Source organism: Dactylosporangium sucinum (assembly GCF_014647515.1).
GTDB lineage: Bacteria > Actinomycetota > Actinomycetes > Mycobacteriales > Micromonosporaceae > Dactylosporangium > Dactylosporangium sucinum.
The window spans coordinates 1-44,667 of record NZ_BMPI01000035.1 but is presented as its reverse complement, the minus strand read 5'-3'; the positions used below and the strand labels follow the sequence as shown (position 1 = coordinate 44,667).

Below are 44,667 nucleotides of genomic sequence, written 5' to 3'. Positions count from 1 at the left end.
AGCACCGCCACCTGCTCGACGAGCAGGTCCAGTTGCGCCGGGTCCGACGTGGCACCCGAAACCCGGACTGCCTTCGCCAGCCGCTGCTCGCGCCGCAGTACCCATCCGGTGTCGGTGGCGAGCCGGGCCGCCCGGTTTCGGGCGCGGTCGCGGGTTCGCTCGGCGGCCTTCCGCTCGTCGTCACCGAGGCCGAGCCGCGACAGGAACCGCTCCTTGAACTCGGACATGATCCGCGCCCATGTGCCGGTCTTGGCGCCGCTGTGAACCTTGACCTCGATGCCGAGGGCCAGGTGCAGGGTGATCAGGGCCAGGATCGGACCGAAGAACGCCCGGAGCGCACCGGCGACCAGGCCGTCCAGGGCGATCGCCATAAACGTCGCCGCCGAGCACATCGCCAGGGCGACGAGTTGGGCCGCGCCCGGCTTGCCGTCGCGGCGGACGTTGTGCCGCATGGCGTAGCCGCAGGCGACCAGGGTCAGCTCGCCGACGCCGCAGATGGCGACCAGCTCGGCGGAGATGCCGTAGATGGGCAGGCCGTTGATGCCCATTTCCCCGTGGAAGTAGCGGGCCGCGGTGTCCAGGGACAGACCCGAGCACATGAGAGCAACGAAGTAGAACGGACCGGTGCCGCGGGTCCGCTCGGTGGGCGTGGTCATGCGGTGCCTCCCAGCGGGGCGCCGTGGTTCTTCATCCACGGCACCGGGTTGATGGCGCCCTTGCTTGAGCGGTCGCCGTGCAAATGGACCTCGAAGTGCAGGTGCGGGCCGGAGCTGTGGCCGGACGAGCCGACCAGGCCGAGCTGCTGCCCAGCCGCGACGTGGTCCCCGGCGGACACCAGCGGGCGTTGGATCATGTGGCAGTAGCGGGTGATAACCCCGTCCGCGTGCTGCAGGTCGACGAACCAGCCGCAGCCCGGCGTCGACGGCGACCCGTCCACGTCGCAGCCGCGGGCCCGGGCGGTCGCCCCGTCACACACGGCCTTGATCACCGTGCCTGCCGATGCGGCCCGGATGACGGTCCGCCGGGCCGTGATCAGGTCGACGCCGGCGTGGAGCCGGCCACCGCGCGGCCCGAACGACGACCCGACCGACGCCTTGACTGGGTTGACCCAGCCGCCGGCAGTCACCTCGGCCGGCGCCGCGCATTGGCCGGGCTGCTGCCCGGCGAGGTCGGCACCGCCCGACACGGCCCCGACCAGGGCGGCCGCTTTCGGCTCGTGCTTCGCGTACGCGTTCGGGAACGCCGACCGCTGCACCCGCTGGGCGGCCACGGTCAGCGGCATCTGCTGCCAGCCGGACACCTTCAGGAGCCGCTCGTAGAACTTCCGCGACGCGTACACCGGGTCCATGACCTGCTGCGGTGTGCCCCAGCCCTGCGACGGGCGCTGCTGGAACAGGCCGAGCGAGTCGTGGTCGTTGCGGGCGCCGAGATCACCGAGGTTGTGGAGGTTCGACTCCTGCATGGCGGTCGCGACCGCGATCACCCAGCCGCGCGGCGGCACGGCCATCTGCTGGCCGACCTGGACGATCGTGCGGCCGTTGGCGGCCTGCTCGGCGGTGAAACCGGGCACCTTGACGGTGCCGGCAACGCGGACCTGGGCGGTGCCGGCAGCGCCGCACCCGGGAGCCCCGGCCGCTGGCTGCTGCCCGGCGGCGAGATAGGCCCGGACCTGGCCGTAGCCGATCCCGCCGAGGCACAGCACCCCGGCCGCGGCCAGCGCGACGACCACCCCGATGGCGGCGCGGCTGTTCACGACCGCTCCACGTCGAGCTCGGTCGCCAGCCAACGGTGCGACGCCCCGGACAGGGTGACGCGGATCGTGGCGACGGTCCGGGTCGGGCTGGCCGGGTCGACGACGGGGACGGCCGCGACGACGAGCTGGTCGCCGGCGGTCGCGACGGCGACCCGGCTGCTGTCGGCCCGGCCGACGGGCACCGTCTCCGGGTCGGCATCGGCAAGCTGGGCGAACAGGCCGTCGGAGACGTAGGGGCGCAGCCCGGCCCGCCACTGGTCGGCGGTGCGGCCCGTCGTGTTGAGGAGCTTCACGACGACCTGGATCGAGGCCTCGCGCGGGTCGACTGGGCCGGTGGTGATGACGGCGGGGGCGTCGGAGGTGTCGACGGCACCGTCGTCCTCGTGCCCGTCCACCTCGTCGGCGGTGTCGAGCGACGGGCCGGCCGTGGATGCGGTGGACGGCGACGGCTGCGTGCTGTCGTCTCCGCTCGAGCAGCGGGAGGCGAGAACCAGCGCGGCGGCCGCGGCCACGACGAGCGCGGTGACGAGCAGGCGGCGGTTCACCGGCGACCTCCCGGCAGGGCGCGGGTCTCGGGCCGGGCCGGACGGCGCGGTTCACCGACGGTCGCCTCGGCGCGGACGGGGCCGCGGGCGGCGCCGGCTTGGACAACGGTGCGGGCGGCGAACGCGAACAGGTCCCGCAGCCGCCCGTTCTGCCGGCCGTCGTCGCTGCCTCCGTCGACGGGCGGCACGGTTCGGGCCTTTGCGAGCGCCCGGGCGGGCCGCAGGACCAGCCAGCACGCCACCCCGGCGAGGAGCACGACGATGATCTGCGCCGCGCCGGGCATCGACGAGTCGAACACGAGCCCGACCGCGGTCAGGTACAGGCCGGCGGCGGCACCGAACAACACGATGTTGATCAGGGCGGTGATCGTCGAGTTCGCCAGGCGGCGGATACCGGACGACGCCGGCTGCAGAATCCCCCACGTCGCGAGGATCGGGAACACGACCACGACCACGCGGGCGATCAAAAACCCGAGCAAGATCATGAAGCTGGCGGCCGTGTCGAACCCGGCGAACACGAGCGCCGACAGCAGCGCCACCAGCCCGGCCCCGACACGGTCAGTGCCGCGCAGGCCCTGCAGGTTCTCGTACGCCTCCGGGTCCTCGGTCTTGATCTGCTCGGCGACGGCCAGCCACTGCTGCGCTTTGCGGTCCACGTACTGCTGCCGCAGCTCAGGGTGGGCCTTCATGTCGGCGGCTTCGGACCACGTGAACGTCGTCGCGTCGTACAGCGCCGGGCCGTACTTCGTTGCGACCTCGGAGTCGGCGGAGCCGAGCATCGCCCGCAGCCACGACTTGTACAGGATCGCCTCCGTCGCCTCGTCAGATGCGCGAACCGCGACCGTGCGGTGGTCCTTGCAGGCCTCGGGGTCCATGTCGACGAACGGGCACTGGTCGGCGGGCACGTCGTCGGGCCCGGGGCCGAGCACGGAGTGCATCGCGCCGAGCCCGGTGGTGGCGGCCCGGTCGAAGCCGTGCGCGACGGACAGCGGCCACTTCGCGACCGCGGTGGCCAGAACCATGACGAGCAGCGCCCACCCCGCGATCCGAAGCGCCTCGGACAGGCGCCCGGCCCGGGCCCGCCAGATCAGCCACACCCCGGCCCCGGCGAGCGTCAACGCGCCGAAGATCGAGAACACGTAGTCGTAGGCCTTCTGCGTCGCCGACCGGACCATGTCGTCGGACCAGGCCCACATCGACCCGGGCTCGTAGGCGTGCTCGCGGAGGGTGTTGGCGCCGCCGATGACGGCGGCCGCGACCGCGAACTCGATCGACGCGATCGAGTTCTCGAAGTTCGCCTCGGGGTGGGCGATGCCGCCGGCGCAGGACACGTCGTACAGGTCGAGCTGGTAGCCGCCGACCCCGTACCGGGTGTACCGGCCGACGACGCCGGAGCGCAGGTCGGCGTCGGGCCGCGACGTGAGCCAGCCAGCGATACCGGCGTCGGGCGACACGGGCGTGGGCGCTTTGATGCACTGGGCGCGCTGGGCGCCGGCGGCGGCGAGCCGCTTCGCGCAGTCGGCGAAGTTGCGGGGGTTCTGCCATTCCTGGACGGTGCACAGCGTCGACTGCGGCTGGGGTTCGGCGGCGGCGGGTACTCCGGGGCCGACGATCAGCAGCAGCGCGGCGGCGAGCGCAGCGCAGGCGTGGGCCAGGCGAGTCATGGGACGGGTCATCGGTGGGCTCCCGGGGTGGTGTCGAGGTGGTCGAGGAGCCCGGCGGCCCAGGACACGTCAACGCGGATCTTCTGGATGCGGCCGTCGACGTCGCGCATCGCGAACTCGCGGAACCCGAGCCGCTCCTCGGTGTCCTCGGCGGTCTGGGACAGGGCGGCGAGGGTGTCCTCGTAGCCGGCGCCGGCCGGGATCCGCAGCAGCCGCAGGGCCTCGGAGGCGACGTCGGTGTCGGCGGCGATCCGGCCCACGAACACGGTGGAGACCAGGTTCTGCACGTCGAGGTCGAGGATGTCCTTCGGGTTCTGCGACGCGACGAGCGCGGCGAGGTTCCACTTGCGGGAGTCGCGGGCCAGTCGGACGAGGAAGGAGCGGCCGGACCGCCAGCCCTCCATGACGTGGCCCTCGTCGAGGCCGACGAGCTTGCGGGTGTTGGGGTCGCCGCCGTAGCAGCGGCGCACGGCGAGGCGGTGCGCAAGGTGCAGCATCGGCAACGCCAGCTGCTCCTCGGCGGACCAGTAGTCACGTTCGATCGACATGTCGGGCAGCCGCAGCCCACCCATCGTGATGATCGTCAACGGGGCGTCGGTGCCGAACGCACCCGGCTGGGGCCGGCCGAACAGCAGCCGCGCGAGTGGAAGCTCCTCCGCGTCCAACAGGAGCCGGCCGATCTCCTTCGCGTCGACGTCGCTGTCGTCGGCGAGGACGCGAGCGAAGTCGTCGAGGGCCGACGTCTCCTCCGCCGGCACCTGCCGGGCGGCGTGCCGCAGCGCGGTCGCCGCCTCCTTGCCGCGGGCCACCTGCGGCGGCAGCAGCATCGCGGCGATGTCCTGGACCAGCATGCGACGCTCGGCGCGGGCGTTCGTGACGTCGACCTCGTACAGGTGGTCGCCGTCTGGCCCTGCCAGGTAGTCGCCGCGCTGCGGGGTGGGGATGAGCGCGTACGGGGCGAGGGTGCCCCGCTGGGAGCCGACGAGGTTGAGAACCCGGGCACGGCCAGCCAACGCGGGCATGTCGGCGAGCCGGGAGAGCGGCCCAGACGGGTCAAGGAGCGTGACCTGGACGCCGCGGAGCGCCGCCAGGTACCCGACCGCACCCATCAAGGTCGACTTGCCACCGCCGGGCTCGGAGACGAGCACGGAGAGGCCGGACCGTTCCCGGACCTCCATCGGGAAGTGGGGGTCGAACATGACCGGGCGGCGGCCGGTGCCGGCGGTGTGACCGATCAGGTCACCGCGCCCGTCACCGACCGCGGCCGTGGCCTGCGGGACGGCGGCGGCGAACAGCCGCACCGACATGCGCCGCAGGTAGCCGGTGTTCGCGACCGGCTCGCCGGGGATGAACTCGCGGGCGAGCGCCTCCTGGTCCTTGGGGTGCTGCAGAGCGATCCGGGCCTGCTGGTCGTAGATGCGGGCCAGCTCGGCGGCGCGGTCGAGGGCCTGCCGTTCGGTGGCGCCGGCGACGGCGAGGCGGTGCCAGCCGTGGACACGGGACGCGTCGACCGGCCGGCCGGTGGCGATCTCATCGCCAACGGTCAGGGCCCGTTCGGCGAGTCGCGCAAGCTCCGGCGGGGCGTCGAGGTCGTGGTCGCGGTAGTCCCGCTCCTGCGACCGGATCATCAACAGCCGCTTGTTCAGGTTCCCGGTCGTCGCCGCGGGGCCGAGCACGTCGACCCGCGAGGACAGCTCGACCGGGTAGCCGGCCTGGTCGGCGATGTGGAGCCACGGCTCGTGCTGTTGCGGGATCTCAAGTGGTTCCATCCTGCCGACGGTGAGGACAGCGACGTGCGCTTCCTCGCCGGTGAGCCGGTTGACGAACCGCACGGTGGACCCGTAGCGGCTGCGGTACCGGTCGACGTGCTCGGTCAACGCGAGCACGTCGGACGGGCCGACCGAGGTGGCGCGCCGGTCGGGTGGGGTGAGGCCGAGCCCGACGGACCGGTAGACCAGCCATGCGAGCTCGGTCGGGGTGGCCGGGCGGGCGCCGAGCCCGAACGGGGCCAGGAGTTCGGTGAGTTTGTCGAGCCGCTCCTGGAGCCGGTCCCGCTCCCCCGCGTTGGTGCGGCCAATCCGGGCCTGGATGAGGCCGGTGACGAGGTCGCCGACGGCGCGACGGGCGAACGTGACTCCGACCATGGTCAGCCCCTCGGTGGGGCTGGCCGCGTCGAGGTGGTCGGCGGCGGCGCGCAGGTGGTCGGCGAACCCCCGCGGATCGCCGACAGGCTGCGATGCCCGGAACAGGCCTGCGGCCCACTGCCCGGTCGGGTAGGGGGTGGTAGTGCGGCGCAGGTGGAGCCGGAACCCGGCGAGGCCGGCGTACTGGCCGGCGACGGCGGTCATGAACTGCTCGCGGTCGGCGTCCGGGCGGAACGCCCACACCCGCTCGGGCAGCGTGTACCAGGCGGTGACGGTGGCCGCGGTGAAGGTCAGGTTGGCGTGGATGTGGGTGAGCTGCAGGTCGACGGCCGGGGCCGGGTCGGGTCGCAGCGGCACCTTCGGGAGCCAGTTCATCGGGTGACCTGCACCTTCCGTGCCGTGTACCGGGCCGTAGGCCCGGTTTGGGTGGGCTGGGTGCGCCGCCAGTCGCGGACGGCGGTGGCGATCACCTTCCGGGCGGGCCGGTCGGGGTCGACGTGCCGCCAGATGAGGGCGGTGGCGGGGAGGGTGGCGCCGAGCGCGATGCCGGTGCCGGACCAGCTGCCGCCGGTGAGGAGCCAGGTGGTGGTTTCGAGGGCGACGAATACGAGCGCGCCGAGCCCGTACTGGGCGTACGGCAACTGGATGGGGAACGTGTAGCCGGGCGGGCCGAGGTAGACGAGCCGGGCCCGGTAGATGTCGTCGTCGGTCGACAGGTGCATGGCGGCCTACTTGAAGAGGACGCCGACGATCGAATCGCCGAAGAAGAAGAGGGTGGTGGCGCCGGCGAGCATCGCCATGCCGATGATCGCGATCATCGAGGTGGTCATCGTCTGGGAGACGTTGCCCTTCGCGGCGCGGGCCATGGTGACGACGGCGAGGCCGCCGAGAATGATCGGCACGATGTAGGTGGCGATCCAGCCGACGATGCCGGAGGTGTTGACCTCGCCGGTGGGCTGCGGGGTCGTGGTGGGGTCGGGGGCGGCCAGGATCTGCACGTCAGTGAGCGCCTGGGCCGCGGCGAGCAGGCTGCTCATGCGCGGGCTCCGTTCTGAGAGAGGGGGGCCCGGGCGGAGCAGCTACGGGGGGAGGCGCCCCGCCCGGACATTTCGGCCCGGCCGCCGCCCACGGGGGCAGACGACGACCGGGGGCTGGTGGGGAGCGGCTGCCGGGCGACGGCGGCCGCGGCCCGGAGCGCGTCGCCGAGCTTCTCGGCGGCGTCCGGGTCGGTGGTGAACGCCGACACGGTGATGTCGACGACCGGCGGGTCGAGGTACCCGTGGTCGGGGTCTTCGATGGCGGCGACTTCGACGCGCACGTCGATGGGGCTGCCGTCGATGTCGCAGACAACGTCGGACCAGATGACGCCGCCGTGGTGGCGGGACGTGACGATCTCGCCGCCGTTGGCGAAGCGGAGCGTGTCGCCGCCGTAGCAGTCGTCGCCGCTGTTGCACCAGGTCGGGCACGTCCACCAGGCGGGTGCCGGCACTGTGATCGGCTCGACGATGGCCGGCCGGACCGTGACGGACCGCCGGGTGGCGAAGTCGATGACGGCGGCGGTCACGCTGCGACCCCGTCGGTAGCGCCGGACATTCCGGCGGTCTTGGACTTGGTTCGAAGCAAACGGTCGATGGCGCCGGGGGTCACGCCGAGCCGGGCGGCGATCCAGCCGCGGCGGCGCTCCTTGTTCCCGCGCAACTCGGCGACCGCAGCCCGGTAAAGGGCGGACTCGGCGGCACTGAGGGTGCCGCGGTCCTTAGCCAGTGCACGGAGCCGAACGGCTCGCTCAAGAGGGCTGGCGATTGAAGCCAGCACCTTGATGTCGTTCTCGCCCGTCTCGTGCACATCGCCTCCCTGGCGTCTGGGGTTGTCGAAACGATCACCCCTGTTGCATGAGACCAGTCTTGCGTATTTGTTCAGAACAATCAAGCTGTTCAGAACAAACGGATGGCCCGCGAACACTTCCCGAGCCGGATGTACGCTGCTGTCCGAGACGGTTCCCGCAGTTCAGAACATTGAGAGGTGTCTGTGACACCAGGACGGAGCGCGTCGTACCGGCGCATCGTCGACGACCTCCGCCGGATAATCGAGTCCGGCGAGCTCGGCGAGGGCAGCAAGCTGCCCGGCGTCCGCGAGATCGCTACCCGGTACGGCGTCCCAACAGGCACTGTCTCCCGAGCCATCGCCGAACTCGCGGCCGCTGGACTCGTCCAAGCCAAGCGCCGCGGCGGAACCTACGTTCGCCGCTTCGCCGCCATCCCCCGCAGCTCACCAGGACGTCTCGCCAAGGAACGCTGGCTCGGCGGCGAGACCATTCAGGACGCTGACACCAAGGACCGCAGACGCGAGCTCAACACCAGTACCGGCGAGACACCCGCCCCCGACTGGGTCGCAGCAGCCTTAGGCGTCGCGGCCGGCGAGCCCGTCGCCTTCCGCGACCGCCGGTATGCCGTTGACGAGCGGTTCGTGCAGCTGGCCACCAGCTACCTGCCGGTCGACATCGCGCGCGGCACGCAGATCATGCATACGGATACAGGGCCTGGCGGAACCTATGCCAGGCTCGCCGAAATCGGTCACCGACCGGTCCGGTTCACCGAGTATCTGCGGGCACGGATGCCGTCGCCGGAAGAGACGGATCGACTCGAGCTGCCGGTCGGCACGCCGGTTTTCGAGATCACCCGACACGCCTTCAACGAGGAGGGACGCTGCGTCGAGATCAACCGGATGATCCTCGATGGCATGGCGTACCTGCTGGACTACTCATTCCCGGCCTGAACGTTCCGCAGCTTGGTGTGGATGTAGGCGGCGGTCTCGGCGTCGTAGGTTTCGGAGACAACATGCTTCACCGCCATGACGGATTCGCGCGGCATTTCGCTGGCTTCGACGGCGCGAACGAATCGGACGACAGCGTCGGCGGCCTGGAGTTGCTGGACGCGTGGGCGGCTTCGTTGGCCGAGGTTGTATCCGGCCGCAGCCCCGATGGCGACTCCGAGGAGTACCAGCATGAGCTCCATGGTCACCTTCCGGGGTCGAGGGGTCTCGTGCGGCGATCGTAGCTGGGTTGCCGCCTGGCGTGTCGCCACCAGCCTGGTGCAGGATCCCGGGATGGCCGACCATCCCGCTGTCACCGCCGCCCGGACCGCCCACACTCGCGGCGACGTCGTCTTCCAGCACGTCCTGACGCTCAGCCCGCACGTGGGTGTCCAGCCGGCGGGGCGGTCGCTGCCGAACGCCGCCGACGACGTGAACCCGGTCCTGAATGCTGTTGCGGCGGCCGGCTGGGATCTGGTTACGGCGTCGGTGTTCAACCACGCTGGCAGCACGGCGATCGGTATGGCCTATGTGTGGCGTCGCCGCTGACCGAACCACACCGCTGTAGTTCGCGCGAAGCCCTTGACCTGCGCAAACTCCGAGCGATCATGGCTTGGTGGTGACCGTGCTGCACGCCGGCGGGTGGCGGGTCGAGTCGTGCTGGCTCGACCTTGATGGCTGCGGTGAGCGCGCCTGGAACCGGGCCACGGACCGCCATGGCGTGGTCCGCTGGCTGACGACCGCCCAGTTACAGGAGGCGCTGCACCGCGACGGGCTCGACGTCGGCGACCTAGTCCTCGAACATCCAGCCCGGCCGGTCGGTGGCCGCGGCGACGAGTGCGAATAGAACCCGCTCGCCGCTCGGCGACCGCCCGCATTCACCGTCAATCGGGCAGCGAATCGAACGCATCGACGTGGAGCTGCAACAGCTCGATACGACGTTGAAGATCCGACCGAGTCCTCGGATCAGTGGACTCGGCGAACTCCGACCTTGCACGGTCGAGCGCCAGTCGCATGTCGTGCTCCCAGATGATGGTCTTGCCAGGAAATAGATCCGAGACGCGGATCGATACCACTACTTCCCGCTTCCGGCCCGCTTCATAGTCGCCAGCAATGGACCGTGCTGCGAAGAACAGGCTGATCGCGAAGTCCACGCCCCGGTAGAAGCGAGTGATCGGGAGCCCCTCGGTGCGGTGGATGATCGCCCATAGCTCGGGCATCCACTCCTCGTCGTAGGCAACCTGACGCAGGTCCTCGGGAAGCCTCCTGCGCGCGGCGCGGAGGATCGCGAAGGGAAGGTGTCCGAGTCGGGTGGAGATCTCCTGCGCGATCACCACCTTCAACGTCTCGTAGACCACGAACGTCGCCACGAGGGCGACAAAACCGACCACTAGCTCAGTGATCACGCCATACCGCCTGCGGGCCTCAGCGTTCCGGGCAGCTCGCCAACGCCGAGGGCCGCATGCAACTCGGCAAGCGCCTGGCGAGCCTGAACGGCTCCGTCATTGGTGAGGGTGTAGTAGCGGCGGGCGGGCCGGCCCGCCTCGGACTCGTCAACTGTTTCACGATGGCCGTCGATCCATCCTGCGGCGTCGAGCCGGGCGATGATGGGATACAGCGCACCGGACTTGAGGCCGGTGGCGCGCATGAGTGCGTAGCCGTAGTGCTCGCCGGTGGGGTCGTTGACCAGCGCCCGGAGGACGCGGGCAACGTTGGTCGTGATCAGAAACGGTGGAGACATGTAAACATCTTACATAGGGTCGGCCACAGGGCAGGCCGCTACCCGTCGACACTCCACCTGAGCCACCCAAACATCGGTGACCGTGATCCTCGGAACAGCCCGCGCGCCACGCCGCGTCCGCGGCGACGATCGCGAACGACGCTACCGTTCGTGCCCGTGGAAAAGTCCCTCGCGACGATTTGATGCTCCCTTGTAGGGTCCGTCGCTGCAGCAACAAAGCGGCCCTCGGGGGTGGCCTCCCCCGAACCCGGGCCGCTTCGCGCTGCGCGCTTATCCGGTCCCACGAAGGAAGGGAAGTGACACGCGAGTGACGACGGTACCGTCGAGGGAGTCACGGCGCAGCCGAAATAGGGGTCGCGGTCTGGAGCCGCTACCACTGGGGTGGCTGGTGATCGGCGGGTTCTCCGCGCTCATCGGCTGGCTCACATACCTGGAGACTCACTCCGCGAGCGCAGCGCTCGCTGCTGGCCTAGCGGCCGCAGGTGTGCTGTACACGCTGCTGCGCCGACGCCGGTAGCAGCTGCACAGACGAGGGCCGTCGGGGTCAGAACCCGGCGGCCCTGGTCACGTCGTACGGCGACAGGTCGGCGCGCACCCTGACGAACGTGGGTCGATGCCGCCACCTGCCGGCCTCTTCGTCGAAGGCAGCATCGACGAGCACCTCAACGACCACCGTCGGCTGGACGGGCACGTAGTTGAGGGGCCGCCGCTCCCCCAGCTGCCCGGACCAGGCGGCGGGGAGCGGGATCGGCCACGGGTGTGGGATGGCGGCGCCGCGGCGTTGGGCGACGTACCGGACGAGGGCCTGGCCGAGCTCGGCGCGGTGGGCGGCGGGGATGGGGTTGGTGATGCCGACGTAGCGGAGCCGGCCGCCGGCGTCGTACCGGCCGAGGAGCAGCGAGCCGGGTGCGGATGGGGTGCCGGTGACGCCGCCGACGATCGCCTCTGTGGTGTTCCGGGTTTTGACCTTGACCCAGGCGCGGCCGCCGGGCACGTATCGTCCGGCTGGGTCCTTGCAGACGACGCCTTCGACGCCGGTGTGCTGCCAGTCCCGCATCCAGGTGCGGGCCTCGGCCGGGTCGAGGGTTTGCGGGCACAGCTGCAGGTTGGGTGGCGCCCCGGTCAGGAGGAACTCGAGCCGGGCGCGGCGCTCGACGAGCGGCAGCCCGGTCAGGTCGGCGACGGCGTCGTGGAGTGCGTCGAAGACGACGTAGTGCGCGGGCTTGGCTGTTGTCTCGGCGAGGAGCCAGCGGCCGGCGACGATCCGTTTCTGCAGGGCGACGAAGTTGGTCCGCTCCCTGACCGGGTCCCAGACGATGAGCTCGCCGTCGAGGACGACGCCGGGTGCCAGGGTGCGAAGTAGGCGTGTGATGTCGGGGAAGTACGGCGTCAGGATCTTGAGGTGCCGCGACTGGAGCACAACCCGGCCGGGCTGGATGAAGGCGAGGCAGCGCCAGCCGTCCCACTTCGGCTCGTAGACCATCCCGGCGGGCAGGTCTCCGGCTGGGATGGCGTGCATCGGCTCGACAGGTGGCCGCATCGTGCACCCCCGTGAGCAGCGGTAACAGTGATCACGCTACTCGTGTGCTCGGTGTCGCGGCCGCAAGTCGATGTCGGCAAGGCTGTCACCTGCGGGTATACGAAGGTATACTTGCCGCGTGGGATACGAGTGGATGCCCGGCCTCATGGCGATCCTCCGCGACGTCGAACCACACGAGATCCAGCAGGCACTCGCCAACCCACACCGCTGGCCACGGCACGCAACCGGCCCGCACGGCATCCCGTACCTCGCCGTCTGGGCCCGCACCAACAACGGCCGGCCGGTCATCGTCGTCGTCCGCCACCTCGGCGGACACGACGCGATGATCGTCGCCGCCCGCGGCATGACCCCCGCCGATATCGCCCTATTCGAGCAGTGGGAGCAAGACCATGAGTGACGACGACCGCAACATCGACTACGACCAGATCGCGAAAGATCAGGAGTTCGCCCGTGCCTTCGCCGCCGGCGAGACTCAGCTGACCTACGACGACACCGCGCCCATCCCGGAACTGCCGCCGGCCGGCGCCCCGGTCATGGTCGTCCGCCCGATCCGGCTGCCGTTCGACGCCGACCAGGCCATCCAGGACATCGCCGCGCGGCGCGGCATGAGCGTATCGGCGCTGCTGCGCGACTGGATACTCGCCGACCTTGAGGCGGACCAGGTGATATCGCAGGAAGATCCGGCAGTGGTCCTCCGTGGTCTACAGGCAGGCCTGGGGCGCGTCATCGACAATCTCACCGCACAGCAGCGGCAGCACCGCAACGCCGCCTGACGTGACGCATGACGTGGCCGACCCATACGAGCTCGCCCGCCGGATCAAGGACACCGCCGACGAACTGGCCCAGGTGCTCGCTACCGACGTCCGGATCGACCCGGCGCGGGTGATCGTGCCGTTGATGGTGGCGCTGGCGTTTCTGCGCGCGGGCACCGACGAACTCGCGCTGGCCTCGATGAGCGTCGACGAGGAGGCTGCGGCCGCCGCCCGGCGTGCTGGCCAGGCTCTACAGGAGGCTCAGGAAGAATTGGGGATCGTGTTGACGCGGCTGCCACAGGACGAGGCTGGCGGCGTCTAGCGTCCGTCGAGGAGTTTGGCGACCCGCATCGCGGCGTGCGCTTCCGGGCCGCCGCCCTGCTCTTCGGCGTGGTCTTCCATCTCGGCCTGCTGTTCGGCGTCGCCACCCGACGGAGGATGCGAAGCCGACGGGATCGGCCAGTTCGTCGGTCGCCCACCCGAGCACGGCACGCCGCTACGACGTCGCCCAGTCCACCACGGTCCCGTCGGTCCACTGGAACTCGACCATCGTCGCCCGCTTCCCGGCTGGCGCAACGAACGTGATCCAGCCCCGCACACACCGGCCGGACGGAACAGCCCGATCAGCCATCGGAAAGCCCGGCTCGTCGAACTGGCCATATCCGGTATTCGACGGCTCTGCCATCGTGCCATCCGCGTAGACGAGCAGCCATGGCGTGTCATTCACGATCGGCGTTTCACCCGTCGCCGCTGTCGGGCACACCTGCGCATCGATCGATGCCCACTCGGTGCCAGGCGAAGGTGGTTTCGGCGCCGACTTCGCGGTCGGCTGACGGTAGGCGAACACGGTGACCTTCACTTGATCGCTGCCGGCAACGACCGTCTTCGAGGTGCCGAACTTCAGCGGGACAGCCGAAACCGTCGCGGCGGCACCGGCGGGCGGATTGGCAACCGCACCCTCGGCGCAGTTGCCATTGGGAAGCCGCCCGTTTGGGCAGAACGTCGGTGTCGGCATTGCTGATGGTGCCGAATTGGTCGGCGCCATGCCAGTTCCCGGCGCTGCAGTGTTGGCTGCCCCACCGTCGCCGCAGCCGGCGAGGGCGAGGATGGTGGCGACGACCACGAGTCGGGGGCTGGTCATCCACGGGATGATGCTCGTCTTGATCCCGGAACGGATCGGGTTGCCGGGTCGGGTGAACGCACGACCGGCCCGCACGTGGCGGGCCGGAAGGCGGGTGGGCTACCGCTCGTCGAGGATCTTGCGTATCTCGAACGGTGGCTCCGGCCACGGCTGGCCGTTCGATTCCCACCGAACACCGTTGTCGCCCGGGTAAGGCTCACGGTGGTCATGGCCATGGAAGAAGATGGTGCGCGGGATGCCCTCAGGGAAGGCCGCGCACGTCGAGGTGCGAACGTGGCATGGCGACTCGATCCACGACCGGTAGTGGCGGCAGGCCCAGCACTGCGAATCGCCGACCAAAGAGCTCATGTGCGCTCCAACGCCGTTATCCGGTGAGTCGCGATCAACAGGCCGGAGGCAAGGCTACGCCGCCCGCCAGCGTGCCCGGTCCTCGCCCGGCTTCCGCGTGCACCGCATCTTCGTGCCCTTGCTCGTGTACCCGATCGCACCCTCCGGCGAGCAGAACGCCCCCGGCGTCACGATCGGCCCACCGCCACCGCCCGGCGCGGTTGTCTTCGGGGCCGGCGGCTTCGGCGCGGTCGTGGTCTTCTTCGGCACGGCGGTCGTCGTCTTCGCCCCGCCGGGGGCGGTGACGCCGGGTGCGCCGCCGGCGCCGGCATCGACCGAGGCGGCCGCGGCAACCGACGACGATGGAGACGGCGACGGGCTCGGCGATGCTGACGGCGACGCTTGGGCCGCCTGCACACCGCTGTTCGCCGGGGTATCCGCCGGGCCGCACCCGGCCAGGGCGAGCAGCGTAGCGGCGGCGATGGTGAGCAGGCGTGTCCGGGTCATCGTGGCATGGTCCACCCGCCGGGTGCCGGAACGGATCGGCTGAGCGGGCCGGGGTGCACGTCGATCGCAGACAACGCGCTGCCCGCCGGGTTCATGTGCCCGAAACGGGGTCGTCCGTTCGGTCACACTCGACGACGCCAGGGTTTGTACATGCACATGCGGGTAGCCAAATCCGGCCGGGCCGGGCTGCACCGCCCGCCCCGGTGCCCGTGGTGGCCCAACGAGGTGCCGCCACAGCCGGCGGCAGAGTGTTCGGGCCGTTCAGACCCGCCCGCCGGCGCCCAACCCGGAACGGGCGGGTCTGAACGGCCCGGATCCGCGCTCGGGTCGGCGTGGCACAGGTGACTCCCGCCGGGACCACCGCCTCCCGCAGCACGGCCGTGGCCACGCCGACCCGTCGGCCACTTCCTTTCGGGCCGCCTCGACTGACGGCAACACCTCACCGGTCGGCGCCCCGACGGCTCGACCCCCACCTCGGCCGGCGAGGCGTACCGCGCCGCCGGCTGAGTGCGCCCCGCCGGGCGTTCCGCGTCGACGAGGCGCACTCGGGTGACTACATGCTCTGGCGGAACGCGTGCATCGAGCGGTAGTGGTACCCCAGCCAGGGCGTGGCCGCGTCGATGCGGGGTCGGCGCTCGTCGTGTTCGACGGTCGCCACCGCGTAGCCGGCCCAGGCGTTGCCGAGCGCGGCGAGCTCGTCGAGGCCGGGCAGGTCACGGTGGCCGAATCGGCCGCCGAAGTCCTCGACCATCACCTTGTGGAACGCCTCGGCGCCGAGCCCGTCGAGACCCCACACGGCCAGCAGCCGCAGCACGTCGCCCCAGCTCGCCAGGTATGCGTCGTCCGGTGCGGCGAAGCACCCCGGCGCCGCGCGCAGCGCCGCCCGCAGCGGCTCGGTCACCGCCTCCTCCGGCACCGCGTAGAGGGTGCTGGCGAACTGGTAGTCGTGGGTGTGCACGACCAGGACGTGCGGGCGGTCGTCCGGCGCGGCCCGGTCCTTGCCGGTCACCTTCACGCCGATCGCGTCGAGGACATCGCGGAGGTACCGCCGGGACTTTGCGCCGTCGGTGAACTCGGCCGGCAGCAAGAGGGAAACGGCTTCGTGCCGTTCGAACATGTCGGTCATCCGCGGCATAGTAGGACGCGTCCGCCACGCGGAGCGGGCCTGACCGTTAGCCACAGCGTCCGCCGGGCCCCGATTCAGAGAAAGTCGCCCGGCCAGTAAAACGCCCCGGGTGCGGCCGGGTCGCAGGCGAAGGTAACCGGGCGATCTTCGAGCTGGAAGGTCGGGCGGCTGGTGGCGGTTACCGCCTCGCCGTCTCGTCGCGCCGCTCCCCCGTACCCAGTTCTTCCCGTTGCCGCCGGTTGTGCTCGGCGACCGTCGCCTGGAACATCTCGAACGTCTCGTCGCCCCGCAACTCCTCCGCAGCCGGCGGCGGCTTCTCGACCAGGTCGAGGATGTTCGAGATCGCCGCGGACACGGTCGCCCGGGTCTGCGGGTCCAGCGGACCATCCGGGTCGAGCAGACGCTGGACGCGCTCACGGGTGCGGGACAGCAGGAACGAGCTCGGGTCCAGCTCCGTTGACGGCTGTGCCACGGCCTGCTCGTCGAGGATGGCCCGGGCGGTGCCGGGTTCCCACTGCAGGGCCCGTTCGAGGCGGCCGAGTGTGGAGTCGTCGAAGTTCTCCCGGCGGTGTTTCTCCAGGTCGCTGAGTGTTTTTGCCGGGAAGCCGGTGTCGTCCTGGAACTGCTGCCGGCTGGTGTAGCCGAGGTGGGACCGCCGGCTGATGACGGCCTGGCCGAGGCGTGCCCAGTTGTTCATTCGGTCATCCTCCACGTTCGTGGCCGGATTTGGCCACTGCGGCTTGCCTGTAGCTAAATTCGGCGTAGAATGGCGTACATGGCCACGAGACCACGATCGCTCCTCGTCATCGACGGAGCCAGGGTTCGCGAAATGCGCGACCGCGCCGGGCTCTCACTGACGGCGTTCGCCCGCGACCTCGAGACCGACGTATCGCACCTGAGCCGCATCGAACGCGGCACCGGCCAGCCCGGCGTGGCACTGCGGAACCGCATCGCAGCCCGGCTCGGCGTCTCCCTCGACGAGATCACCCAGCCCCGCCAGACCGTCGCCTGACCCCACACACGACAAAGGCCCAGCGGCGTCGGAAGCGCCTGATGCTGGGCCGTTAGCCGGGAGAGGACCCCGACCATGTCGCACGCACAGCCTAGCAAGATCGGCGCCACGCGCACCATCACCACCGACGCCCGCGCCCGCCGCGAGGACCGCCGCCGGCGCCTCATCCGCCGCGACGCCGCCTACGCCAACCACCTCCGCGACGCCCTCGCCGAGGCCAAGAGCCTGCGGCACTTCCGGCGCATCCTGGCCGGTGCCTGATGCACGGCAACCTCGACATGGCCCAGGTCATGTTCGGTGAGAACGCCCGCCACGTCCCAGCCTGGCTCTACGTCCAGCACCAGGGCGACGACATGGTGAGCTTCGTCGGTGCGAGCCGCGTCGCAGGCCACCACCCGCTGCGGTACGGCAGCGACCGCACGCACCAGTTCATCCTCGGCGAGATCATCGTCCGTCCGCACCTGATCGTCTCGACCGACGCCCTGCGCGGGTACGGCCTGAGCGGGCTGGCCACCAGCGATCACAACCCCAGCGAGATGTTGGCCGCTGGCGAGATCCTGCTCGGCCGCTGGCCATCGGGCGGTGCCTGGTGAGCGCCGCCGACATCGTCACCGCGGCCTCGCAGATCGTCGACCCGCGCGCCGGGATGAAGCCGTTCCCCGGCACGTTCGACGAGGCCATCGACGCGATGGTCGCCTACGCCGGACTCCGCTGGGACCAGGCGCGGCTGACCGAGGCGCTGCGGAACTCCGACCCGGACCGGGTCGCCGAGGTGTGCGCCGGGGCGCTGCTCCGGCTGGCGGGTGCGGTCCGATGAGCGCCCAGGCCACCCTGTGCCGCTCCCGTAGCCAATTCGGCGCCTGCGGTCTCGACGCGGACCACGACGGGGACATGCACGCCGTCCCGATCGGGGACGATGTCTGGTTCGGCTACCGCAGCAGCCGTGGTCGCGAGGCGACCCGCGTCGGCTACGGCAGGTTCGCCGAGGACGGCTTCCGCCTGCTCCTCACCGAGCAGGTCGACTCCCCCACCACCTGACGGACCCCTCATCCGCCGACCCGGAAGGGGTCCAAGCAGTGCACACCACAATGCCGGCCGCCCGTAGCGGCACGTCCCTGCGGGCGGCCGGCCGACGGGGGACGGCGCCGTGACGACCGTGGAAGAGCCACCTGTCGAGTCCAACAAGGCTCGCGAGGCCCGCGAACGCCACGAACGGTTCCTCGCCAAACAGGCCGACAAGGAGCGCGCCGCCCAGCGGCGGGCCGAACAGCTCGCACTGCTCGCCCGCGCCGACGAGCAGAACCCCCGGCGGAACCGGCCCCACATCCTGCTCCGCACCAACCCAGAACAGATCGAGGCGGTGACCGACGCAATGAACCTTGGCATCCTGCCCGACATCTACGTCGCCGCCGGCCAGCCTGTCGTCGTCGAGGCGCCCTCGGGAACCGTCGTGGATGACGATGCGCCGAGCAGGGTCTTCACCATCATCAGCCCGAACCGGCTTCGGCGGCTTCTCGCAACCCACACGTTCACGTACCAGCGGGTGGCCAGAAACGTGGAGGGTGAACGGGTCATCGTCGATGAGGAGACGTCCCCGGCACTGGAGATCTGCAAGGACGTCCTCGCGACGCAGGAGTGGCCGAAGCTCCCACCGCTGTACGGCATCGTCACGGCGCCGTTCTTCCGCCCCGACGGTGTGCTGGTCCAGACACCTGGCTACGACGAGGTGGCCGGCCTCATCTACGAGCCGCTGCTGCAACTTCCGCCGATCCCGGACCGGCCGAATGAGAACCAGATCAAGATCGCGAAGGAGTTCATTCTCGGCGATCTCCTCGGTGACTTCCCGTGGGTCGACCGGGCCAGCAAAAGCAACTACGTTGCGATGCTGTTCGCCCCGTTGGTGCGCACCTACCTCGGTGGCGCCCTGGTGCCGATGGGCGCGATCGACGCGAAGTCGCAGGCCACCGGCAAGACCCTGCTCTGCATGATCGTCACGAAGATCTACAGCGGGTTCACGAGGGCGTGGATTGACGACGAGCCCGAGCTGCGCAAGGCGATCACGTCGATCCTGCTCGACAAGGGCGGTGCCGCCGTCGTGCTCGACAACGTCCCGAAGGGAACACCGGTCGACTCGGCGACGCTCGCCGCGATGCTGACCATGAGGACCTGGTCCGACCGGGAGTTGGGCAGCAACAGCGCCGGCTCCGCCGTCCGCGCGCCGAACGACCGCACCTGGTTCGTGACGGGCAACAACCTGTCCATCGTCGGGGACAACAAGTCCCGATCGCTGCTGTCGCAGCTCGACGCGAAGATGCCCGAGCCGGAGCTCCGCCCGACGTCGCAGTTCAAGCTCGGCGACCTGGAGGAATGGCTCCAGAAGGCAGACAACCGCGCTCGGGTGCTCTACCACCTGCTCGTGCTGATGCGGGCCTGGATCGTCGCTGGGGCGAACCGGATCGAGACGCCGATGCGGACGTTCACGCCCTGGGCGTCGGCGACCGCCGGCCTGCTCGACTTCATCGGCCTGCGGGACTTTGCGAAGAACGCGAAGCACATGGCGGCGAACGACCCCGAGGAGAACATGTGGGCTGCGTTCTACGCCTCGTGGTGGCGTCTGTTCGGTGGCGAACGGGTGTCGGCTTCCAAGTTGGTCGACTCGGCGACGCCTGACGACTACACGCACGCGACGACCCACGACTGGGGCGAGACGTTCCTGCGTACGAAGACGGGCCGTATGCCGGTCGCGTCCGGGTTGGGCCGGATGCTGCCGCCGGAGGTCGGGTCGTGGCATGGCGAGTTTCAGCTGCAGGGCGAGCAGGACAGCCACTCGAAGGTCTGGTCGTTCTGGCTGGTGCAGCGAGCCGAGGAGAGTGCCGAGGAGCCCGCTGCGGGGGCTGCGGGGGATAGCGGTGGCTGAGTTGGTGCTATCCCCCGCAGGTTCGCGCTATCCACCGCAACCTTGGATCTCCGTGCGGTGGCTGGAAATCCCGGATCGTGAGACCCACCGCAAGGACCGCGCCGGAACATCCCAGGTCAACCCAGGTGAACAATCGACGTTCGACGTTCTTGCGGTGGATAGAAAGATCTTGAGGCCTTCGCGGGTACGCGCTGCAAGTTTTACCCCCTCCCACAAAGCGCCACATTGCCATACCAAACCGGACGTATGGGGGGTGGGAAAAAACTCGGATCCCCATCAAGGCCGGGAAAAGTGCCACCGCACCCACCGCAGCCACCGCAAGAGCGACGGCCGTCGATTCCTCGCCGCCGTTCTGACCCCAACCCACGACCACCGCAAGGAGCCCGCCATGCCCAGACCGAAGCCCATCCCCGCCAACGTCGTCGACGCGTGGAGCGTCCTGCCCGACCGGCGCTGCCCCTGCCAGGCGAACTGCGGCCGCAACGTCAAGGTCGTCTGCGAGGACGGCTGGAACGACATCGGCGACTGGCTGCCGCCGCACGTCGCCGAAGCGCCGCTCGACCCCGACCTGCTGGTGCAGGTGCTCATCTACTGGGTGCTGCCCGACGGCGCGTCGCAGGCCGAGTTCAACCGCGAGTACGACCGGCTGGAGGCCGAGGTCGACGCGATCTTCCGCGAGTGGGTGGCAGCGTGACCGCGCGGAAGCCGGGCCTGTCCCGCCGCCAGCATGTCGAGCTAGGCGAGAAGCTGCAGGCCACCCGTGACGAGGTGCTGCGCGCGGTGACGCTGCTGTCGAACGTGTACCCGGTGGCGTCGAGGCAGGTGCGCGCCGCCGAGACGACGCTGCGGAAGTTCGACGAGCTGCGGTCGGCGCTCGATGACGTGTCGGCGCGGGAGCTGCCGGGCGACTTGTGGTCGCCGACGATCTACTACGGCGCGAACCGTGAGCAGCGGGCGGCGTGGCTGGCCGCGAACCCGCTCGACGACGAGCCGGGCGGTGCCTGATGGCCGAGGTCAAGACGGGCTTCGGCCGGCGCAACACGAACTGCTCAACCTGTGGTGATGAGCGCGGCGGCCCGTTCGGCCACGAGACGTCCGAGTGCCAGTGGTTCCCCGGCATGTCGGTGTTTCTGCTGACGCGGATGCCGCACATGGCCGGACGCGAGGCCGAGATCTGGGAGACCTACGTCGACCGTTACCTGGACTCGCAGTTCGAGCAGGGCGGCGCCTGATGGCCAACGTCGACGACATGTGGGAGGCGGCCCGTCAGCTCGGCGAGGCCATCGCCCAGCAGCGCGCGGCTGAGCGGCAGGCGAAGAAGGACGCCCGGAACGCCCGCCGCCGCGCCGCGTACGCCCGCCGGCCGAAGGTGGTCGAGCCGGTGTCGACGGCGGAGGAGGACTGGGAGCCGTTCTGCCGCTGCCACGTCGTGGCGCCGTGCAGCTTCTGCGAGTCCGGGGGTGGCGTCGATGACGACTGACCTCGGGGCCGCCGACCCGAACGACACCTACTGCGTCTGCCCGGACTGCCTGCGCTGCGGCTGCGGCGTCTGGGAACGCCACCACACCAACCTGGGCGACATCACGCCCGTGACGAACCCGAAGGAGACCCGATGACCACGATCACCGATGCCGCGACCTGCGGCGACACCATGACGTCCGCGATCGGCGTGCACGTCTGCACCAGACCGCAGCACGCCGACGACCGTCACGGCGACGGCGACGGCACGTTCTGGCGGGAGCGTCCTGCCGCCGGCCCGCTGGACGGGATGCCGTTCCTGCTGTGGTCGAACCGCTGGAACGCCTGGTGGGGGCCGAACGCCGCAGGCTACACCGGCGACGTATGGCAGGCGGGCCGCTACGACCGGGCCCGCGCGATCGCGGAGGCCCGGTGCGACGACTTCGAAACCCCGCCGCCGATCGTGGCGGTGTTGGCCCCGGAGGCGGGTGTCGACTCGTTCACGCCGGCCGAGCTGGCCGGGGTGGGTGAGCCGATGCGGCGCCGGGTCGCGGAGGCGACGGCCGCGGTGGTGGCGGCGCGGGCCGGTGCCCGATGACCACGACCACGTGCGCCCGCTGCACCAAGCCGTCCGCCGGCGTCTGCTGCTCGTCGCACGGCAAGCAGCTGTGCCATCTCGACTACCGCCGCACCCACTTCGTGGAGGTGTGCGTGGCCGGCTGCCGCGACTGCGTGGCGGAGGGCCTGCCCCTGCGGCTGAGCGAGTACCAGGCGGTGGCGCGGTGAGCGACCTGGCGGACCTGCACGCGGCGCTCGACTCGGCCGGGTCGACGATGGCGCTCAGCTCGCAGGACTGGGGTGCTACACCCGACTTCGCGTGGCTGTACGGCATCCTCGTCGGCTGGGATGGCGACCCGTCGGGTGGTGACGTCGATCAGGGCGGCGGCGCGATGCGGGAGCTGGCGGCCCGGCACGACTGGACGGACGCGGATGTGGAGCGGCTGCGCCGGTTGCACGCGGCGGTGGCCGGGTTCGACATCAACCGTGTCGCCGACCTGGAGGCCGGTCGGTGAGCGCCGCGATCTTCGCGCGGCAGGTGCTGGACGCCATCGCCGACCCGTGGGGTCTCCGCCGCGCCGAGACGGAGCAGATCCGCGCCGCCGAGCGGGAGCGGATCGCCGCCTACCTCGACCGGGCCGCCGCCAGCCAGCGCAAGACCGGCCTGCTCGGCGACGAGGTGTCCGCGAACGCGCTGGCCGAGGCCGCCGAGTGGTGCCGGGAGCCGAGCATCTGGACGGAGACGGACCGGTGAGGCCGCTGCGCTGCGGTACGGGTGTGCCGCTCGACCAACTGCCCGAGGGTGACCGGCGGGCGGTTGAGGACTTCGCCCGGTTCCTCTCCGGTGAGCTCGCCCTGGCCGCCGACGGGCAGACGTACGTCGACGCGGGCGACCCGCGGGCTGTGCACGTCGCGCCGCGGCCCGGGCCTGCACCTGAGGAGGGTGAGCGATGAGCGACGTCGAGTTCCCGGCTGAGGTGCAGGCGGCGGCGGTTGAGGCTGCTGTACAGGCGTTGGCCCCGTACGCGACGGACCCGCACGGCGACGTCCTGCTGAACGCCGACCGGGCCGCGGCGAAGGCTGTGATGGCGGCGCTGCCGGTCCTGGCGGCCGAGCTGCGGTTCGCCCGCCAGCTGTCCGCGGAGGTCGACGCCGACGCCCACCGGCACCGCGCCATCCTCCGCCGGCTGATGGCGGCCCACGGCCTGGAGGACCCGACGTGGGCGGGCCTGTCCGAGCGGGAGAAGGCGGTGCTGCGGGCCGCCGACGAGCAGATGCTGGCCGGGTCGCCGCGGCGGCTGCCGACCGGGATGGACACCGCATGACCACCGCCGACCTCGCCGGCTACGGCTACGCGATCCTCGACAACCTCGGCGAGCCCGGCTGGGACCTGCGGATCCGCACCGGCCAGACCGTCCACCACGTCCAGTTCGGCCTCCGGGACCTTGCCGACGACGAGTCGCCGCGGGACCGCGCCGCCCGCGAGATCGGCGCCCTCGGCTGGAAAGTGGCCGGCGACGGTTCCTGGTGGGTGAGCGCCTGGGACGGGCCCGGAGCCTCCACAACCACGGCGGGCATCGTCCCGGCCGACACCAACCCCAACCCCGAGAACAGGAGCTGACCATGACCGAGCCGACCCGACCCACCGACGACGAACTCGACGCGCTCGTCCGTGCCCACCTGGCGTTGCACCCTCTCGTCGATGCATACGACGTGCTCGACGCGATCCGCGCCGGCGGCTGGCAGGTGCAGCCGTTCCAGGCTGCCGCCGCCTGCGAGAAGGTCCGGCCGATCCCGACGCTGGCCACCGTCACCGACGCGGTCGAGTTCATGACCGTCCTGCGGGAGCGGTACGACGGCGTGGCCGTGTTCTGGGACCGCGGCTGGGGTGACAACGGCGAACGCGCCGACATCACGGTGATCGTCGAGATCGGCGGGTCGAGTGACGGGAACGTGCCGTTCGCTCGGCTGACGGACGGCGTGTACCGGGACCTGGTCGCCGACGGGCTGGTCGCCGGGGATAGCTACGGCGGGTACAAGGCGCGCCGCTACCACGAATTCCTGCCGACGGTGATCGTGTGAGCGACCGTCTCCCGGCTGTGGTGCCTGCGGCCCGTGTGCAGCTTCCCGTGCCCGCGCATGCCCTGCCCGCTCGGTCGCCGCGTGAGCTTCTCGCCCTGGCCCGGCACGGGCTGGAGGAGGCGGCAGCGATCGAGAGCCCGGGCATGCGGTACGCGACCGCGCACCTGGCGGCGCTGCGGGCGGCGGCCGCGGTCCTGTCGGCCCGAGCAATCCCGACGGGCGCCCGCCGGGCCCGGGTCACCTCGGTGTGGACATTGCTCGTCGTCGTCGCGCCCGAGCTGACCGAGTGGGCGGCGTTCTTCGCCGCAGGCGCCTCCAAGCGGGCCGCGGCCGAGGCCGGCATCCCCCGCGTCGTCAGCCTGCAGGACGCCGACGACCTGCTGCGCACGGCCGGGCAGTTCGTTGACGTGGTCGAGGTGGCGCTCGGGCTCGGCGGTGCCCGGTGAGCGTCGCCTACCTTGTCGTCACCCAGCGGCTGTGGCGCAACGAGACCGGCGACGGCGTCTCCTACGGCTGGGACGGTGCCGTCCACCCCAGCCGGCCGATCGCCGTCCTGCACGGCCTGGAGACGCTGGAGACGGATGACTTCAACATCGCGACCGTCGTCGGTGCCCGGATCGTCGCGTTCGGCTATGACCTGGTCGATTTTGGACCGGACACCGACGACGCCCCGCACGGCGGGCACGATCTCGACGACATCGCAAGCCAGATCGGCTGGCCGCCGCCGGAGGTCCGCCGGCGGCTCGCCGAGGAGGCCGCCGGATGACCGCCGACGAGTTCGACCGCCTGCTCGCCTACTACGAGGACGCGTGTTCGGCGCTGTACGTGGAGCAGACGGCGTCCGCCCAGGAACGCTGGGAGGAGCTGCACGAGCAGATCCAGGCCGAGGTTGCCCGGCTGCGGGTCAAGGCCGGCGAGGCGTCGTGACTGCGCTCGGCGGCGACCCGTTCCAGCTGCGGCAGGTGCAGATGCTGGACGGCTCGCTGTACCTGCACGCCGGCGACGTGGTCGCGTGCCTGCGGGCACAGGCGGTCCGGTACGGGGAACTCGCTGACAGCGGCAGCGTCGGCGCGTCGGAGCGCCTCATCTACCGGACCGCGTCGCAGACGCTCGCCCGGTATGCCGACCAGCTCGACGTGGCCGCGATCGGCTGCGTCACCACCAACAATGACCTGATCAACCAGCCCCGGAAGGATTGACCATGAAGAAGATCCCGACCATCTTCCTGCGCGACTTCGCTGCGCCGAGCAATGGCCGCTACGTCACCCGCGAGCCGAACCCGTCGTGTGACTGGGTGTTCGCCGGTGAGGGCGTACCGACCCGCAAGTACGACGGCACGTGCGTCATGTTCGATGGCGAGCAGTGGTGGGCGCGGCGCGAGGTGAAGCCGGGCAAGCAGCCGCCGGCGGGCTTCGTCGAGGTCCAGGTCGACGACACCACCGGCAAGACGGTCGGCTGGGAACCGATCGATCAGTCGGCGTTCGCGAAGTTCCACGCGGAGGCGGTCGCCTACCAGAACGGCACCGGCATCAGCGGCTGGCCTGTCGGTACCTACGAGCTGGTCGGCCCGAAGGTCAACGGCAACCCCGAGCGGGCCGAGCGGCACCAACTGTGGGCGCACTCGGCGGCCGAGGTGCTTGACCACGGCGGCGACGGCAGGACGTTCGATGACATCCGCGCGCAGGTGCTAGCCGCTGCGAAGTTCGGCGGCGTTGAGGGCTTCGTCTATCACCACCCGGATGGCCGCATGGCGAAGATCAAGGCACGTGACTTCGAGCCGGCCGAGGTGCCGGCGTGACGCCCGAGACTATGCCGTGCGGGAAGCCGATCGTGACGAGCCTGGTCGAGCAGGCCGGCGGCAACTACGGCCTGATCACCTTGCCGGCCGTCGTCGACTCGTCCGGCCGCGAAGTGTCCGGCGCCGCGGTGTGGTGCCTCGACCACGACGGCTGGCACGACGTGACCGCCGACCAGCTGGAGGCGTACCGGGCGGTGACCGGATGACCTCCCACGCGTGGCAGCCGTCCGTCCGGGCGGGCACGCCGGTCCTGCGCTGCCGGAACACCGGCTGCAAAGTCGTGTGGTGGCCGGGCCGGAACGAACCCAAATCGGCGTGCAAGGGCGCGCCCGTCGACCCGGCCGAGACCGTCCGGGCGCTGATCGTCGGGGGTGCGGTGTGAGCGTCGACGTCGACCGGCTCCCGCCCACCCAGTACCTGATCCTCGAGATCCTGGCCGCCCGCTACCGGCTCGGCGAACACACCTGGTCGTTCCCGTCCCGGCTCGGCGCCGCCGGCGAGGCCCTGGCCGCGCTGGGGCTGATCGTGTGGACGTCGCACCCGGCGCCGGACGCCCGGCGGGCGTGGCTCACCGACGCCGGGAAGGCCGCGATGCTCACCGGCGACTACCAGCCGCCCGACGTCGTCCGGCAGCGCGACAAGGCGCAGGACCAGCTGGCTCGGATCGTCCGGGCTGGTGAGCGGTGGGGTGGACCCCACAACGACGAGATCATCCGCATCCTGACCGACCGAGACGAGGAGCACCTGTGAACGTCGACGACTTGGCCCCGCCCGTCGAGGTCCTGCACACGGTCGCCGCGGACCGGGCCCGCCGGTGGCGGTACACCGAGACCCTCGACCACGACGACCTGGCCCGGTACATCCGGGAGCAGGCCGACGACCCCAACCTGCGCGCCGACGTCGAGGCGGTGTGGCGGTACGCCGCGTTCCACTTCACCGGTCGGGCCGGCGGGAGGCCCCTGTGAACACCCTCGACATGGATGCCCTGACCAACCGGCAGCGCGAGGTGCTCGGCGCGATCGCCTGCGGCGACGACCAGCACCATCACCGGAAGGTCCTCAAGGCCCTCGCCGACCTGGGGCTGATCGTTGAGCACCGGGTCCGACTGGCTGACGGCCTGCCGGTCGAGATCTCCCGGTGGGAGGTGCCGCTCGACGTGCACATCCAGTGGGCCGAGTGGTGCGCAGCCCAGCCTGACGACGTTGAAGAGGTCGACGCGCCCTGCTGCACGCCGGCGGACGCGACGCACACCCTGCCGAACGGGCACAGCGTGTTCTGCCGGAACGAGATGACGAAGGAGCGATCATGACACGTACCGTTGCTGACGCTCGCGAGCTCGCCTACGCGGCGCACCGCGGTCAGGTCGACAAGGCCGGCCGCCCCTACTTCGAGCACGTCGCCGAGGTCGCCCGCCGTCTCGAGGAGCACGGCGACGAGGCGGTGATGGCCGGCTACCTGCATGACATCGTTGAGGACACCGACATCACCCTCGGCCAGTTGCGCACGATGGGCTTCCCCGAGCAGGTCGTGGAGGCGGTGGACGCGGTGACGTGGCGGGACGGCGAGGACTATATGGACCTCATCGCCCGGGCCGCCGCCCACCCGCTCGGCCGGCTCGTGAAGCTGCAGGACAATCTCACGAACAGCGACGAAGCCCGGCTCGCGCTCCTCGACGACGCGACCGCGGACCGGTTGCGGCGGAAGTACGCCCGGGCCCGCGAGGCGCTGCTGGCCGGGGAGGCGCCGTGACCGTCATGCCCCGCGCGGACCGGGTGCGCGCCGAGATCGACCGGGTGGAGTCGCTGGCGAACGTCGCGGTCGAGGTGTTCCTGAACGGCGAACCGACCGGCATGGAGGGTCTGCACCCGCATGTCGCGTACTACCTGCACAACCTCGCCCCGGGTCGGCTGTTCCGGCTGATTGCCGCGCATCGCGTGGTGCTGAACCGGCATCGGGTCGAAGACTCGCCAGCGCGCGGCGAGCATCGAGTGTGCGCATGCTGTCGCGCCCTGTGGCCGTGCCCGGATGTGTCTGGTGTTGCCGAGTTCTGGTTGTGGGGCGAGTCGTGATCCTCAACCTGACCCCTCACCCGATGCACGTCTACCCGCCGGACTGCCCGGACCGCATCGAGCGGGACATCATCAAACCCGCCTGGATCCTCCCGGCCTGCGTTCGACCGCCGCGTCTCGGCGAAACGGAGCTGGGCCCGAAGCGGGTGGTAGACGGCGTGCCGGTCGTGGATATCGTGTTTGGTCTCGGCGAGGGCCTGCCGCCGGCGCAACCCGGAGTGTTCCTCGTCGTGTCGCGGCCGGTGGCGATGGTGAACCGGGACCGGTCGGATCTGCTTGTGCCGCACGAGGTGGTTCGGGACCTGGACGGGTCGACGCTCGGCTGCCGGGCGTTCGCGAGGCCGACGTGACCCCGGAGCAGGCAGGCGCCGTCTTCGACGTCCTCGTCCGGCACGCCGGCGCGGCCGAGCATCAGCGGGATGAGTTCGTCTACCACCTGAGGCACGGCTGCGAAGAGTTCCGCTTCATGGGCTCGCTCGGGTTCGGCGGGAAGCTGTACGTGGAGCCGGGCCGGTGGCGGGTCGGCTGCTACCCGGAGGATCTGACGCCGGAGCGGGCCGCGGTCATCGAGCGGGTGAACGCGGTGCTGGACGGGGCGCGGGCTGTGTTCGCGGCGTTGGAGGCGGCGTGACCTGGCGGCTGTTCCGGCGCTGCGAGGAGTGCGGGTCGCGGTGGTGCCTGATCGGGTGGGCGGGAAAGGAGCCGTCTACTCGCTGGCCTTCTTCGACCCGAACCGGCGGTTGAGCGTTGCACGGGACTCCCCCGAGACGTCGCACAGTGTGGTGTCGGGGATGTTGAGCTGACGGCCTCGGGCGAGGTTGGTCCAGATGGCAGCCTCTGCCTCCTCGGCCACCTTGCGGAGCCGGGCAGCCTCAGCGAGGACCGCGCGCTCCTCGTCGGTCTTTGGCTCCCAGATCGGCCTGATCATGCGGGGCACGCTACCACTTGAGTGTCTCACTTGACACAACCTCCCCCCTCTCGGCATAGTCAACCAGTAAGTGCGTCAGATGAGACAATAACATCGGACCTTAGAGGAACGCGATGACCAACCTCGCCCGCCACCTGCTCAGCCACGACCCCCGACGGGGCGCCCTGCAATACCGCTTCCCCAACGGCCAGGAGGTGTCGGTCATCCCCGACCCAGCCGTGCCGCTCCGATGGGAGCTGCTCTCCGACAGCGGAACCGCCGAGTCGTCCCTCACGTCGGAGCAGGCGGAGGCCCGCCTCCGCGAGATCGCGGCGCGGCCGATGCCGGAGTGGGACGGCCGGTCGTGAGCACCCTCGCCGACATCCGCAAGGCCGCCGAATCCGAGGTTCACACGTGGCCGTCCGACTCGGCACCAGGCCACTTCGTCGCCTCGACGGTGATCGTCGGGCTGGTCACCGACTACCTGTGTGCGGGCGACGTGGACGACGCGGCGCCGATCGTAGGCCGTATCGAGTGGCAGCCGACCGCGTCGCTCAAGCCGCCGAGCGCCTACCGGGGCGCCGGGATCAAGGGCGGGCAGCCGCTGACCGCCCGGTGGGAGTACGCGACCGAGGCGTTCAAGGCGATGGTCGAGCCCGTCTGATGCGGGTCCACGTCATCCTGACCGGCGACGTCCGCGGCCACCGCGGCCTGATCGTCGAAGACGCCACCGCCGACGACGTCGCCAGCTGGCGCCGCACGGCCACCGAAACCCCTGATGCGACGCTCACGTTCGAGCGGGCCCGCATTCACCTCGGCCTCGCCACGTTCAGCCGCGGCTCATGCCGGGCCGGCGACATCGTTGACATCCGCCCCATCTGAAGGAGCATCACATGGACCCTCAAACGCTTGCCGCCATCGACCAGGAGGTCGCCAACCTCGACGAGAAGGTCGACTACATGATCGACGCGTTCCTGCGGAAGATGCCCGAGCGCGGCGAGATGCAGACCCTCGCCGACCTGTCCGTCACCGTCAACGCGTCGTTCGAGCCGGAGCTACGCGGGGAACTCCTCGCCGCCGCCGTCCGGCGCCTGCCCCTCGGGAGCACGCGGTGAACAACTTCGCCGGCTACCTGACCAACCACTGCGCTGCCGGCGCGACATCGCTGTGGTGGAACTACGCGTTCCCGAACGGCCGGGGCGTCAACGTGTGGCCGTCACACGTGACGGTGCACCCGTTCCGGTTCGACATGGAGCACGACAGCGACGACGGCGAGCTCGTCACGCTGGAGGGCCTGACCACGGAGCAGGTGGAGGCGAAACTCGCCGAGATCCAGGCCATGCCGCCCGTCGAGGTGCCGGTCTGATGCCGACCCGTGAAGAGGTTCTCGACATGGCCTGGCAGGGCACTTCTGTGGAGCGAATCGCCGACCTGATCACCGAGCGCGCCGCCACGGTCGACCTCACCGCCACAGGCACCGGGCACCGGCTGGCCCGCGACATTCTGCGTGCGTTCGCCGGCACCGATGACGAGCCGGGCCTGCTGGACCGCTACGAGGTGCAGGTCATCGACCTGAAGGGCCGGCCGGTCGCCGTCTGGTACTGCCCGCGCTGCCACCACGTCGGCCTGATCATGCGCGACCTTGACGGGGACCAGTCGGGGCTGACGCCGGGCGAGATCGTGCAGGCGATCCTCGGGCACGAGGGCGAGGCGCACTGATGGCGACGATCTCGACCGCGTCCGCCGTGTTCGTCGACGGCCCGTGCCCGTTCCTCACCTGCCTCGACACTGGCCCTCACGGGCACGACATCTGCCCCGACTGTGAGGCGGTCGGGTTCGGCAACGCGTTCTTCGGCACGTGCGTGCGGTCATGGAAGTGGATCAGCGACGAGCGCCGCGCCGAACTGCTCGGCGCGATCGAGGGGAACCAGCCGTGAACGAGGCGCTGATCCGGCGGGCGTCGCAGGTCGTCGACTTCCACGCGGCCCCGTTCGACGGCACCCTCACCGAGGCGCTCGACGTGATGGTCGAGTTCGTTGGCAGCGTCCAGCACGAGGGCGGTGACACCGCCCAGACGCGCCTGACCCGGATGCTGCGCGCCTGCGACCCGGACAAGGTCGCCGAGGTGTGCGCCAGTGCCCTGCTCCGCCTCGCGGCCGGTGCGGTGTGATCACGCCACTGGAGCCCACCCCGGAGCTCCTGGCTGCCGCCCGTCGGATCGCCGCGCGGGAGTGGAAGCTCGGCCCCGGCGACTCGTATGACGCCGGCGTCGACGCGCACCTGCTCCTGCTGTCCCTACACCGCCTCGCCTGCCTGCACTTCGCCACCCCCGAAGCCCTCCTCGCCGGCGGCAGCGACCGGTGGACGCTCACTACCAAGGGTCGCGAGTGGCTTGCCGAGCACGACCCCGAGACGAAGGAGACCACCGCATGATCACCGACGAGCAGCGGACCGCCGCCCTGACCGGCCCGTGGCAGGCGATCCTGTCCGACCACGGCGAGGTGCTCAACATCGCCGAGGTCCGCGAGTACGACGTGGAGTCGCTGTACGACATGCGCATCTCCATCGTCCGCGGTTCGGCCCTGCCGACCCAGGCACACCCCGACGACCCGCAGCAGATGCCCCCGTCGAGCGACGGCGGCGACATCGTCATCGAGTGGGAGTACTTCGAGGAGTACGACGAGATCGAGACCCGCTGGGTCCAGGCGGAGGCCATGGCCGCCGGCCTCAACGCGGCAGGTGCCCGATGATGTTCGGTATCGACGGACGCCCGCTGCTCAACGAGATCCAGCTCCAGCAGATCGCCGACATGACCAGCCCGGTCCGCTGCACCTGCGGCCGCATCTACGACCTCGGCAAGGTCACCGTGACCGCCCGGTACGCCGACTGCTCCATCTGGAAGGCGCCGTGCTGCGGCCGGCAGGCCGACGACCGCGGTGAGACCGGGTGGAAGACCACCCAGGACTACTACCGGCTCGACCGCAACGGGCGCGAGGTGCGGCGGTGACCGCCGACCAGGACCAGCAGATCGCCGACGCCCTCGTCTCCGCGGGGTTTGACCCGCCGCCGTACGTAGGCGAGGACTGGATCGACCGCGGCGTCACCTGGCTCCCCGACGGGCACCTGTCGATCGTGCGGATCACAGCCCTCGGCAACACTGTGTACGGCTGGCAGGCGCGGGTTGTGCGCCGCCACGTCGACGCCGACGGCAACCGTGTCGAGGACGGCAGCGGGACCGGTGTCGTCTCCGTCGACCATCTCTTCGGCCGTCGGGACCCCGAGATCTTCATCTACGAGCGGATGCCGCGCTGATGGCCTACGTCTTCATCAGACCCGCCTCAGACCGAGACGAGTACGTCATTTGGGACACCGAGTTCGAGCACTTCGCGGCATACGGCGATCGCGCCGAGATCGCCAAGGACATGGAGGCGATCCACCCCGTCGGCCCACCCGTCGAGCCCCGGCTGCGCCGCGCTGACAAGACAGGCTCCTCAGCGATGGGTGGGTGGCGGTTCGGACAGTGGCATCACGGCGCGCTCATCTACGAACAGCGCGGCTACCTGCCCCGTAGGCACCTCTATCGGGCGGCGGCGTTGCAAATCGAGGGTCGGCACGCCGAGGTGTGGGATCTGCTGGAACCGCTCGAAGATGGGATGGAGGTTCGGCGTGGCTGAGCAGGCAGAGCAGGAACGGGACGCGCTCGCGGCCGGCCTGCGGGCGCTCGCGTGGCTCAACGAGCACGCCGACCAGGTGCACATGGGCCTCGACGGCACGCCGCGCTGCCTGCCGTGCTCACGGTTCACGGCGGCGCTGCTGCGCGGCGACCGGGCCGAAGACGCCCGCGGCCTGCGCTGCCAGCCAGCCCAGGACGCACAGGAACAGACCGATGTTGCCTTCCGGATCGCGCGGGACCTGGCGTGAACGGGCAGCAGTTGTCGTGGACGGAGGCGACGGTCGCCGACGAGTTCGCCGGCGCCGTCGTGTCGCTGGCCAGCCTGTGCGAGCACCGCCCGGACCGGGCCGAACAGCTGCGGCTCGCCGCAGTCGGCAAGCTCGACGAGCAGGGGCGGGCGTTACTGGTGGCACTGACCGCGCAGATCACCGAGGAGGCGCTGTGAGTGACGATGTCTGGCTCATCGCCGCGGCGGTCCCGCCGATGGTGTTCGCGCTCGTCCTGGCGTTGCGGGCGGCGCCGCAGCACTGGTCATTGCGTGGCCCGCAGCGTCGCGCCCGCGACGCTCAGCAGCTGTTCCGGTGGGTGAACGCCGCCGGCCGGCACGTGAGCACCTTCCGGCGGCTGTTCGCCATCGGGCCGTTCACCGTGTACGTCGCCCGATACAAGCCGGGGCACGTGGACGACGGCGACTGACCGGCCGATCACCCCGCACCGATCAGCTTATGTAGCGACGCGACAACGAGCCGACCAGCTCATACGCCCGCCCCGACCGGCCCGGACGCCCGGCCGATACCGGCGCACGGCCCTACGGGAGCACCGTGGAGTGATGGACGATCACCACACCGTCAACGGTGACGCCGCCTACCTCGTGTCCGGCGTACTCCTCGACGACGAGCCTGTCGGTCCGCTGTACGCCACCGCCGCCGAAGCGCACCGCATCGCCCGGACCGCGATCGCCGGCGTCGGCGGCACCGTCCGTATCCTCCGTGACGGCCCGGCCGGCTGGATCGAGGTGGCCAGGTACACCGACACCGGCCAGTACGCGACCAGCCGCCGGTCGGGGCTCGCCGCCCGGGTCGTCGTCGCCGACGAGGACTAGCTGTGCGCCTGGCGCGAGATCAGGTGCGGGACGTGGGCGACGGTCAGCATGGCCAAGATCTGCATGGAGCCAGGTCCGGCACCTGCTCGTGATGCCGGACCCGGCCGCGCCGTTCGGAACGCGGATGATGATGTGCGAGATCGACTGAGCGCATATTGAAAGCCCCGTGCCACACCTCGCGGGCAGGACTTCCGCCGCTCAGGTGGCGGATCGACCAAGCTGCCGGTAGAGCGTCTTCCGCTCCACGCCCAGCTCTCTCGACAGGTAGAGGACGGGCACGCCGGCTTCACCGCACGCGATAAGTAGGCGTCGGTACTCGCCTCGGGCCGCCTCACGCTCGGCCCACGCCTGGCGAATTTTGACGAGCTTCGCCTCTTGTGCCGCATTTGGCCGGAAGCCCCGTCTCGGCTCGCCGTCCACGCCGGGCAGGAAGCGGGCGCAGCCGTTCTCGTCACCGGTCACGATGTTGTGCAGCGGCTTCTCGTCGCGGATCGCCCGCAGTTCGGCGGTTTCCGCCCCGTCCCGGTCGTCGAACCATGTGATCGCCGTCCGGGTGATGTCGATGTCACTGCCCCACGGCTTCCTTCGGTGACTGGCTATCCGCACTGCTGGGCCGTAGCCGATGCCGATGTAGAGCAGCCCGCCGTCGGATCGGAAGAGACGGTAGAGCGCAGTCCGGCGTCCGGTCATGGCCCGTCGCCTTGAGGGGCTGTTGGCCCGCTGGTCGGGTCGTACTTTGCAACCGTCACGCGGCTGAGTCCGGTGGCTGCGGCGATCCGCTCCTGGGTGACGCCGGCCTGCCGCGCAACGGGGATCTCTGCCTGGATCTCGGCGAGGTTCTCCTTGGTGTCGGCGAGCAGTTTGGCTCGTCGCCTGCCGAGTTTCGTGAGGCGGTTGATGTCGTACTCCATGCGGGCAGTATGCCACCGAACGGCGCACATGGCTATGCAAAGCACTTTACACGAACAGGTGACGCACTAGCCTTGTGATCATGCAAAGCACTATGCAAAGCTCTTTACATGACGAACACGACGACCGCCCCGCTCAGCATCCCCGCCGAGGGCCTCCGCCACGAGGCCGGCGACCTGGTCGCGACCGTCATCCCCACCCCCCAGGCCGGCTACCGCATCCAGGTCCGCGTCGGCGGCGACTTCAACGCCGACCTCTCCTCCGGCCACACCTTCGAGGTCCAGGCCCTCCGCGCGTGGGCCGCGCTCATCGCCCAGTTCCCCGCCGCCCCGGTCGACCCGGCCCCGGCCGCGTCCGCCGTCCGCCTCGGCCCGGCCGCGAAGGGCACCCAGACCAAGGTGTCCGACCCCGGCCACACCGCACTCGCCGTCGCCGAGCTCACCGGGTCCGTGGCCCGCGGCGGCCACGCCGGCCAGGCCTCCATCAAGGTCCTCACCGCCCTCGCGAAACGCGGATACCTCCAGCTGACCTACCAGGCCGGCCGCCGCGACGCCCGCAAGGTCGTCACCGGCGGCGTGCTCACGAACGCCGGCCGCATCCGCCTCGCCCAGCTCACCACCGACGAGCGCGAAGCCGCCGAGCACGCCGCCCGGCTCGCCACCGCCCTGTCCATCACGACCGCCGCCGCCTGAGGAGCCCGCCATGTGCAACGTCCACCTCGACACCACGCACCTCGAGCCAGGCCTGTACCCGACCGACCCGCAGGGGCACACGCTCGTCGTCGGCCAGACCACCAGCTGGGGCGACGTCAGGTCGTTCGCCGTCGCCAACCTGGGCGGTGTCATCACCGTCGCCGGCGTCGAAATCACGGACCCCGACATCCTCGACCGGCTCGCCGACCGGATCCGCGCCAACGCCGCCAGCCTGCGACACGAGCAGGCGCACCCGTACCGGCCCGGCGTCCCCGGACCCGCCGACTGCCCACGTGCGCCGGACGCCGGTGACCGGCGTCCAGCAGACCACTGCCCTGTGCGGCCACGACACCTGCGACCCCTACCGGCGGCGCAACAGCATCCTCGACGAGCCCGGCGACGTCGTCCTCTACAACGCCTGCGACGGTGTCCGGCACGTCTTCCGCGACGGCCACGACGACGGCCTGATCCTCGCCTCGACCGGCGACGGCTGGACGCTCACCCGCGAGCGGCACGTCGAGGTTGAGCCCGGCCGGTGGGCCATGGTCGCCGACCCGGAGCCGGTGTGCACCGGCCACCACGTTGGCCGCGGCCGCGACGAGTGGATCGCCGTCCACCACACCGGTCGGACCATCGTCCGCACCGACACCCTCTACGGCGCCATCGCCCGCGCCGCCCGCTTCTACCTGCACACCACCAGCTGAAGGAGCCCGCCGTGACCGACCTCGACGAGATGACCCCCGACGAGCGCGCCAAAGTGCTCGCCGCCATCGCAGCCCAGCAGCCCATCCGCATGATCCGCCCCGACGGCCGAACCGTCCCCGTCGGACCCGACCGCGTCGCCGAGCGCCTCGCCGCCGGCTACACCCTCACCCGCACCGACCCCAAGGAGACCCGATGACCAGCTCCGACATGCCGCAGCGCCTCCGCGACCTCCACGACCGCGCCGGGCACGGCGTCGTCGACTACAGCCTCATCCTCGACGCCGCCGACCACATCGAGCGCCTCGAACAGCAGGCCGTCGAAGCCGACGAGTGGATGCGCGAGAACCACCCCGAGTACTACCGCTGACCGCCGCCACCTGAAGGAGACCACCATGGCCACGTCCAGCATCCAGCCCGGCGCCGACCTGTACTACGCCGCCGGCCCCAGCTGGCGGGTCGTCCCGCCAACGAAGGCAACGGTCGTCGACGCCGGCCCGTACCGGATCGTCCGGCAGCGGCAGGGCGCGTTCTACCTCGCGTCCTGGCACCCGGACCCGGCCGGGAACGCGGTCCTCGTCGACCTCGACGAGCCGCGCGGTGTCCGCCGGACCGCGGTGCCGCGCCGGGACCTGCACGGGCCATGGCTGGCGACGCTCGCCAAGCTCGGCCGGACGGTCGCCGGCGTGAAGGCGCACCAGGCGCGCGTGGCCGAGCTCGCAGCCCGGCCCGGGCCGATCGCTGTCGACGACGTGCTGCGGCTCGCGGCGTGCGACGAGGGCGTCGACGACGGCATGTTCGGCGCCCTGGCCAACGCTGTCGACGACTGAGGTTCCAGCATCTTCCAGCCTTGTGGACAACGCCTGTGGATAACTACAGCCATGGGATTCGCCCGCCGACCTTCACCAGGCCAGGCGGGCGCTCTACGTTCAGGGCATGGTCTGGGCGGGCGCGATGGAGACGGCGGACGGGCGGTGGCGTGTGCTTGTCGGCGGCGTGGGGGCGGTGCGCTGGTACCGGCTCGAAGGCGACGGCGGTCAATCAATCCTGTGTTCTGACGATCGGAATTGAGGGCGTCGGGTCCGACACCTTTGCGAACACCGTACCCAGATCGGCCTTGCGAATTAGTTTCCACCCTTCCGGAAGCCCAACCTTTGCGCCAGCTCGCGGCTCGGCGACGCGGGACCCGTCAAACACCGGCGGAATCGAGAAACTGCTGCGTTCGAACCTAGGAAAGCTCTCAAACTCGCTTGCAGCGAACGTCGCCCTTGCAAGGAACTCGGCCGCCACGAACCTCGCCACACCCCGAAAGGAGGTGCTGCGGAACACTGTATCGCCGATAAATCTTGCGTTGGAGAAGTCCGCGGAGGACATGACACAATGAGACCCATCAAACTCAACCAGCACTGCGCCGGCGAGATTCACCGGGACGTTTGACCAGAACAGCGGATCCGGGGTTTGGTTGCCGTTGGGCTCTCGCCTGGTCGGACGCAGATGACGAGTCAGTATTGCCTGGGCGGTCGACCGTACCACCAATTCTTCTGTCTGCTTTGGCGCCAACGGCGCTAGCTCAGCCTCCAGATCATGAACTGGCCCGGCGCGAGAGTCTGAGAGAGGGAACGCTGGGTGAGGCATCCGAAGATACGCACAAACAATCTCGATAACCACCCGGCGATGGGGCGGATTGTCATGCGCTAGCCTTTCCAGTGCATATAGGCCGGCCAGCCGTACAGCAGCCTTGTCAGATCCGAGCTGGTCCGCCGCTTTGAGCTGGAGCTCGGTGATTCTACGCTCCGTTGCGTCCTTTTCAGTGTTTTGCGCGACGGCCGCCTGCAGTTCATGCGCCCGTTCGGCCCGAAGATGATTCCGCTCGTCGGCGTGCTCATTGGCATACTGCCGCCTCAGGGCAAGTCCGAGCGCATACACTGCACCGACCGCAGCCGCAATACCGAGGACGTTGCGAATGATGTCGACCCGTAGCTGAACTCTCTTCAGTGCGATGTCGGCCCGATCTGCCGCCGACACCGTGGGATCGACTGGCATGGCCGGTATCCGTGAGGACATGGCGATGTAGATCGTCGCCATGACGATCGCCGCGAGCCCGATCGAGACCAGGATGATGATCGTCCGCTTCTTCAGCGGGCGATACTCGGCACGTGGCGGCTCTTCTGGCTGCGACATCCGCCTATCTTCTCGGCGGCGAGCGGCAGCGCACTCCTCCGGTCCGACGGTCCCCGGTCGACTTCCGGCCGGTTCAGGCGATGATCGTCGGCTCAACGAGTTTCGCCGCGCACGAGCAGCCCGGCGCGTGGGCACGCAGCGCGGCCAGGCCGAACTGGATGACCAGCAGGAGCGACTATCCGATCGGCTGGGCGGAATCCGGCTCCGGACGTGGATAGCTTGTCCCGGTGACCGAGCAGCCGCCCCCGATGTACCTCAACGAGTTCGGGACCCCTGCCCCGAACCGAAACCGCCGCACCACGCTCATCGTGTCCGCCGGAGCCGTTGTCGCGCTGCTCCTCGTCGGCGGTGCCGTCGCCGTCGGACTGGCCCTCCGGGTCGACAACAAGCCGACCGGCCAGGCGGAGGCAGCAACCAGCTCAAGCCCGACACCCAGCGCGCAGTCCAGCCCGTCGCCGAGCCCGTCGCCGCTGCCAGGGGACGTCATCGCGCAGGAGACCTGCGTCGAGGTCAACGAGGCATACGCACGCGCCGACGATCTGTACCGGCCCGACGTGGTCAAGGCCCTCGGCGAGAAGGCGCGGAAGTCGAGTGTGCCCGAGGTCCAGGACTTCGGTACCCGGATGGCGACGAAGGCGGAGATCGCCGCGAAGAACAAGGGCAAGGACGCTGAGCTGAGCACGACACTGGAGATGAGCACTGTGGCAACCCAGTTCGCGACGTGGTGCCTCAAGAACGGCTACATCCGCCCCAAGAAGTAGCCGTTCAGAACCGCGTCAGCGCCCGCCGCGGCTCAATGCACGAGCAACCCGGCCCGTGCACCTGCAGCCGCTCGACCTCGAAGTGGATGGCCGGAAGACCGCGCCGGGCCGCCTTGAGCACCGTGTCGAACGTGCCGCCCTTCCGCACCCGCGGATCCCAGACGGCTACCAGGACGCCCGCCCGTTCCTCGGCGAAGTCGAGCAGCCCGTCGTTCCGTGCGAACAGCCATTTCACGTCGTAGGACGGCCCGTACACCGTCCGCGTCGCACACCGGGCCAGCAGCCTGCGGTAGGCGTCCTGGTCCGCGGTCGGCCACCGGTCCGGCTGCTCTGGGAACGGGATGTGGGCGTGGAGGGTCATGCCGGCGAACAGCGCCGACCAGCCGAACTCCTGATCGGCCTTGAGCGCCATCCCCGTCGCAGCGCCCGTCGTGCCGTGCTCGCCAGCGAGCTTCAGGTTGACCCGGTCGAGCTCCGGCCGCAGCCACGCCATCTGCCCGTCCGTCAGATCACGGTGGCCCGTCACGGCCACCCCGGGCCACGTCGTCATGCGTCAACCGTGAGCACTGGGTGATGGCCGACTGCCTCGTGGTCCCAGATCACCAGACGCTGGCCGGGCAGCAGGTGGGACACCATCCGGGCGGCGACCTCCTGCGGGCTGTCGGCGTCCTCGATGTCGGTCCACGGCGGGGTGAGAGGCTCGTGCTGGCCGGGGATGAGTCGGCTCGGCTCGAGCACCTCCCACGAGTACCTCATCGTTCCGATCCTTCCTCGGTGACGTTGCCGGGTCGATACCGCGCCACGTACAGCGTCCACGGTCCGAAGGCCACCAGGCGCCGGAACGTGGCGACGTGCCGACCGGCGGCGTTCACCCACCGAAGCATCTCGCGGGCGTCGCGGGCCCGGCGTTGCGGGCCGCGCACCGACCAGTGCACGGGCGAGGCCCGGACCAGCAGCCGGAAGGCGCCGAAGAGCACCGCGGTGACGGCGACCAGGGCGAGGAGCGCGGCGGGAATCGTGAGCAGGCCACGCACGTAGTCGCTCACGGCCAATACCCGCAAGCCTCGTTGAGCGCTTCCTTCGCCGCGGCGATGTGCTGCCGGGCGCGGGCGAGCGCCTCGGCGCGGTGACCGGTCGGATGGTCGCGGACATCACGAGGGTTGAAGCGCAGCCAGTCCTGGGCGTCGCCGAGCAGCGCATACGCCTGCGACCGGACCGTCTCGAACCGCGGCAGGTCAGACACCGGCCGCCACCTCCGTCTTGTGCTGCCGGTGCCAGGCCTTCCGGGCGGTTGCCGACGGCAACACCCAGGACAGGGCGCCGCACTCGCACTTTCCCCGACCAGGGCCGGAACGGACAATGCGGCCGGCGGACTCGATCAGGTGCCCGTCGTCGTCGTGGGCGGCACCCTCGTACCACAGGGCGTGGCCGGCGACGCGCGTCACGGTGTGTCCTGGATGAGCCGGTAGCCGGTCGACGTCGGCACGAACCGGGCCAGCGAAATCCGGGTCTGCTTTCCGCGGCGGTCGCTGCGCCGGTACCACGGGCTCTGCGCCGGATTGTCGATCAGTTCCTGCGTGGTGTCGCTGTTCGTCAGGATCGTGCACAGCGCCTTGTCGTCGTCGACCGCATCGACCCGCAGCGTCCGGCCTGCACAGCGCGGATCGTTGTCGGCCCAAACCTGGCCGGGTTTCACCGCGGTCACGGCATCTCCTCGGCCGTCACCGTTGCAGTCCTCGGCATGCACGTCTCCTAGATCGGGTCGTTGTTGAGCAGGTCACGGGCAGCGGTCACCCGCCGAAACATCTCCGCATCGCCACCCACATCTGGGTGCAGCGTGCGGATAGCGAGCTTGTAGGCAAGCGCCACACTCGCCCGATCGGCCAGCAACTGCTCGGCGGTGAACCGGCCGTTCGTCCCAGCGGCCAGCAGGCGCGCAGCCTCATTCGCAGACATGGCATCCGCCGGCCCGGCCGCGATCGCAGACCAGCCCCGATACTGCTCCCCCGACTTCGACACCCCATACCGGTCCACGGCACGCAGTGCCTCCAAGCCCAACGCGATCGCACGAACGTTCGACTGCCAGCCCGCGTACGCGTCCGTGGCATAGGTGAGCGGCCCGTGCCGGGAGTCGAACGACACACGCACACCGGGAAAGGCGACCTTCGCACCGGCCCGGAGCATCCCGTCGCGGCGCAGCCCGCCCTCGGCGACGTCGACCTGGACGACGACGAGCCGCGCGCCGAGGTGGTCCGTTTCGCGGCCGAGCAGGTCAAGCGTCGACGTCCAGGGCGCGGTGAAACGACTGGCCGGGCTGCGACTTGTGGTGACCGGCCCGATCCACGGGCCGAGCGGGCGGATCTCGTAGCGCATGGCGATTCCTCAGCCGGCGACGCGGCGGTAGTTGTGATGGTCCAGGACGGTGCAGCACGTCCCGTCGGTGCAGTGCGCGTGGCGCATCCCGTCGCCGACGGTCCGCCGGTAGCGGTCCATGCGGGCGATCGTGTGCTCCCCGGTCACTGCCAGAACGATCCGGTCACCCTCGTGGAGGTCGGCGCCGGCGACAGTCTCGAGGACGGCGGTCACGACGCACGCTCCGCGAGCAGTCCGGCCCGGTCCAGTTCGGCGGCGATCTGTTCTGCCGGAGCCCACGACATCGTCGCCTGCAAGGTGTTCGCGACCGCCTCACGCGGCGGCAACGTGATCCGGGGCGTCCCACCGGCAAGCAGGCCAGCGTCCGCGAGCTCCTCGGCGCGTCCGACCGCGCGCTCGTCGGCCCGGAAGGTGCCGTCGATGTGCGGGCGGATGATGGCCGCCGCGGCACGGACGGTCTCGTCGCGGGTCACAGCGACGCCACCTTCGGCGTGGCCACGCGGTGGCGACGGTCCTCGAACAACAACGGGTCGCACGTGATGACCGTGTAGTAGCCGTCCTCGGCCAGGTCATCGACGACGAGGTGCTCCCAGCGGCCGTCGACCCGGATGACCGCGGCGTTGCAGTAGACGCAGTCGGTCGATGACTTGATCACGACACTCCTCCAGGCAGGGCGTCGAGGTTCACCGTCTCGTAGCGCTGCCAGCCCCGGCCGTACCCCTCGTCGACCCACACGACGACCTGCTTGAAATCGCGCCGCAGCATCCCGGCGTGGAACTCGTCCGCCCGGGCCTGCACGTACCGGTAGGCCGCAGGCTTCGACGGGTGCGAGCGGCGCGGGTCGCCGGCGTAGGTCGTCGTCGACCACTTCTTGCGCGGCGCGGTCACGACGCCCCGCCGACCGAACCCAGGACCGCGGCCGCGATCGTCTGCAGCTGCGCCCCGGACAGGAACTCGCCCCACCCGTCCGCCAGCAGCTGGCCGACGGCGTGGTCGACGACCCGCTCGTCGGTCAGCGCGGCCGCGGCGACCTCGGCCAGGCGGCCGGCGCCGAGCGTGTGGCTGCCGTCGGCGGCCCGGACCGCGTTCGCAATCACGTCGATCGGGTTCAACGCGCCCCCTCCCAACGACCGACGTGGCCCTCGGGACGACGGCCGTGGAACACCCTCCGGACGATGGTCGAGGCGTCCACGATGGCCGGTTTCCCTGCGGGGGAGACGTCGTCGAGCGTGATCTCCGAACTGTCGATGCTCACCACGTAGCCCCAGTAGGTGCCGGTGCCGGGCGTGTAGACCTCGACGCGGTCGTCGACCCCGACGTCGACCGGGTTCATCGGCCCTCCCCCGGCCGGGCGGCCTGGTCGATGAGGTCCTGCAGCGGCGTGCCGTCGGTCGTCTTGAAGACGGTGACGTCGATGAGGCGCTCGTCGGGGTGGGCGGGCGAGGTGACCGACACGAACCGGCGGCCGCGGACCTGGGTGACGGTGCACGGGTCGCCGTCGAGGCCGGTGATCGTGGTGCCGGGCGCGACGGCGCGCTCGGCGGCGGTCGCGTACGCCTCGCCGTAGAGCGCTGTGTCGATGTCGATCTCGCGGCGGATGTCGTCGGCGTTCATCAGGTACGGAGGGATCATCAACACTCCTTCGTTACGCTCATCAGTTACGAAACACGCTAGCGAACACCGTTGAGCAACGCAACAGTGTTCCGTTACTGTGTTCCGGTGACAGACGCCGACAACGCGCGCCAAAACCTCACCGCGGCCAAAACCAACTACCGCCGCACCGAGGACGCGCACACCAAGGCGCGCAACGAGCTCCAAGAAGCCGTCGTCGCGGCGCTGCGCGCCGGCGTCGGCCCATCCGAGGCAGCGCGACTCAGCGGCTTCACCGACGCGTACGTCCGGAAGCTCGCCCGCGCAGCCGGCCTGCCGCCATTGCGGGAATCCCGCGGCGGAGCAGCACCACGACGCCCGAAGGCGTGACCGTCTAGACCACCGGCGCCGACTCGTCCAGCAGCCGCTTCGCCGCCACCATCTGCCCGGCCACCAACTCCGCCTCCCGCGGCGACCACTCCCGGTGCAGCCACGACCCCGCGCCGATCGTCACCCGCCCCGACGCGTACTCCCGCAACACCACCGACGCCACCCGCTTGCCGTCGTCGCCAACCACGACGAACTCCCGCTGGTGTGCGCCACCCACCCCGAGCGTCTCCAGCGAGCACTTGTCGACCTCACACCACGACGGATGCTCCAGTTCGGCCCGCCCCCGCGGCCGCGGCGCCGTCACCGACCCACCCCCGCCCGACCCAACAGGTCCGCGATCGCCGCCGGCAGGCCCTCCGCCTCCAGCAGCGGCAGCACCACCGACCGGCCCGACCTGACCACCTCCACCGACGGTGCCCCGGCGGCCGGGCCCTGCACCAGGTACGCCTCCGTCAACCCAGACGCCTCCGGCACCGACCGGTGCGCGGCGAGCGTGTGCCCGTTGACCGGGGGCACCGCAGCCGTGCAGCGGCGCGGCGAACACCACGCGGGATGCGGCTCATCGGACACGGCACCTCCCAAGAGAGGGGTGCGGCGGTCGCCCGGAAGCTGGGCCTGGTGGAGGTTCAAGGCGACCGCCACATCGGGAGGTCGACGCGGCGACTATCCGAGCAAGGAAGCTGCCGCGCCGACCCTGGGCTCCTCCCCCGGCTGCCAAGCTGAAGGCGACGCCCAGCAGCCAACATAGCCGCCTAAGCCGCCTAACGAAAGAACTCTCGCCACTCCGGCGCCTTAGCCGCCTCATTGTTGAGTTGCGCGTGCGGAAGTGATCAGATGGACGGGCTGCCAAGCTGAAGGACCCATAGCCATGCCCGCCGACAACAACGGCGACGACCGCCCCGAATGGGAGCGGGTCGCCGCCGGACTTCGTGCACGTATCAAGGCCGGTCAACCCGGCGATCGCCTGCCGTCCATCGCCGAACTCGGCGCCGAGTACGGTGTCGGGGCGACCACGGTCAAGATGGCGATCTCGCACCTGCGCGCTACGGGCGAAGTCCGCACCCGCCGCGGCATGGGCACCTTCATTCCCAGTGGGCCGGCAGACGCCGCCGGCGACTAACCCGGAACGGCTCAGCCATCCGGCTGACAGCCATCGGGCTATATGTTCAGCGCAAACACCCGAAGGTCACGTATCGGGGGCGACGGGCCGAGCATCACCAGTGCACAATCAGGGACGACTATCCGAGCGCCAGGCTCGGGCCCTCCCCCTGGTTGGGTCTGAGGGATGCCCCGTCGCTGTCCTCCCGGTTGGCCCCGGTGCGGTACGCGGCGGGGCTTTCCTGTGCCGCTCATCGGCCGGTTCACGGCTGTGGCGAGTTCGTCCAAAAGCGCTGGCGGCAACAGGGTGTGCAATTCCCATACGGCCGACACCTACCCATCCAG

At 70.4% G+C, this 44,667-nt stretch carries 103 protein-coding genes (1 of these 103 only partly in view); 65 read left to right on the top strand and 38 right to left on the bottom strand.

All coding sequences use genetic code 11. The annotated features are described in order from the left end of the window. The 9 genes in view from IEZ31_RS31360 to IEZ31_RS31320 are tightly spaced (at most 6 nt apart) and all read right to left on the bottom strand, a layout consistent with a single transcriptional unit that may run on beyond the window. On the bottom strand, positions 1–656 hold the 5' portion of the coding sequence (locus IEZ31_RS31360; protein WP_190253639.1) for a hypothetical protein. Its footprint begins 691 nt before the window's first position; the window shows 656 of its 1,347 coding nt (coding positions 1–656); it begins with the start codon at positions 654–656; its stop codon lies beyond the left edge, outside the window. After that, positions 653–1,753, bottom strand: a complete 1,101-nt coding sequence (locus IEZ31_RS31355) for a M23 family metallopeptidase (RefSeq protein ID WP_190253638.1) — start codon at positions 1,751–1,753, stop codon at positions 653–655. Before IEZ31_RS31355 ends, IEZ31_RS31360 begins: the two co-directional genes overlap by 4 nt. Further along, positions 1,750–2,298, bottom strand: a complete 549-nt coding sequence (locus tag IEZ31_RS31350; protein WP_190253637.1) for a hypothetical protein — start codon at positions 2,296–2,298, stop codon at positions 1,750–1,752. Before IEZ31_RS31350 ends, IEZ31_RS31355 begins: the two co-directional genes overlap by 4 nt. Continuing rightward, positions 2,295–3,974, bottom strand: a complete 1,680-nt coding sequence (locus IEZ31_RS31345) for an MFS transporter (protein ID WP_190253636.1) — start codon at positions 3,972–3,974, stop codon at positions 2,295–2,297. The genes IEZ31_RS31350 and IEZ31_RS31345 overlap by 4 nt, the downstream gene beginning before the upstream one ends. Continuing rightward, on the bottom strand, positions 3,971–6,481 hold the full coding sequence (locus IEZ31_RS31340) for an ATP-binding protein (protein WP_190253635.1): 2,511 nt from the start codon (positions 6,479–6,481) through the stop codon (positions 3,971–3,973). Before IEZ31_RS31340 ends, IEZ31_RS31345 begins: the two co-directional genes overlap by 4 nt. After that, on the bottom strand, positions 6,478–6,828 hold the full coding sequence (locus IEZ31_RS31335; protein ID WP_190253634.1) for a hypothetical protein: 351 nt from the start codon (positions 6,826–6,828) through the stop codon (positions 6,478–6,480). The genes IEZ31_RS31340 and IEZ31_RS31335 overlap by 4 nt, the downstream gene beginning before the upstream one ends. 6 nt (positions 6,829–6,834) lie before the next feature. Beyond that, on the bottom strand, positions 6,835–7,143 hold the full coding sequence (locus tag IEZ31_RS31330) for a hypothetical protein (RefSeq protein ID WP_190253633.1): 309 nt from the start codon (positions 7,141–7,143) through the stop codon (positions 6,835–6,837). Then, complete coding sequence (locus tag IEZ31_RS31325) at positions 7,140–7,670, bottom strand: hypothetical protein (RefSeq protein ID WP_190253632.1); 531 nt, start codon at positions 7,668–7,670, stop codon at positions 7,140–7,142. Before IEZ31_RS31325 ends, IEZ31_RS31330 begins: the two co-directional genes overlap by 4 nt. Continuing rightward, complete coding sequence (locus tag IEZ31_RS31320) at positions 7,667–7,951, bottom strand: hypothetical protein (RefSeq protein ID WP_190253631.1); 285 nt, start codon at positions 7,949–7,951, stop codon at positions 7,667–7,669. The genes IEZ31_RS31325 and IEZ31_RS31320 overlap by 4 nt, the downstream gene beginning before the upstream one ends. A 177-nt stretch (positions 7,952–8,128) precedes the next feature. Between IEZ31_RS31320 and IEZ31_RS31315 the strand changes: the two genes are divergently transcribed. Continuing rightward, positions 8,129–8,881 carry a GntR family transcriptional regulator gene (locus IEZ31_RS31315; RefSeq protein WP_190253630.1) on the top strand — a complete coding sequence of 251 codons (753 nt, stop codon included), beginning with the start codon at positions 8,129–8,131 and terminating at the stop codon, positions 8,879–8,881. Here IEZ31_RS31315 and IEZ31_RS31310 read toward each other — a convergent pair. After that, positions 8,863–9,120 (bottom strand): hypothetical protein, encoded by a 258-nt coding sequence (locus tag IEZ31_RS31310; protein WP_229836011.1) that lies wholly within the window; start codon positions 9,118–9,120, stop codon positions 8,863–8,865. The two genes, IEZ31_RS31315 and IEZ31_RS31310, sit on opposite strands and share 19 nt — an antisense overlap. Here IEZ31_RS31310 and IEZ31_RS31305 point away from each other — a divergent pair. Both IEZ31_RS31305 and IEZ31_RS31300 read left to right on the top strand, forming a co-directional pair. Beyond that, positions 9,110–9,466: a hypothetical protein gene (locus tag IEZ31_RS31305; RefSeq protein WP_190253628.1), complete on the top strand. Its 357-nt coding sequence runs from the start codon at positions 9,110–9,112 to the stop codon at positions 9,464–9,466. The two genes, IEZ31_RS31310 and IEZ31_RS31305, sit on opposite strands and share 11 nt — an antisense overlap. A gap of 67 nt (positions 9,467–9,533) precedes the next feature. Next, positions 9,534–9,764 (top strand): hypothetical protein, encoded by a 231-nt coding sequence (locus IEZ31_RS31300; protein WP_190253627.1) that lies wholly within the window; start codon positions 9,534–9,536, stop codon positions 9,762–9,764. Between the two features lie 37 nt (positions 9,765–9,801). Here the strand turns inward: IEZ31_RS31300 and IEZ31_RS31295 are convergent, their stop codons facing one another. From IEZ31_RS31295 to IEZ31_RS31285, 3 genes are all read right to left on the bottom strand, one after another. Continuing rightward, the gene (locus IEZ31_RS31295) at positions 9,802–10,287 is read right to left on the bottom strand and encodes a hypothetical protein (RefSeq protein ID WP_190253626.1); all 486 of its coding nucleotides are present in this window, start codon (positions 10,285–10,287) and stop codon (positions 9,802–9,804) included. 32 nt (positions 10,288–10,319) lie between these two features. Further along, positions 10,320–10,658 carry a PadR family transcriptional regulator gene (locus IEZ31_RS31290; RefSeq protein WP_190253625.1) on the bottom strand — a complete coding sequence of 113 codons (339 nt, stop codon included), beginning with the start codon at positions 10,656–10,658 and terminating at the stop codon, positions 10,320–10,322. 544 nt (positions 10,659–11,202) lie between these two features. Next, positions 11,203–12,198: an ATP-dependent DNA ligase gene (locus tag IEZ31_RS31285; protein ID WP_229836010.1), complete on the bottom strand. Its 996-nt coding sequence runs from the start codon at positions 12,196–12,198 to the stop codon at positions 11,203–11,205. A gap of 118 nt (positions 12,199–12,316) precedes the next feature. On the opposite strand from IEZ31_RS31285, the gene IEZ31_RS31280 reads away from it, so the two are divergent. From IEZ31_RS31280 to IEZ31_RS31270, 3 genes are read left to right on the top strand one after another with little or no spacing between them, the layout of a single operon-like run. Beyond that, positions 12,317–12,595, top strand: coding sequence for a hypothetical protein (locus tag IEZ31_RS31280; protein WP_190253624.1), 279 nt, complete (start codon positions 12,317–12,319; stop codon positions 12,593–12,595). Beyond that, entirely contained in the window at positions 12,588–12,971 is a 384-nt protein-coding gene (locus tag IEZ31_RS31275) for a hypothetical protein (protein ID WP_190253623.1), read from the top strand. The genes IEZ31_RS31280 and IEZ31_RS31275 overlap by 8 nt, the downstream gene beginning before the upstream one ends. A 1-nt stretch (position 12,972) precedes the next feature. Continuing rightward, positions 12,973–13,272, top strand: coding sequence for a hypothetical protein (locus IEZ31_RS31270; protein WP_190253622.1), 300 nt, complete (start codon positions 12,973–12,975; stop codon positions 13,270–13,272). Between the two features lie 174 nt (positions 13,273–13,446). Here the strand turns inward: IEZ31_RS31270 and IEZ31_RS31265 are convergent, their stop codons facing one another. Both IEZ31_RS31265 and IEZ31_RS31260 read right to left on the bottom strand, forming a co-directional pair. Further along, positions 13,447–14,091 carry a DUF4352 domain-containing protein gene (locus IEZ31_RS31265; RefSeq protein WP_190253621.1) on the bottom strand — a complete coding sequence of 215 codons (645 nt, stop codon included), beginning with the start codon at positions 14,089–14,091 and terminating at the stop codon, positions 13,447–13,449. A gap of 99 nt (positions 14,092–14,190) precedes the next feature. Next, positions 14,191–14,439, bottom strand: coding sequence for a hypothetical protein (locus tag IEZ31_RS31260; RefSeq protein ID WP_229836009.1), 249 nt, complete (start codon positions 14,437–14,439; stop codon positions 14,191–14,193). Positions 14,440–14,551: 112 nt separating this feature from the next. On the opposite strand from IEZ31_RS31260, the gene IEZ31_RS31255 reads away from it, so the two are divergent. After that, a complete protein-coding gene (locus tag IEZ31_RS31255; protein ID WP_190253620.1) occupies positions 14,552–14,968 on the top strand; it encodes a hypothetical protein in 417 nt (138 codons plus the stop codon). 510 nt (positions 14,969–15,478) lie between these two features. Here IEZ31_RS31255 and IEZ31_RS31250 read toward each other — a convergent pair. Further along, positions 15,479–16,051: a hypothetical protein gene (locus IEZ31_RS31250; protein ID WP_190253619.1), complete on the bottom strand. Its 573-nt coding sequence runs from the start codon at positions 16,049–16,051 to the stop codon at positions 15,479–15,481. 178 nt (positions 16,052–16,229) lie between these two features. Further along, entirely contained in the window at positions 16,230–16,748 is a 519-nt protein-coding gene (locus tag IEZ31_RS31245) for a hypothetical protein (protein ID WP_190253618.1), read from the bottom strand. Between the two features lie 78 nt (positions 16,749–16,826). On the opposite strand from IEZ31_RS31245, the gene IEZ31_RS31240 reads away from it, so the two are divergent. The 33 genes from IEZ31_RS31240 (at position 16,827) to IEZ31_RS31080 (ending at position 28,576) form a co-directional block, all read left to right on the top strand. Next, entirely contained in the window at positions 16,827–17,063 is a 237-nt protein-coding gene (locus IEZ31_RS31240; RefSeq protein WP_190253617.1) for a helix-turn-helix domain-containing protein, read from the top strand. A 75-nt stretch (positions 17,064–17,138) separates the two neighbouring features. Further along, entirely contained in the window at positions 17,139–17,324 is a 186-nt protein-coding gene (locus IEZ31_RS31235; protein WP_190253616.1) for a hypothetical protein, read from the top strand. Next, on the top strand, positions 17,324–17,656 hold the full coding sequence (locus tag IEZ31_RS31230) for a hypothetical protein (protein ID WP_190253615.1): 333 nt from the start codon (positions 17,324–17,326) through the stop codon (positions 17,654–17,656). The genes IEZ31_RS31235 and IEZ31_RS31230 overlap by 1 nt, the downstream gene beginning before the upstream one ends. Further along, on the top strand, positions 17,653–17,880 hold the full coding sequence (locus tag IEZ31_RS31225) for a hypothetical protein (RefSeq protein WP_190253614.1): 228 nt from the start codon (positions 17,653–17,655) through the stop codon (positions 17,878–17,880). Before IEZ31_RS31230 ends, IEZ31_RS31225 begins: the two co-directional genes overlap by 4 nt. Continuing rightward, complete coding sequence (locus IEZ31_RS31220) at positions 17,877–18,101, top strand: hypothetical protein (RefSeq protein WP_190253613.1); 225 nt, start codon at positions 17,877–17,879, stop codon at positions 18,099–18,101. Before IEZ31_RS31225 ends, IEZ31_RS31220 begins: the two co-directional genes overlap by 4 nt. A 109-nt stretch (positions 18,102–18,210) precedes the next feature. Further along, the gene (locus IEZ31_RS31215) at positions 18,211–19,980 is read left to right on the top strand and encodes a hypothetical protein (protein WP_190253612.1); all 1,770 of its coding nucleotides are present in this window, start codon (positions 18,211–18,213) and stop codon (positions 19,978–19,980) included. A gap of 388 nt (positions 19,981–20,368) precedes the next feature. Next, positions 20,369–20,674: a hypothetical protein gene (locus tag IEZ31_RS31210; protein ID WP_190253611.1), complete on the top strand. Its 306-nt coding sequence runs from the start codon at positions 20,369–20,371 to the stop codon at positions 20,672–20,674. Next, positions 20,671–20,985 (top strand): hypothetical protein, encoded by a 315-nt coding sequence (locus tag IEZ31_RS31205; protein WP_190253610.1) that lies wholly within the window; start codon positions 20,671–20,673, stop codon positions 20,983–20,985. Before IEZ31_RS31210 ends, IEZ31_RS31205 begins: the two co-directional genes overlap by 4 nt. Continuing rightward, positions 20,985–21,212, top strand: coding sequence for a hypothetical protein (locus tag IEZ31_RS31200; RefSeq protein WP_190253609.1), 228 nt, complete (start codon positions 20,985–20,987; stop codon positions 21,210–21,212). Before IEZ31_RS31205 ends, IEZ31_RS31200 begins: the two co-directional genes overlap by 1 nt. Further along, a complete protein-coding gene (locus IEZ31_RS31195) occupies positions 21,212–21,460 on the top strand; it encodes a hypothetical protein (protein ID WP_190253608.1) in 249 nt (82 codons plus the stop codon). The genes IEZ31_RS31200 and IEZ31_RS31195 overlap by 1 nt, the downstream gene beginning before the upstream one ends. Then, positions 21,450–21,596, top strand: coding sequence for a hypothetical protein (locus tag IEZ31_RS31190; RefSeq protein ID WP_190253607.1), 147 nt, complete (start codon positions 21,450–21,452; stop codon positions 21,594–21,596). The genes IEZ31_RS31195 and IEZ31_RS31190 overlap by 11 nt, the downstream gene beginning before the upstream one ends. Further along, a complete protein-coding gene (locus IEZ31_RS31185; protein WP_190253606.1) occupies positions 21,593–22,036 on the top strand; it encodes a hypothetical protein in 444 nt (147 codons plus the stop codon). The genes IEZ31_RS31190 and IEZ31_RS31185 overlap by 4 nt, the downstream gene beginning before the upstream one ends. Continuing rightward, positions 22,033–22,224 carry a hypothetical protein gene (locus IEZ31_RS31180; protein WP_190253605.1) on the top strand — a complete coding sequence of 64 codons (192 nt, stop codon included), beginning with the start codon at positions 22,033–22,035 and terminating at the stop codon, positions 22,222–22,224. The genes IEZ31_RS31185 and IEZ31_RS31180 overlap by 4 nt, the downstream gene beginning before the upstream one ends. Continuing rightward, complete coding sequence (locus tag IEZ31_RS31175) at positions 22,221–22,511, top strand: hypothetical protein (protein ID WP_190253604.1); 291 nt, start codon at positions 22,221–22,223, stop codon at positions 22,509–22,511. The genes IEZ31_RS31180 and IEZ31_RS31175 overlap by 4 nt, the downstream gene beginning before the upstream one ends. Next, entirely contained in the window at positions 22,508–22,750 is a 243-nt protein-coding gene (locus tag IEZ31_RS31170) for a hypothetical protein (protein WP_190253603.1), read from the top strand. Before IEZ31_RS31175 ends, IEZ31_RS31170 begins: the two co-directional genes overlap by 4 nt. Beyond that, positions 22,747–22,950 (top strand): hypothetical protein, encoded by a 204-nt coding sequence (locus IEZ31_RS31165; protein WP_190253602.1) that lies wholly within the window; start codon positions 22,747–22,749, stop codon positions 22,948–22,950. The genes IEZ31_RS31170 and IEZ31_RS31165 overlap by 4 nt, the downstream gene beginning before the upstream one ends. After that, positions 22,947–23,321: a hypothetical protein gene (locus IEZ31_RS31160; RefSeq protein WP_190253601.1), complete on the top strand. Its 375-nt coding sequence runs from the start codon at positions 22,947–22,949 to the stop codon at positions 23,319–23,321. The genes IEZ31_RS31165 and IEZ31_RS31160 overlap by 4 nt, the downstream gene beginning before the upstream one ends. Continuing rightward, the gene (locus tag IEZ31_RS31155; RefSeq protein ID WP_190253600.1) at positions 23,318–23,617 is read left to right on the top strand and encodes a hypothetical protein; all 300 of its coding nucleotides are present in this window, start codon (positions 23,318–23,320) and stop codon (positions 23,615–23,617) included. The genes IEZ31_RS31160 and IEZ31_RS31155 overlap by 4 nt, the downstream gene beginning before the upstream one ends. A 2-nt stretch (positions 23,618–23,619) precedes the next feature. Continuing rightward, positions 23,620–24,078 carry a hypothetical protein gene (locus IEZ31_RS31150; RefSeq protein WP_190253599.1) on the top strand — a complete coding sequence of 153 codons (459 nt, stop codon included), beginning with the start codon at positions 23,620–23,622 and terminating at the stop codon, positions 24,076–24,078. A 20-nt stretch (positions 24,079–24,098) separates the two neighbouring features. Continuing rightward, positions 24,099–24,524 (top strand): SAV_6107 family HEPN domain-containing protein, encoded by a 426-nt coding sequence (locus IEZ31_RS31145; protein ID WP_190253740.1) that lies wholly within the window; start codon positions 24,099–24,101, stop codon positions 24,522–24,524. Next, positions 24,521–24,844, top strand: a complete 324-nt coding sequence (locus IEZ31_RS31140) for a hypothetical protein (RefSeq protein WP_190253598.1) — start codon at positions 24,521–24,523, stop codon at positions 24,842–24,844. Before IEZ31_RS31145 ends, IEZ31_RS31140 begins: the two co-directional genes overlap by 4 nt. Continuing rightward, a complete protein-coding gene (locus tag IEZ31_RS31135; protein ID WP_190253597.1) occupies positions 24,841–25,005 on the top strand; it encodes a hypothetical protein in 165 nt (54 codons plus the stop codon). Before IEZ31_RS31140 ends, IEZ31_RS31135 begins: the two co-directional genes overlap by 4 nt. Further along, a complete protein-coding gene (locus tag IEZ31_RS31130; RefSeq protein ID WP_190253596.1) occupies positions 25,002–25,277 on the top strand; it encodes a hypothetical protein in 276 nt (91 codons plus the stop codon). The genes IEZ31_RS31135 and IEZ31_RS31130 overlap by 4 nt, the downstream gene beginning before the upstream one ends. 2 nt (positions 25,278–25,279) lie before the next feature. Continuing rightward, entirely contained in the window at positions 25,280–25,876 is a 597-nt protein-coding gene (locus IEZ31_RS31125; protein ID WP_190253595.1) for a hypothetical protein, read from the top strand. Further along, a complete protein-coding gene (locus IEZ31_RS31120; protein WP_190253594.1) occupies positions 25,873–26,082 on the top strand; it encodes a hypothetical protein in 210 nt (69 codons plus the stop codon). The genes IEZ31_RS31125 and IEZ31_RS31120 overlap by 4 nt, the downstream gene beginning before the upstream one ends. Then, positions 26,079–26,258 (top strand): hypothetical protein, encoded by a 180-nt coding sequence (locus IEZ31_RS31115; protein WP_190253593.1) that lies wholly within the window; start codon positions 26,079–26,081, stop codon positions 26,256–26,258. Before IEZ31_RS31120 ends, IEZ31_RS31115 begins: the two co-directional genes overlap by 4 nt. Beyond that, complete coding sequence (locus IEZ31_RS31110) at positions 26,255–26,626, top strand: hypothetical protein (protein WP_190253592.1); 372 nt, start codon at positions 26,255–26,257, stop codon at positions 26,624–26,626. Before IEZ31_RS31115 ends, IEZ31_RS31110 begins: the two co-directional genes overlap by 4 nt. Then, entirely contained in the window at positions 26,623–26,841 is a 219-nt protein-coding gene (locus tag IEZ31_RS31105) for a hypothetical protein (protein ID WP_190253591.1), read from the top strand. The genes IEZ31_RS31110 and IEZ31_RS31105 overlap by 4 nt, the downstream gene beginning before the upstream one ends. Then, complete coding sequence (locus IEZ31_RS31100) at positions 26,838–27,185, top strand: hypothetical protein (RefSeq protein WP_190253590.1); 348 nt, start codon at positions 26,838–26,840, stop codon at positions 27,183–27,185. The genes IEZ31_RS31105 and IEZ31_RS31100 overlap by 4 nt, the downstream gene beginning before the upstream one ends. After that, positions 27,182–27,625, top strand: a complete 444-nt coding sequence (locus IEZ31_RS31095; protein WP_190253589.1) for an HD domain-containing protein — start codon at positions 27,182–27,184, stop codon at positions 27,623–27,625. The genes IEZ31_RS31100 and IEZ31_RS31095 overlap by 4 nt, the downstream gene beginning before the upstream one ends. Further along, positions 27,622–27,945 (top strand): hypothetical protein, encoded by a 324-nt coding sequence (locus IEZ31_RS31090; protein ID WP_190253588.1) that lies wholly within the window; start codon positions 27,622–27,624, stop codon positions 27,943–27,945. Before IEZ31_RS31095 ends, IEZ31_RS31090 begins: the two co-directional genes overlap by 4 nt. Then, the gene (locus IEZ31_RS31085) at positions 27,942–28,295 is read left to right on the top strand and encodes a hypothetical protein (protein ID WP_190253587.1); all 354 of its coding nucleotides are present in this window, start codon (positions 27,942–27,944) and stop codon (positions 28,293–28,295) included. The genes IEZ31_RS31090 and IEZ31_RS31085 overlap by 4 nt, the downstream gene beginning before the upstream one ends. After that, on the top strand, positions 28,292–28,576 hold the full coding sequence (locus IEZ31_RS31080; RefSeq protein WP_190253586.1) for a hypothetical protein: 285 nt from the start codon (positions 28,292–28,294) through the stop codon (positions 28,574–28,576). The genes IEZ31_RS31085 and IEZ31_RS31080 overlap by 4 nt, the downstream gene beginning before the upstream one ends. Before the next feature lie 75 nt (positions 28,577–28,651). On the opposite strand, the gene IEZ31_RS31075 is transcribed toward IEZ31_RS31080, so the two are convergent. Beyond that, complete coding sequence (locus IEZ31_RS31075; protein WP_190253585.1) at positions 28,652–28,873, bottom strand: hypothetical protein; 222 nt, start codon at positions 28,871–28,873, stop codon at positions 28,652–28,654. 113 nt (positions 28,874–28,986) lie between these two features. On the opposite strand from IEZ31_RS31075, the gene IEZ31_RS31070 reads away from it, so the two are divergent. The 17 genes from IEZ31_RS31070 to IEZ31_RS30990 all read left to right on the top strand — a co-directional run bounded on the left by IEZ31_RS31070 (position 28,987) and on the right by IEZ31_RS30990 (position 33,627). Further along, complete coding sequence (locus tag IEZ31_RS31070; protein ID WP_190253584.1) at positions 28,987–29,220, top strand: hypothetical protein; 234 nt, start codon at positions 28,987–28,989, stop codon at positions 29,218–29,220. Further along, the gene (locus IEZ31_RS31065; RefSeq protein ID WP_190253583.1) at positions 29,217–29,516 is read left to right on the top strand and encodes a hypothetical protein; all 300 of its coding nucleotides are present in this window, start codon (positions 29,217–29,219) and stop codon (positions 29,514–29,516) included. Before IEZ31_RS31070 ends, IEZ31_RS31065 begins: the two co-directional genes overlap by 4 nt. Beyond that, on the top strand, positions 29,516–29,734 hold the full coding sequence (locus tag IEZ31_RS31060; protein ID WP_190253582.1) for a hypothetical protein: 219 nt from the start codon (positions 29,516–29,518) through the stop codon (positions 29,732–29,734). The genes IEZ31_RS31065 and IEZ31_RS31060 overlap by 1 nt, the downstream gene beginning before the upstream one ends. Positions 29,735–29,745: 11 nt before the next feature. Continuing rightward, the gene (locus tag IEZ31_RS31055; protein ID WP_190253581.1) at positions 29,746–29,967 is read left to right on the top strand and encodes a hypothetical protein; all 222 of its coding nucleotides are present in this window, start codon (positions 29,746–29,748) and stop codon (positions 29,965–29,967) included. After that, a complete protein-coding gene (locus IEZ31_RS31050) occupies positions 29,964–30,218 on the top strand; it encodes a hypothetical protein (RefSeq protein ID WP_190253580.1) in 255 nt (84 codons plus the stop codon). The genes IEZ31_RS31055 and IEZ31_RS31050 overlap by 4 nt, the downstream gene beginning before the upstream one ends. Further along, entirely contained in the window at positions 30,218–30,571 is a 354-nt protein-coding gene (locus tag IEZ31_RS31045; protein ID WP_190253579.1) for a hypothetical protein, read from the top strand. The genes IEZ31_RS31050 and IEZ31_RS31045 overlap by 1 nt, the downstream gene beginning before the upstream one ends. Then, complete coding sequence (locus tag IEZ31_RS31040) at positions 30,571–30,789, top strand: hypothetical protein (RefSeq protein ID WP_190253578.1); 219 nt, start codon at positions 30,571–30,573, stop codon at positions 30,787–30,789. Before IEZ31_RS31045 ends, IEZ31_RS31040 begins: the two co-directional genes overlap by 1 nt. Beyond that, a complete protein-coding gene (locus tag IEZ31_RS31035; RefSeq protein WP_190253577.1) occupies positions 30,786–31,022 on the top strand; it encodes a hypothetical protein in 237 nt (78 codons plus the stop codon). Before IEZ31_RS31040 ends, IEZ31_RS31035 begins: the two co-directional genes overlap by 4 nt. After that, positions 31,019–31,285 carry a hypothetical protein gene (locus IEZ31_RS31030; RefSeq protein WP_190253576.1) on the top strand — a complete coding sequence of 89 codons (267 nt, stop codon included), beginning with the start codon at positions 31,019–31,021 and terminating at the stop codon, positions 31,283–31,285. The genes IEZ31_RS31035 and IEZ31_RS31030 overlap by 4 nt, the downstream gene beginning before the upstream one ends. Further along, positions 31,282–31,602, top strand: a complete 321-nt coding sequence (locus IEZ31_RS31025; protein WP_190253575.1) for a hypothetical protein — start codon at positions 31,282–31,284, stop codon at positions 31,600–31,602. The genes IEZ31_RS31030 and IEZ31_RS31025 overlap by 4 nt, the downstream gene beginning before the upstream one ends. Next, the gene (locus IEZ31_RS31020) at positions 31,599–31,859 is read left to right on the top strand and encodes a hypothetical protein (RefSeq protein ID WP_190253574.1); all 261 of its coding nucleotides are present in this window, start codon (positions 31,599–31,601) and stop codon (positions 31,857–31,859) included. Before IEZ31_RS31025 ends, IEZ31_RS31020 begins: the two co-directional genes overlap by 4 nt. Then, positions 31,856–32,164, top strand: a complete 309-nt coding sequence (locus tag IEZ31_RS31015) for a hypothetical protein (protein ID WP_190253573.1) — start codon at positions 31,856–31,858, stop codon at positions 32,162–32,164. The genes IEZ31_RS31020 and IEZ31_RS31015 overlap by 4 nt, the downstream gene beginning before the upstream one ends. Further along, the gene (locus tag IEZ31_RS31010; RefSeq protein ID WP_190253572.1) at positions 32,164–32,526 is read left to right on the top strand and encodes a hypothetical protein; all 363 of its coding nucleotides are present in this window, start codon (positions 32,164–32,166) and stop codon (positions 32,524–32,526) included. Before IEZ31_RS31015 ends, IEZ31_RS31010 begins: the two co-directional genes overlap by 1 nt. Next, entirely contained in the window at positions 32,519–32,773 is a 255-nt protein-coding gene (locus IEZ31_RS31005; protein WP_190253571.1) for a hypothetical protein, read from the top strand. The genes IEZ31_RS31010 and IEZ31_RS31005 overlap by 8 nt, the downstream gene beginning before the upstream one ends. Further along, positions 32,770–32,970 (top strand): hypothetical protein, encoded by a 201-nt coding sequence (locus IEZ31_RS31000; protein ID WP_190253570.1) that lies wholly within the window; start codon positions 32,770–32,772, stop codon positions 32,968–32,970. The genes IEZ31_RS31005 and IEZ31_RS31000 overlap by 4 nt, the downstream gene beginning before the upstream one ends. Beyond that, positions 32,967–33,221 (top strand): hypothetical protein, encoded by a 255-nt coding sequence (locus IEZ31_RS30995; RefSeq protein WP_190253569.1) that lies wholly within the window; start codon positions 32,967–32,969, stop codon positions 33,219–33,221. Before IEZ31_RS31000 ends, IEZ31_RS30995 begins: the two co-directional genes overlap by 4 nt. A 133-nt stretch (positions 33,222–33,354) precedes the next feature. Next, a complete protein-coding gene (locus tag IEZ31_RS30990) occupies positions 33,355–33,627 on the top strand; it encodes a hypothetical protein (RefSeq protein ID WP_190253568.1) in 273 nt (90 codons plus the stop codon). A 198-nt stretch (positions 33,628–33,825) separates the two neighbouring features. Here IEZ31_RS30990 and IEZ31_RS30985 read toward each other — a convergent pair whose 3' ends face one another. Then, positions 33,826–34,317, bottom strand: coding sequence for a hypothetical protein (locus IEZ31_RS30985; protein WP_190253567.1), 492 nt, complete (start codon positions 34,315–34,317; stop codon positions 33,826–33,828). Further along, the gene (locus IEZ31_RS30980) at positions 34,314–34,538 is read right to left on the bottom strand and encodes a hypothetical protein (RefSeq protein WP_190253566.1); all 225 of its coding nucleotides are present in this window, start codon (positions 34,536–34,538) and stop codon (positions 34,314–34,316) included. Before IEZ31_RS30980 ends, IEZ31_RS30985 begins: the two co-directional genes overlap by 4 nt. A 108-nt stretch (positions 34,539–34,646) precedes the next feature. Between IEZ31_RS30980 and IEZ31_RS30975 the strand changes: the two genes are divergently transcribed. Continuing rightward, on the top strand, positions 34,647–35,228 hold the full coding sequence (locus IEZ31_RS30975) for a hypothetical protein (protein WP_190253565.1): 582 nt from the start codon (positions 34,647–34,649) through the stop codon (positions 35,226–35,228). On the opposite strand, the gene IEZ31_RS30970 is transcribed toward IEZ31_RS30975, so the two are convergent. Further along, positions 35,209–35,481 (bottom strand): hypothetical protein, encoded by a 273-nt coding sequence (locus IEZ31_RS30970; protein WP_190253564.1) that lies wholly within the window; start codon positions 35,479–35,481, stop codon positions 35,209–35,211. The genes IEZ31_RS30975 and IEZ31_RS30970 overlap by 20 nt on opposite strands. 40 nt (positions 35,482–35,521) lie before the next feature. On the opposite strand from IEZ31_RS30970, the gene IEZ31_RS30965 reads away from it, so the two are divergent. Genes IEZ31_RS30965 through IEZ31_RS30950 form a run of 4 tightly spaced genes read left to right on the top strand, consistent with a single transcriptional unit; the run spans position 35,522 to position 36,759 of the window. Beyond that, on the top strand, positions 35,522–35,932 hold the full coding sequence (locus IEZ31_RS30965; RefSeq protein WP_190253563.1) for a hypothetical protein: 411 nt from the start codon (positions 35,522–35,524) through the stop codon (positions 35,930–35,932). 11 nt (positions 35,933–35,943) lie between these two features. Continuing rightward, positions 35,944–36,129 (top strand): hypothetical protein, encoded by a 186-nt coding sequence (locus IEZ31_RS30960; protein WP_190253562.1) that lies wholly within the window; start codon positions 35,944–35,946, stop codon positions 36,127–36,129. Next, entirely contained in the window at positions 36,126–36,299 is a 174-nt protein-coding gene (locus tag IEZ31_RS30955) for a hypothetical protein (protein ID WP_190253561.1), read from the top strand. The genes IEZ31_RS30960 and IEZ31_RS30955 overlap by 4 nt, the downstream gene beginning before the upstream one ends. Positions 36,300–36,324: 25 nt before the next feature. Next, on the top strand, positions 36,325–36,759 hold the full coding sequence (locus tag IEZ31_RS30950) for a hypothetical protein (protein ID WP_190253560.1): 435 nt from the start codon (positions 36,325–36,327) through the stop codon (positions 36,757–36,759). 211 nt (positions 36,760–36,970) lie between these two features. Here IEZ31_RS30950 and IEZ31_RS30945 read toward each other — a convergent pair whose 3' ends face one another. After that, a complete protein-coding gene (locus tag IEZ31_RS30945) occupies positions 36,971–38,110 on the bottom strand; it encodes a pentapeptide repeat-containing protein (RefSeq protein ID WP_190253559.1) in 1,140 nt (379 codons plus the stop codon). Between the two features lie 227 nt (positions 38,111–38,337). Between IEZ31_RS30945 and IEZ31_RS30940 the strand changes: the two genes are divergently transcribed. After that, positions 38,338–38,871, top strand: a complete 534-nt coding sequence (locus tag IEZ31_RS30940; RefSeq protein WP_190253558.1) for a hypothetical protein — start codon at positions 38,338–38,340, stop codon at positions 38,869–38,871. A 4-nt stretch (positions 38,872–38,875) separates the two neighbouring features. On the opposite strand, the gene IEZ31_RS30935 is transcribed toward IEZ31_RS30940, so the two are convergent. Genes IEZ31_RS30935 through IEZ31_RS30870 form a run of 14 tightly spaced genes read right to left on the bottom strand, consistent with a single transcriptional unit; the run spans position 38,876 to position 42,876 of the window. Next, complete coding sequence (locus IEZ31_RS30935; protein ID WP_190253557.1) at positions 38,876–39,421, bottom strand: hypothetical protein; 546 nt, start codon at positions 39,419–39,421, stop codon at positions 38,876–38,878. Further along, positions 39,418–39,627: a hypothetical protein gene (locus IEZ31_RS30930; protein ID WP_190253556.1), complete on the bottom strand. Its 210-nt coding sequence runs from the start codon at positions 39,625–39,627 to the stop codon at positions 39,418–39,420. The genes IEZ31_RS30935 and IEZ31_RS30930 overlap by 4 nt, the downstream gene beginning before the upstream one ends. Next, on the bottom strand, positions 39,624–39,917 hold the full coding sequence (locus IEZ31_RS30925; protein WP_190253555.1) for a hypothetical protein: 294 nt from the start codon (positions 39,915–39,917) through the stop codon (positions 39,624–39,626). The genes IEZ31_RS30930 and IEZ31_RS30925 overlap by 4 nt, the downstream gene beginning before the upstream one ends. Then, entirely contained in the window at positions 39,914–40,114 is a 201-nt protein-coding gene (locus IEZ31_RS30920; protein WP_190253554.1) for a hypothetical protein, read from the bottom strand. Before IEZ31_RS30920 ends, IEZ31_RS30925 begins: the two co-directional genes overlap by 4 nt. Then, positions 40,107–40,316 (bottom strand): hypothetical protein, encoded by a 210-nt coding sequence (locus IEZ31_RS30915; RefSeq protein ID WP_190253553.1) that lies wholly within the window; start codon positions 40,314–40,316, stop codon positions 40,107–40,109. The genes IEZ31_RS30920 and IEZ31_RS30915 overlap by 8 nt, the downstream gene beginning before the upstream one ends. Further along, positions 40,313–40,576: a hypothetical protein gene (locus tag IEZ31_RS30910; protein WP_190253552.1), complete on the bottom strand. Its 264-nt coding sequence runs from the start codon at positions 40,574–40,576 to the stop codon at positions 40,313–40,315. The genes IEZ31_RS30915 and IEZ31_RS30910 overlap by 4 nt, the downstream gene beginning before the upstream one ends. Before the next feature lie 47 nt (positions 40,577–40,623). Then, positions 40,624–41,244 (bottom strand): J domain-containing protein, encoded by a 621-nt coding sequence (locus IEZ31_RS30905; protein WP_190253551.1) that lies wholly within the window; start codon positions 41,242–41,244, stop codon positions 40,624–40,626. Between the two features lie 9 nt (positions 41,245–41,253). After that, the gene (locus IEZ31_RS30900) at positions 41,254–41,457 is read right to left on the bottom strand and encodes a hypothetical protein (protein ID WP_190253550.1); all 204 of its coding nucleotides are present in this window, start codon (positions 41,455–41,457) and stop codon (positions 41,254–41,256) included. After that, entirely contained in the window at positions 41,454–41,717 is a 264-nt protein-coding gene (locus tag IEZ31_RS30895) for a hypothetical protein (protein WP_190253549.1), read from the bottom strand. Before IEZ31_RS30895 ends, IEZ31_RS30900 begins: the two co-directional genes overlap by 4 nt. After that, entirely contained in the window at positions 41,714–41,899 is a 186-nt protein-coding gene (locus IEZ31_RS30890; protein WP_190253548.1) for a hypothetical protein, read from the bottom strand. Before IEZ31_RS30890 ends, IEZ31_RS30895 begins: the two co-directional genes overlap by 4 nt. Then, positions 41,896–42,132 (bottom strand): hypothetical protein, encoded by a 237-nt coding sequence (locus tag IEZ31_RS30885; RefSeq protein WP_190253547.1) that lies wholly within the window; start codon positions 42,130–42,132, stop codon positions 41,896–41,898. Before IEZ31_RS30885 ends, IEZ31_RS30890 begins: the two co-directional genes overlap by 4 nt. Further along, complete coding sequence (locus IEZ31_RS30880; protein ID WP_190253546.1) at positions 42,129–42,356, bottom strand: hypothetical protein; 228 nt, start codon at positions 42,354–42,356, stop codon at positions 42,129–42,131. The genes IEZ31_RS30885 and IEZ31_RS30880 overlap by 4 nt, the downstream gene beginning before the upstream one ends. After that, positions 42,353–42,577, bottom strand: a complete 225-nt coding sequence (locus tag IEZ31_RS30875; protein ID WP_190253545.1) for a hypothetical protein — start codon at positions 42,575–42,577, stop codon at positions 42,353–42,355. The genes IEZ31_RS30880 and IEZ31_RS30875 overlap by 4 nt, the downstream gene beginning before the upstream one ends. Beyond that, positions 42,574–42,876, bottom strand: a complete 303-nt coding sequence (locus tag IEZ31_RS30870) for a hypothetical protein (protein ID WP_190253544.1) — start codon at positions 42,874–42,876, stop codon at positions 42,574–42,576. Before IEZ31_RS30870 ends, IEZ31_RS30875 begins: the two co-directional genes overlap by 4 nt. Positions 42,877–42,963: 87 nt before the next feature. Here IEZ31_RS30870 and IEZ31_RS30865 point away from each other — a divergent pair, with 87 nt between their 5' ends. Further along, positions 42,964–43,224, top strand: a complete 261-nt coding sequence (locus IEZ31_RS30865; protein WP_190253543.1) for a hypothetical protein — start codon at positions 42,964–42,966, stop codon at positions 43,222–43,224. A gap of 4 nt (positions 43,225–43,228) precedes the next feature. On the opposite strand, the gene IEZ31_RS30860 is transcribed toward IEZ31_RS30865, so the two are convergent. Then, positions 43,229–43,528: a hypothetical protein gene (locus tag IEZ31_RS30860; protein ID WP_190253542.1), complete on the bottom strand. Its 300-nt coding sequence runs from the start codon at positions 43,526–43,528 to the stop codon at positions 43,229–43,231. Continuing rightward, positions 43,525–43,794, bottom strand: a complete 270-nt coding sequence (locus IEZ31_RS30855; protein ID WP_190253541.1) for a hypothetical protein — start codon at positions 43,792–43,794, stop codon at positions 43,525–43,527. Before IEZ31_RS30855 ends, IEZ31_RS30860 begins: the two co-directional genes overlap by 4 nt. A gap of 298 nt (positions 43,795–44,092) precedes the next feature. Here IEZ31_RS30855 and IEZ31_RS30850 point away from each other — a divergent pair, with 298 nt between their 5' ends. Beyond that, positions 44,093–44,344, top strand: coding sequence for a winged helix-turn-helix domain-containing protein (locus IEZ31_RS30850; RefSeq protein ID WP_190253540.1), 252 nt, complete (start codon positions 44,093–44,095; stop codon positions 44,342–44,344). Positions 44,345–44,667: the final 323 nt, after the last annotated feature.

Excerpts from the sequence above, each read along its gene's own strand:
- IEZ31_RS30950 (WP_190253560.1), top strand. The coding sequence starts at position 36,325 with ATGGCCACGTCCAGCATCCAGCCCGGCGCCGACCTGTACTACGCCGCC.
- IEZ31_RS31185 (WP_190253606.1), top strand. The coding sequence starts at position 21,593 with ATGACCACGATCACCGATGCCGCGACCTGCGGCGACACCATGACGTCC.
- IEZ31_RS31250 (WP_190253619.1), bottom strand. The coding sequence starts at position 16,051 with ATGACCGACATGTTCGAACGGCACGAAGCCGTTTCCCTCTTGCTGCCG.
- IEZ31_RS31070 (WP_190253584.1), top strand. The coding sequence starts at position 28,987 with ATGACCAACCTCGCCCGCCACCTGCTCAGCCACGACCCCCGACGGGGC.
- IEZ31_RS31150 (WP_190253599.1), top strand. The coding sequence starts at position 23,620 with ATGACCGAGCCGACCCGACCCACCGACGACGAACTCGACGCGCTCGTC.
- IEZ31_RS31235 (WP_190253616.1), top strand. The coding sequence starts at position 17,139 with ATGTCGCACGCACAGCCTAGCAAGATCGGCGCCACGCGCACCATCACC.
- IEZ31_RS30990 (WP_190253568.1), top strand. The coding sequence starts at position 33,355 with ATGGACGATCACCACACCGTCAACGGTGACGCCGCCTACCTCGTGTCC.
- IEZ31_RS31240 (WP_190253617.1), top strand. The coding sequence starts at position 16,827 with ATGGCCACGAGACCACGATCGCTCCTCGTCATCGACGGAGCCAGGGTT.
- IEZ31_RS31335 (WP_190253634.1), bottom strand. The coding sequence starts at position 6,828 with ATGCACCTGTCGACCGACGACGACATCTACCGGGCCCGGCTCGTCTAC.
- IEZ31_RS31265 (WP_190253621.1), bottom strand. The coding sequence starts at position 14,091 with ATGACCAGCCCCCGACTCGTGGTCGTCGCCACCATCCTCGCCCTCGCC.
- IEZ31_RS30905 (WP_190253551.1), bottom strand. The coding sequence starts at position 41,244 with ATGCGCTACGAGATCCGCCCGCTCGGCCCGTGGATCGGGCCGGTCACC.
- IEZ31_RS31180 (WP_190253605.1), top strand. The coding sequence starts at position 22,033 with ATGACCACGACCACGTGCGCCCGCTGCACCAAGCCGTCCGCCGGCGTC.
- IEZ31_RS31195 (WP_190253608.1), top strand. The coding sequence starts at position 21,212 with ATGGCCAACGTCGACGACATGTGGGAGGCGGCCCGTCAGCTCGGCGAG.
- IEZ31_RS31020 (WP_190253574.1), top strand. The coding sequence starts at position 31,599 with ATGATGTTCGGTATCGACGGACGCCCGCTGCTCAACGAGATCCAGCTC.
- IEZ31_RS30850 (WP_190253540.1), top strand. The coding sequence starts at position 44,093 with ATGCCCGCCGACAACAACGGCGACGACCGCCCCGAATGGGAGCGGGTC.
- IEZ31_RS30875 (WP_190253545.1), bottom strand. The coding sequence starts at position 42,577 with ATGAACCCGGTCGACGTCGGGGTCGACGACCGCGTCGAGGTCTACACG.
- IEZ31_RS31075 (WP_190253585.1), bottom strand. The coding sequence starts at position 28,873 with ATGATCAGGCCGATCTGGGAGCCAAAGACCGACGAGGAGCGCGCGGTC.
- IEZ31_RS31210 (WP_190253611.1), top strand. The coding sequence starts at position 20,369 with ATGCCCAGACCGAAGCCCATCCCCGCCAACGTCGTCGACGCGTGGAGC.
- IEZ31_RS31260 (WP_229836009.1), bottom strand. The coding sequence starts at position 14,439 with ATGAGCTCTTTGGTCGGCGATTCGCAGTGCTGGGCCTGCCGCCACTAC.
- IEZ31_RS31160 (WP_190253601.1), top strand. The coding sequence starts at position 22,947 with ATGAGCGACGTCGAGTTCCCGGCTGAGGTGCAGGCGGCGGCGGTTGAG.
- IEZ31_RS31345 (WP_190253636.1), bottom strand. The coding sequence starts at position 3,974 with ATGACCCGTCCCATGACTCGCCTGGCCCACGCCTGCGCTGCGCTCGCC.
- IEZ31_RS31340 (WP_190253635.1), bottom strand. The coding sequence starts at position 6,481 with ATGAACTGGCTCCCGAAGGTGCCGCTGCGACCCGACCCGGCCCCGGCC.
- IEZ31_RS31135 (WP_190253597.1), top strand. The coding sequence starts at position 24,841 with ATGACCGCCGACGAGTTCGACCGCCTGCTCGCCTACTACGAGGACGCG.
- IEZ31_RS30935 (WP_190253557.1), bottom strand. The coding sequence starts at position 39,421 with ATGACGACGTGGCCCGGGGTGGCCGTGACGGGCCACCGTGATCTGACG.
- IEZ31_RS31230 (WP_190253615.1), top strand. The coding sequence starts at position 17,324 with ATGCACGGCAACCTCGACATGGCCCAGGTCATGTTCGGTGAGAACGCC.
- IEZ31_RS31125 (WP_190253595.1), top strand. The coding sequence starts at position 25,280 with ATGAAGAAGATCCCGACCATCTTCCTGCGCGACTTCGCTGCGCCGAGC.
- IEZ31_RS31310 (WP_229836011.1), bottom strand. The coding sequence starts at position 9,120 with ATGGAGCTCATGCTGGTACTCCTCGGAGTCGCCATCGGGGCTGCGGCC.
- IEZ31_RS31045 (WP_190253579.1), top strand. The coding sequence starts at position 30,218 with ATGCCGACCCGTGAAGAGGTTCTCGACATGGCCTGGCAGGGCACTTCT.
- IEZ31_RS31275 (WP_190253623.1), top strand. The coding sequence starts at position 12,588 with ATGAGTGACGACGACCGCAACATCGACTACGACCAGATCGCGAAAGAT.
- IEZ31_RS30930 (WP_190253556.1), bottom strand. The coding sequence starts at position 39,627 with ATGAGGTACTCGTGGGAGGTGCTCGAGCCGAGCCGACTCATCCCCGGC.
- IEZ31_RS31200 (WP_190253609.1), top strand. The coding sequence starts at position 20,985 with ATGGCCGAGGTCAAGACGGGCTTCGGCCGGCGCAACACGAACTGCTCA.
- IEZ31_RS30945 (WP_190253559.1), bottom strand. The coding sequence starts at position 38,110 with ATGTCGCAGCCAGAAGAGCCGCCACGTGCCGAGTATCGCCCGCTGAAG.
- IEZ31_RS31330 (WP_190253633.1), bottom strand. The coding sequence starts at position 7,143 with ATGAGCAGCCTGCTCGCCGCGGCCCAGGCGCTCACTGACGTGCAGATC.
- IEZ31_RS30955 (WP_190253561.1), top strand. The coding sequence starts at position 36,126 with ATGACCAGCTCCGACATGCCGCAGCGCCTCCGCGACCTCCACGACCGC.
- IEZ31_RS31290 (WP_190253625.1), bottom strand. The coding sequence starts at position 10,658 with ATGTCTCCACCGTTTCTGATCACGACCAACGTTGCCCGCGTCCTCCGG.
- IEZ31_RS31095 (WP_190253589.1), top strand. The coding sequence starts at position 27,182 with ATGACACGTACCGTTGCTGACGCTCGCGAGCTCGCCTACGCGGCGCAC.
- IEZ31_RS31025 (WP_190253575.1), top strand. The coding sequence starts at position 31,282 with ATGATCACCGACGAGCAGCGGACCGCCGCCCTGACCGGCCCGTGGCAG.
- IEZ31_RS31190 (WP_190253607.1), top strand. The coding sequence starts at position 21,450 with ATGACGACTGACCTCGGGGCCGCCGACCCGAACGACACCTACTGCGTC.
- IEZ31_RS31010 (WP_190253572.1), top strand. The coding sequence starts at position 32,164 with ATGGCCTACGTCTTCATCAGACCCGCCTCAGACCGAGACGAGTACGTC.
- IEZ31_RS30985 (WP_190253567.1), bottom strand. The coding sequence starts at position 34,317 with ATGACCGGACGCCGGACTGCGCTCTACCGTCTCTTCCGATCCGACGGC.
- IEZ31_RS31040 (WP_190253578.1), top strand. The coding sequence starts at position 30,571 with ATGGCGACGATCTCGACCGCGTCCGCCGTGTTCGTCGACGGCCCGTGC.
- IEZ31_RS31060 (WP_190253582.1), top strand. The coding sequence starts at position 29,516 with ATGCGGGTCCACGTCATCCTGACCGGCGACGTCCGCGGCCACCGCGGC.
- IEZ31_RS31155 (WP_190253600.1), top strand. The coding sequence starts at position 23,318 with ATGACCACCGCCGACCTCGCCGGCTACGGCTACGCGATCCTCGACAAC.
- IEZ31_RS31285 (WP_229836010.1), bottom strand. The coding sequence starts at position 12,198 with ATGCGGCCACCTGTCGAGCCGATGCACGCCATCCCAGCCGGAGACCTG.
- IEZ31_RS30980 (WP_190253566.1), bottom strand. The coding sequence starts at position 34,538 with ATGGAGTACGACATCAACCGCCTCACGAAACTCGGCAGGCGACGAGCC.
- IEZ31_RS31220 (WP_190253613.1), top strand. The coding sequence starts at position 17,877 with ATGAGCGCCCAGGCCACCCTGTGCCGCTCCCGTAGCCAATTCGGCGCC.
- IEZ31_RS31115 (WP_190253593.1), top strand. The coding sequence starts at position 26,079 with ATGACCTCCCACGCGTGGCAGCCGTCCGTCCGGGCGGGCACGCCGGTC.
- IEZ31_RS31055 (WP_190253581.1), top strand. The coding sequence starts at position 29,746 with ATGGACCCTCAAACGCTTGCCGCCATCGACCAGGAGGTCGCCAACCTC.
- IEZ31_RS31305 (WP_190253628.1), top strand. The coding sequence starts at position 9,110 with ATGAGCTCCATGGTCACCTTCCGGGGTCGAGGGGTCTCGTGCGGCGAT.
- IEZ31_RS30975 (WP_190253565.1), top strand. The coding sequence starts at position 34,647 with ATGACGAACACGACGACCGCCCCGCTCAGCATCCCCGCCGAGGGCCTC.
- IEZ31_RS31245 (WP_190253618.1), bottom strand. The coding sequence starts at position 16,748 with ATGAACAACTGGGCACGCCTCGGCCAGGCCGTCATCAGCCGGCGGTCC.
- IEZ31_RS30870 (WP_190253544.1), bottom strand. The coding sequence starts at position 42,876 with ATGATCCCTCCGTACCTGATGAACGCCGACGACATCCGCCGCGAGATC.